The 57,266-nt window shown below is 69.4% G+C and carries 48 protein-coding genes and 1 pseudogene (2 of these 49 cut by a window edge); 28 read left to right on the forward strand and 21 right to left on the reverse strand.

Translation table 11 applies throughout. The features are described 5' to 3' along the window. On the forward strand, positions 1-412 hold the 3' end of the coding sequence (gene queG, locus VPH43_RS12530; protein WP_328578039.1) for a tRNA epoxyqueuosine(34) reductase QueG. It extends 683 nt beyond the left edge of the window; only the last 412 of its 1,095 coding nucleotides appear in the window; its start codon lies beyond the left edge, outside the window; the stop codon is at positions 410-412. Positions 413-434: 22 nt separating this feature from the next. Here queG and VPH43_RS12535 read toward each other — a convergent pair whose 3' ends face one another. Next, positions 435-1,340: an AEC family transporter gene (locus VPH43_RS12535; protein WP_328578040.1), complete on the reverse strand. Its 906-nt coding sequence runs from the start codon at positions 1,338-1,340 to the stop codon at positions 435-437. A gap of 153 nt (positions 1,341-1,493) precedes the next feature. Between VPH43_RS12535 and VPH43_RS12540 the strand changes: the two genes are divergently transcribed. Together VPH43_RS12540 and xerD are read left to right on the forward strand one after the other, a co-directional pair. Continuing rightward, positions 1,494-2,468 carry a tripartite tricarboxylate transporter substrate binding protein BugE gene (locus tag VPH43_RS12540; RefSeq protein ID WP_328578041.1) on the forward strand — a complete coding sequence of 325 codons (975 nt, stop codon included), beginning with the start codon at positions 1,494-1,496 and terminating at the stop codon, positions 2,466-2,468. A 47-nt stretch (positions 2,469-2,515) separates the two neighbouring features. Continuing rightward, positions 2,516-3,427 (forward strand): site-specific tyrosine recombinase XerD, encoded by a 912-nt coding sequence (xerD, locus tag VPH43_RS12545; protein WP_328578042.1) that lies wholly within the window; start codon positions 2,516-2,518, stop codon positions 3,425-3,427. A gap of 14 nt (positions 3,428-3,441) precedes the next feature. Here xerD and VPH43_RS12550 read toward each other — a convergent pair whose 3' ends face one another. Together VPH43_RS12550 and VPH43_RS12555 are read right to left on the reverse strand one after the other, a co-directional pair. After that, the gene (locus tag VPH43_RS12550; RefSeq protein ID WP_328578043.1) at positions 3,442-5,358 is read right to left on the reverse strand and encodes a bifunctional diguanylate cyclase/phosphodiesterase; all 1,917 of its coding nucleotides are present in this window, start codon (positions 5,356-5,358) and stop codon (positions 3,442-3,444) included. A gap of 25 nt (positions 5,359-5,383) precedes the next feature. Continuing rightward, a complete protein-coding gene (locus VPH43_RS12555; protein WP_328578044.1) occupies positions 5,384-6,058 on the reverse strand; it encodes a transglutaminase-like cysteine peptidase in 675 nt (224 codons plus the stop codon). A gap of 141 nt (positions 6,059-6,199) precedes the next feature. Between VPH43_RS12555 and VPH43_RS12560 the strand changes: the two genes are divergently transcribed. Beyond that, entirely contained in the window at positions 6,200-7,678 is a 1,479-nt protein-coding gene (locus VPH43_RS12560; protein ID WP_328578045.1) for a TolC family outer membrane protein, read from the forward strand. 46 nt (positions 7,679-7,724) lie between these two features. Here the strand turns inward: VPH43_RS12560 and VPH43_RS12565 are convergent, their stop codons facing one another. Continuing rightward, entirely contained in the window at positions 7,725-8,099 is a 375-nt protein-coding gene (locus VPH43_RS12565; RefSeq protein ID WP_328578046.1) for a VOC family protein, read from the reverse strand. A gap of 181 nt (positions 8,100-8,280) precedes the next feature. On the opposite strand from VPH43_RS12565, the gene VPH43_RS12570 reads away from it, so the two are divergent. Further along, positions 8,281-8,760, forward strand: a complete 480-nt coding sequence (locus tag VPH43_RS12570; RefSeq protein WP_328578047.1) for a carboxymuconolactone decarboxylase family protein — start codon at positions 8,281-8,283, stop codon at positions 8,758-8,760. Between the two features lie 21 nt (positions 8,761-8,781). Here the strand turns inward: VPH43_RS12570 and VPH43_RS12575 are convergent, their stop codons facing one another. Beyond that, complete coding sequence (locus VPH43_RS12575) at positions 8,782-9,237, reverse strand: SRPBCC family protein (protein ID WP_328578048.1); 456 nt, start codon at positions 9,235-9,237, stop codon at positions 8,782-8,784. 122 nt (positions 9,238-9,359) lie between these two features. After that, entirely contained in the window at positions 9,360-10,343 is a 984-nt protein-coding gene (locus VPH43_RS12580) for an AraC family transcriptional regulator (RefSeq protein ID WP_328578049.1), read from the reverse strand. Between the two features lie 81 nt (positions 10,344-10,424). Between VPH43_RS12580 and VPH43_RS12585 the strand changes: the two genes are divergently transcribed. Both VPH43_RS12585 and VPH43_RS12590 read left to right on the forward strand, forming a co-directional pair. Further along, positions 10,425-11,660, forward strand: coding sequence for an MFS transporter (locus tag VPH43_RS12585; RefSeq protein WP_328578050.1), 1,236 nt, complete (start codon positions 10,425-10,427; stop codon positions 11,658-11,660). Between the two features lie 29 nt (positions 11,661-11,689). Continuing rightward, entirely contained in the window at positions 11,690-12,730 is a 1,041-nt protein-coding gene (locus tag VPH43_RS12590) for an NADP-dependent oxidoreductase (protein ID WP_328578051.1), read from the forward strand. 75 nt (positions 12,731-12,805) lie between these two features. Here the strand turns inward: VPH43_RS12590 and VPH43_RS12595 are convergent, their stop codons facing one another. From VPH43_RS12595 to VPH43_RS12605, 3 genes are all read right to left on the reverse strand, one after another. Then, on the reverse strand, positions 12,806-16,093 hold the full coding sequence (locus VPH43_RS12595) for an ATP-binding protein (protein ID WP_328578052.1): 3,288 nt from the start codon (positions 16,091-16,093) through the stop codon (positions 12,806-12,808). Between the two features lie 151 nt (positions 16,094-16,244). Further along, positions 16,245-16,919, reverse strand: coding sequence for a hypothetical protein (locus VPH43_RS12600; protein WP_328578053.1), 675 nt, complete (start codon positions 16,917-16,919; stop codon positions 16,245-16,247). A 120-nt stretch (positions 16,920-17,039) separates the two neighbouring features. Next, the gene (locus tag VPH43_RS12605; protein ID WP_328578054.1) at positions 17,040-17,795 is read right to left on the reverse strand and encodes a glucose 1-dehydrogenase; all 756 of its coding nucleotides are present in this window, start codon (positions 17,793-17,795) and stop codon (positions 17,040-17,042) included. A 122-nt stretch (positions 17,796-17,917) separates the two neighbouring features. On the opposite strand from VPH43_RS12605, the gene VPH43_RS12610 reads away from it, so the two are divergent. The 5 genes and pseudogenes from VPH43_RS12610 (at position 17,918) to VPH43_RS12630 (ending at position 22,148) form a co-directional block, all read left to right on the forward strand. After that, positions 17,918-18,817, forward strand: a complete 900-nt coding sequence (locus VPH43_RS12610; protein ID WP_328578055.1) for a LysR family transcriptional regulator — start codon at positions 17,918-17,920, stop codon at positions 18,815-18,817. A 329-nt stretch (positions 18,818-19,146) separates the two neighbouring features. After that, positions 19,147-19,263, forward strand: a pseudogene (locus VPH43_RS24645) (NAD-dependent epimerase); the annotation flags it as partial. A gap of 93 nt (positions 19,264-19,356) precedes the next feature. Beyond that, a complete protein-coding gene (locus tag VPH43_RS12620) occupies positions 19,357-20,334 on the forward strand; it encodes a TRAP transporter substrate-binding protein (RefSeq protein WP_328578056.1) in 978 nt (325 codons plus the stop codon). 5 nt (positions 20,335-20,339) lie between these two features. Continuing rightward, a complete protein-coding gene (locus tag VPH43_RS12625; protein ID WP_328578057.1) occupies positions 20,340-20,831 on the forward strand; it encodes a TRAP transporter small permease in 492 nt (163 codons plus the stop codon). A gap of 3 nt (positions 20,832-20,834) precedes the next feature. Then, on the forward strand, positions 20,835-22,148 hold the full coding sequence (locus VPH43_RS12630) for a TRAP transporter large permease (protein WP_328578058.1): 1,314 nt from the start codon (positions 20,835-20,837) through the stop codon (positions 22,146-22,148). Here the strand turns inward: VPH43_RS12630 and lpdA are convergent, their stop codons facing one another. The 4 genes from lpdA to aceE all read right to left on the reverse strand — a co-directional run bounded on the left by lpdA (position 22,149) and on the right by aceE (position 29,014). After that, on the reverse strand, positions 22,149-23,927 hold the full coding sequence (lpdA, locus tag VPH43_RS12635; protein ID WP_328578059.1) for a dihydrolipoyl dehydrogenase: 1,779 nt from the start codon (positions 23,925-23,927) through the stop codon (positions 22,149-22,151). Between the two features lie 10 nt (positions 23,928-23,937). Next, on the reverse strand, positions 23,938-24,510 hold the full coding sequence (locus tag VPH43_RS12640; RefSeq protein WP_328578060.1) for an MFS transporter: 573 nt from the start codon (positions 24,508-24,510) through the stop codon (positions 23,938-23,940). Positions 24,511-24,553: 43 nt separating this feature from the next. Beyond that, positions 24,554-26,227 (reverse strand): dihydrolipoyllysine-residue acetyltransferase, encoded by a 1,674-nt coding sequence (aceF, locus tag VPH43_RS12645; RefSeq protein WP_328578061.1) that lies wholly within the window; start codon positions 26,225-26,227, stop codon positions 24,554-24,556. 69 nt (positions 26,228-26,296) lie between these two features. Beyond that, positions 26,297-29,014, reverse strand: coding sequence for a pyruvate dehydrogenase (acetyl-transferring), homodimeric type (gene aceE, locus VPH43_RS12650; protein WP_328578062.1), 2,718 nt, complete (start codon positions 29,012-29,014; stop codon positions 26,297-26,299). A 222-nt stretch (positions 29,015-29,236) separates the two neighbouring features. Here aceE and VPH43_RS12655 point away from each other — a divergent pair, with 222 nt between their 5' ends. The 5 genes from VPH43_RS12655 (at position 29,237) to VPH43_RS12675 (ending at position 36,149) form a co-directional block, all read left to right on the forward strand. Beyond that, positions 29,237-31,792, forward strand: coding sequence for a PAS domain S-box protein (locus tag VPH43_RS12655; protein ID WP_328578063.1), 2,556 nt, complete (start codon positions 29,237-29,239; stop codon positions 31,790-31,792). 9 nt (positions 31,793-31,801) lie between these two features. After that, entirely contained in the window at positions 31,802-32,425 is a 624-nt protein-coding gene (locus tag VPH43_RS12660) for a response regulator transcription factor (protein WP_328578064.1), read from the forward strand. Positions 32,426-32,488: 63 nt separating this feature from the next. Further along, positions 32,489-33,334 carry a bifunctional methylenetetrahydrofolate dehydrogenase/methenyltetrahydrofolate cyclohydrolase FolD gene (gene folD / locus VPH43_RS12665; protein ID WP_328578065.1) on the forward strand — a complete coding sequence of 282 codons (846 nt, stop codon included), beginning with the start codon at positions 32,489-32,491 and terminating at the stop codon, positions 33,332-33,334. A gap of 132 nt (positions 33,335-33,466) precedes the next feature. Beyond that, the gene (locus VPH43_RS12670) at positions 33,467-35,485 is read left to right on the forward strand and encodes a M3 family metallopeptidase (protein ID WP_328578066.1); all 2,019 of its coding nucleotides are present in this window, start codon (positions 33,467-33,469) and stop codon (positions 35,483-35,485) included. A 55-nt stretch (positions 35,486-35,540) separates the two neighbouring features. Beyond that, positions 35,541-36,149: a glutaredoxin family protein gene (locus tag VPH43_RS12675; RefSeq protein ID WP_328578067.1), complete on the forward strand. Its 609-nt coding sequence runs from the start codon at positions 35,541-35,543 to the stop codon at positions 36,147-36,149. Here VPH43_RS12675 and VPH43_RS12680 read toward each other — a convergent pair. The 6 genes from VPH43_RS12680 to VPH43_RS12705 form a co-directional block, all read right to left on the reverse strand. Then, on the reverse strand, positions 36,129-37,352 hold the full coding sequence (locus VPH43_RS12680) for an MFS transporter (RefSeq protein WP_328578068.1): 1,224 nt from the start codon (positions 37,350-37,352) through the stop codon (positions 36,129-36,131). The two genes, VPH43_RS12675 and VPH43_RS12680, sit on opposite strands and share 21 nt — an antisense overlap. Beyond that, complete coding sequence (rmuC, locus tag VPH43_RS12685) at positions 37,345-38,727, reverse strand: DNA recombination protein RmuC (RefSeq protein ID WP_328578069.1); 1,383 nt, start codon at positions 38,725-38,727, stop codon at positions 37,345-37,347. Before rmuC ends, VPH43_RS12680 begins: the two co-directional genes overlap by 8 nt. Positions 38,728-38,798: 71 nt before the next feature. After that, positions 38,799-39,296, reverse strand: a complete 498-nt coding sequence (locus VPH43_RS12690; RefSeq protein WP_328578070.1) for an FxDxF family PEP-CTERM protein — start codon at positions 39,294-39,296, stop codon at positions 38,799-38,801. A 500-nt stretch (positions 39,297-39,796) separates the two neighbouring features. Continuing rightward, complete coding sequence (waaA, locus tag VPH43_RS12695) at positions 39,797-41,077, reverse strand: lipid IV(A) 3-deoxy-D-manno-octulosonic acid transferase (RefSeq protein ID WP_328578071.1); 1,281 nt, start codon at positions 41,075-41,077, stop codon at positions 39,797-39,799. Positions 41,078-41,108: 31 nt separating this feature from the next. Beyond that, positions 41,109-42,500 (reverse strand): phosphomannomutase/phosphoglucomutase, encoded by a 1,392-nt coding sequence (locus tag VPH43_RS12700; RefSeq protein WP_328578072.1) that lies wholly within the window; start codon positions 42,498-42,500, stop codon positions 41,109-41,111. A gap of 69 nt (positions 42,501-42,569) precedes the next feature. Next, positions 42,570-43,223: a VTT domain-containing protein gene (locus VPH43_RS12705; protein ID WP_328578073.1), complete on the reverse strand. Its 654-nt coding sequence runs from the start codon at positions 43,221-43,223 to the stop codon at positions 42,570-42,572. A gap of 154 nt (positions 43,224-43,377) precedes the next feature. Here VPH43_RS12705 and mutL point away from each other — a divergent pair, with 154 nt between their 5' ends. The 5 genes from mutL to modC all read left to right on the forward strand — a co-directional run bounded on the left by mutL (position 43,378) and on the right by modC (position 48,206). After that, the gene (mutL, locus tag VPH43_RS12710) at positions 43,378-45,258 is read left to right on the forward strand and encodes a DNA mismatch repair endonuclease MutL (RefSeq protein WP_328578074.1); all 1,881 of its coding nucleotides are present in this window, start codon (positions 43,378-43,380) and stop codon (positions 45,256-45,258) included. Further along, positions 45,258-45,626, forward strand: coding sequence for a winged helix-turn-helix domain-containing protein (locus VPH43_RS12715; protein ID WP_328578075.1), 369 nt, complete (start codon positions 45,258-45,260; stop codon positions 45,624-45,626). The genes mutL and VPH43_RS12715 overlap by 1 nt, the downstream gene beginning before the upstream one ends. Positions 45,627-45,709: 83 nt before the next feature. Further along, the gene (gene modA, locus VPH43_RS12720) at positions 45,710-46,474 is read left to right on the forward strand and encodes a molybdate ABC transporter substrate-binding protein (protein WP_328578076.1); all 765 of its coding nucleotides are present in this window, start codon (positions 45,710-45,712) and stop codon (positions 46,472-46,474) included. Further along, positions 46,474-47,142 (forward strand): molybdate ABC transporter permease subunit, encoded by a 669-nt coding sequence (modB, locus tag VPH43_RS12725; RefSeq protein ID WP_328578077.1) that lies wholly within the window; start codon positions 46,474-46,476, stop codon positions 47,140-47,142. Before modA ends, modB begins: the two co-directional genes overlap by 1 nt. After that, positions 47,139-48,206 (forward strand): molybdenum ABC transporter ATP-binding protein, encoded by a 1,068-nt coding sequence (gene modC, locus VPH43_RS12730; RefSeq protein ID WP_328578078.1) that lies wholly within the window; start codon positions 47,139-47,141, stop codon positions 48,204-48,206. Before modB ends, modC begins: the two co-directional genes overlap by 4 nt. A 16-nt stretch (positions 48,207-48,222) precedes the next feature. On the opposite strand, the gene VPH43_RS12735 is transcribed toward modC, so the two are convergent. Beyond that, a complete protein-coding gene (locus VPH43_RS12735; protein ID WP_328578256.1) occupies positions 48,223-49,185 on the reverse strand; it encodes an IS110 family transposase in 963 nt (320 codons plus the stop codon). Between the two features lie 671 nt (positions 49,186-49,856). On the opposite strand from VPH43_RS12735, the gene VPH43_RS12740 reads away from it, so the two are divergent. Beyond that, positions 49,857-50,612 (forward strand): pseudouridine synthase, encoded by a 756-nt coding sequence (locus VPH43_RS12740; RefSeq protein WP_442909280.1) that lies wholly within the window; start codon positions 49,857-49,859, stop codon positions 50,610-50,612. A 30-nt stretch (positions 50,613-50,642) separates the two neighbouring features. On the opposite strand, the gene VPH43_RS12745 is transcribed toward VPH43_RS12740, so the two are convergent. After that, positions 50,643-51,950 carry a response regulator gene (locus VPH43_RS12745; RefSeq protein WP_328578079.1) on the reverse strand — a complete coding sequence of 436 codons (1,308 nt, stop codon included), beginning with the start codon at positions 51,948-51,950 and terminating at the stop codon, positions 50,643-50,645. 161 nt (positions 51,951-52,111) lie between these two features. Between VPH43_RS12745 and VPH43_RS12750 the strand changes: the two genes are divergently transcribed. The 5 genes from VPH43_RS12750 to VPH43_RS12770 form a co-directional block, all read left to right on the forward strand. Beyond that, positions 52,112-53,344 (forward strand): multidrug effflux MFS transporter, encoded by a 1,233-nt coding sequence (locus VPH43_RS12750; RefSeq protein ID WP_328578080.1) that lies wholly within the window; start codon positions 52,112-52,114, stop codon positions 53,342-53,344. Beyond that, on the forward strand, positions 53,341-54,300 hold the full coding sequence (miaA, locus tag VPH43_RS12755; RefSeq protein WP_328578081.1) for a tRNA (adenosine(37)-N6)-dimethylallyltransferase MiaA: 960 nt from the start codon (positions 53,341-53,343) through the stop codon (positions 54,298-54,300). The genes VPH43_RS12750 and miaA overlap by 4 nt, the downstream gene beginning before the upstream one ends. Positions 54,301-54,369: 69 nt before the next feature. After that, positions 54,370-54,954, forward strand: a complete 585-nt coding sequence (locus tag VPH43_RS12760; RefSeq protein ID WP_328578082.1) for a PEP-CTERM sorting domain-containing protein — start codon at positions 54,370-54,372, stop codon at positions 54,952-54,954. 33 nt (positions 54,955-54,987) lie between these two features. After that, positions 54,988-55,647 (forward strand): ABC transporter ATP-binding protein, encoded by a 660-nt coding sequence (locus VPH43_RS12765; protein ID WP_328578083.1) that lies wholly within the window; start codon positions 54,988-54,990, stop codon positions 55,645-55,647. Next, a protein-coding gene (locus VPH43_RS12770; protein WP_328578084.1) for an ABC transporter permease crosses the window boundary here: on the forward strand, positions 55,644-57,266 show its 5' portion. Its footprint extends 888 nt past the window's final position; 1,623 of the gene's 2,511 nt are visible here — the first part of the coding sequence; the start codon lies at positions 55,644-55,646; its stop codon lies off the right edge, out of view. Before VPH43_RS12765 ends, VPH43_RS12770 begins: the two co-directional genes overlap by 4 nt.

Below are 57,266 nucleotides of genomic sequence, written 5' to 3' on the forward strand. Positions count from 1 at the left end.
CCTCACGATCGAGAACGACGGCCCCATCCCGACCGAACTGCGCCCGCTGATTGGCAACCGCATCTACGGTTGCGACGACTGCCAGCTGGTGTGCCCCTGGAACAAGTTCGCCCAGACGGCCACCCTGCCCGATTTCGATGCCCGCCCCGCGTTGCAGGATCCGATGCTGCTGCAGCTGTGGGCCTGGGATGAGGCGCAATTCCTCAAGGCGACCGAAGGCAGCCCCATCCGCCGCATCGGCTACCAGCGCTGGCAGCGCAACCTGGCCGTCGCGCTGGGCAACGCGCTGCGCGCCGGTGCGCCCGCGGTTGTGCGGCAGGCGCTGATGGCACGCCGGGACGAGGCCACCCCGCTGGTGCGCGAGCACATCGACTGGGCCCTGGCGCAGCCTGAAGGCGCGCACGACTTCTGACCGGCCGGTCCGCAGGGTAGTCTCAGCGCTGAAGCGCCTGCAACGCCGCCAGAGCCAAGGGCACGCTCGCCATGCCGAGCAAGGTGGAAACGGTCACCAGCCCGGCCACGTAGCCGCCATGCCCGCCCAGGCGCGCCGCCAGCACATAGCAGCTGGACGCCGTCGGCAAGGCACCAAACGCCACGACCACGACCTGCTGCGCTGGCGGCAGCCCTACCCACAGCACCAGCGCAAGCGCCAGCAAGGGCAAGGCGGCATGCCGGATGGCGAGGAAGGCGGCCGCCAGGCCGGGCGCCTCGCGCAGCGCGCCGAAGCGCAGGCCAGCACCCACCGCCATCAGTCCGATCGGCAGCGCGGCCAGGCCGATGCGTTGCAAGCTGGTGGCCACCGGGTCGGGCAGCTGCAGGCCGGCCAGGTTGCCGATTAGCCCCGCCAGCGTGCTCACGATGAGCGGGTTGCGCACCAGCTCACGCAAGTAGCCGTGGCCGCCATGGCGCGCCAGCGGCCACACCGCGGCCACGTTGCACAGGGGCACCGCCAGGGACACCAGCACGGCGATGTAGGCCACGCCCTGGGCACCGGCCACACGCTCGGCCAGCGCCAGGCCCACGTAGGAGTTGAAGCGGAACGCCGTCTGCGCGCCCGAGGCATGCAGGCGCCGGTCCACGCCCGGCACGCCAGCCAGCGCATACGACAGCATGATGCCCACGCCCACCACCGCCAAGCCGCAACCGGCCAGGCTGAGCATGGAGGTCGGCTGCAGCGGGTTGCGGACGATGGAATTGAACAGCAGCACCGGAAACAGCAGGTAATACACCAGCCGCTCGGCCGCGTCCCAGACGCTGCGGTTCAGCGCCGTGTAGCGGCAGAGCAGGAAGCCACAGGCGATCAGCAGGAAGTCCGGCAGCAGCAGCAAGGCGTGGTTCATGGTGCGCCGCAGTGTGGCACTGCGGACACTGCGTAATTCCCACAATGTGGCGGTGTACCGCCAGGCGGCAGCATCCGCGTTGTACAAGGATCGCGCCTTGCTGCGGCATGCGAAGACGATCCCCTGACCTTCCACCTCCGGAGACACCCACCCATGACACGACGAATCGCGCTTCAAGCCCTGGCCCTGCTGGCCGCGGCCGGCACCGCCCCGCTGGCCTTCGCACAGGCCTACCCGAGCAAGCCGGTGCGCCTGGTGGTGCCCTTTGCGCCCGGCGGCACCACTGACATCGTCGCCCGCGTGGTGGCCGACAAGATCAGCCCGGCACTGGGCCAGCCGATGATCGTGGAAAACAAGGCTGGCGGCGGCGGCTCGCTGGGCGCCAACGAGACCGCCAAGTCCGCACCGGATGGCTACTCGCTCGGCATGGCCACCGTGTCCACCACCGCGGCCAACCCGGCGATCAACCCCAAGATCCCGTACAACCCGCTGACCGACTTCACGCCCATCATCAACGTGGCCGCCACGCCCAACGTGATTGCGGTGCACCCCTCCTTCCCGGCCAAGGACTACAAGGCCTTCCTCGCAGCGCTGAAGGCCAACCCCGGCAAGTACAGCTATGCCAGCTCGGGCACCGGCGGCATCGGCCACCTGCAGATGGAGCTGTTCAAGAACCTCTCCAACACCTTTGTCACCCACATCCCGTACCGCGGCGCAGGCCCCGCGCTCAATGACACCGTGGCCGGCCAGGTGCCGATGATCTTCGACAACCTGCCCTCGGCCCTGCCCTTCATCAAGGACGGCCGCCTCATCCCGATCGTGGTGGCCGCACCGCAGCGCCTGGCCGTGCTGCCCAACGTGCCCACCTTCAAGGAGGTGGGCCTGGAGCCGGTGAACCGCATGGCCTACTACGGCGTCTATGGCCCCAAGGGCCTGCCCAAGGAAGTGGTGGACAAGGTGAGCGCCGCGGTCAAGAAGACGCTGGAGCTGCCCGACGTGAAGAAGCGCATCGAGGACACCGGCTCGCTGATCGTGGCCAACACGCCGGAGCAGTTTGCCGCGCAGATCCGCGCCGAATACGACGTGTACAAGGGCGTCGTCGCCAAGCAGAAGCTCACGCTGGAATAAGCTTCTCCCACCCAGCACCATCAGGCCGCCTGCGGGCGGCCTTTTCCATGGCACAGCCCAGCGCGCGCGACCACAGCCAAGCCAGCATCGACCGTTTCCTCGACGCCCTGTGGATCGAGGACGGCCTGTCGGCCAACACCCTGGCCGCCTACCGGCGCGACCTGCAGGCCTACGCCGACTGGCTGGCGGCCGACAGCGCCCGCGCGCTCGACGCCAGCACCGAGACCGACCTGCGCGGCTACATCGCCGCCCGCCACGCGGGCAGCAAGGCCAGCAGCGCAAACCGCCGGCTCACGGTGTTCAAACGCTACTTCCGCTGGGCGCTGCGCGAGCGCCTGGTCACCGCCGACCCCACGCTGAAGCTGCTGACCGCGCGCCAGCCGATGCGCTCACCCAAGGTGCTGAGCGAGGCGCAGGTCGAAGCCCTGCTGCAGGCGCCCGCCGTCGACACGCCGCTGGGCCTGCGCGACCGCACGATGATCGAGCTGATGTACGCCAGCGGCCTGCGGGTGAGCGAGCTGGTCACCTTGAACAGCGTTCACCTGAGCCTCAACGAGGGCGTGCTGCGCGTGACCGGCAAGGGCACCAAGGAGCGCCTGGTGCCCTTTGGCGGCGAGGCGCACGAGTGGCTTCAGCGCTACCTGGCCGAGGCGCGCGCCGCCATCCTGCAAGGGCAGCAGAGCGACGCGCTGTTCGTCACCGCCCGGGGCGGGCCGATGACGCGGCAGATGTTCTGGATCCTGCTGAAGAAGCATGCGCGGGCCGCGGGCGTCACCGCACCGCTGTCGCCCCACACGCTGCGGCATGCGTTCGCGACCCACCTGCTCAACCACGGCGCCGACCTGCGCGCGGTGCAGTTGCTGCTGGGGCACGCGGACATTTCCACCACCACCATCTACACCCATGTGGCACGCGAGCGGCTGCGCGCGCTGCATGCCGCCCACCATCCGCGCGGCTGAAGTGCCCAGAGGCGCTACAGCGGCAGGCGCTCGCTGGCCCAGGGGCCGGTGATCGCGTCCACGCCGCAGGCCCACAGGGCCTCGGCGTCGGCGTTGTCGATCACGCCTTCAGCCTGCACCAGCAGCGATACCGCGCGCAGCAGGCTCACCGTGCTCTTGACGAACTCCCGTGCGGGATCGTTGCGCGCGATGCCGCGGCACACCGAGGCATCCAGCTTCACGTAGTCCAGCCCCAGCTCGTACAGCCGCTCGATGCGGTGCAGGCGCTGGCCGGCATGTTCCAGGCCGAAGCGCACGCCCAGCGGCCGCAGCGCACGGCCGAACTCCTGCACCGCCTCGAAGTGCGACAGCGCCGCGCCTTCGTCCACCTCCAGCCAGAGCTTGCCCGCCGCCTGCGGCGCAGCGCTCACCAGGGTGCGCGCATGCGCGGCAAAGGTGGCCTCGGCCATGGAGGAGGCGGCGATGTTCACCCCTCGCGGCCGGCCGTCCTCGGCGATCGCCTTCAGCGCCAGGGCGAGCGCATGGGCGTCCACCGTGGCGGTGAGCCGGCTGCGCGCGGCCAGCGGCAGCCAGCGCGCGGCCGGCTCGAACTCGCCCGCGCCGTCCAGGCGCATGCGCAGCGGGCATTCGATGTGCACCAGCTGGGCCTGGCGGTCCAGCACCGGGAAGGCCATCAGCCGCGTCTGGCCCGCCGCCAGCGCCTCCACGATCTGCGAGCGCCAGGCCCGCTCGCCGCGGGCGCGCGCCACCGTTTCGTCGCTGACGAGCTCCACCGCAAAGGGCCCCTGGCTTTCCGCCCGCGCCAGTGCCATGTCGGCGGTGGACAGCGCCGTGCCGAGGTTGTGGTCGTGATGGATCTCCACCGCACCGATGTGCACGCACACGCCCGAGCCCAGGGTGTGCAGGCCGGCCTGCAGCGCGCTCGCGATCGAGTGCGCGGTTTCCGCCGCCATGCCGGGCGCCGGCAGGCACAGCGCAAAGTCGGACCCGTTGAGCCGGCCGACAAAACAGTCCGGCACCTGCTCGGGGTAGGTCTGCAGCGCGCGGGCAATCAGCACCAGCGCCCGGTCGGTGCTGTCGCGGCCCAGCAGCAGGTTCAGCCCGGTCAGGTCGGCCAGGCGCACCAGCACCAGGCCGCCGCCACCGAAGCCGTCCTCCCGTTGCAGCGCCGCGCCCAACCGCTCCATGAAATGCGCCCGGTGGGGCAACCCGGTGAGCGGATCGCAATGGGCCTGGCGTCGCAGGGATTCCACCTGCGCCGATTGCGCCTCGAACAAGGCGCGCATGCGCTGCACCATCCCGTTCATGGCCCGCGTGAGGCGGCGCAGCTCGGGCACCTTGGGCTCGGGCACGGTGACGTAGCGGCCCTCCACCAGCGCCTGCGCCTGCTCCACCGTGGCATCCAGCGGGCGGCGGATGCCGCGCACCGCCAGCGAGCCCAGCAGGCCTGCGGCCAGCCCGACGACCAACATCCACACCGTGTTGCGCACGGCGCTGATCCACAAGGCGTCGTGGGCATAGGACACGTGGCTCACGACCTCCAGCGCACCCAGCGCGCGCCAGCCATCGGACACCAGCCCAACGCCGGGCGTGGATTCGATCGGCAGCAGTTGCACGAACCAGCCCGGCGCCCGCTCCGCGTGGCTGGTGCCCTTGCGCTCGAACCTCACCTTGCCGTCACCGCCCAGCAGCTTGATGCTGCGGTAGAAGCCGGTGTCGAACTGGGCCGCCATCAGCAGCTCCATCAGCGCCGGGTCGCCATGCTGCTGGGACAGCGCCAGCGCCAGCGCCTGGGCGTTGTCGTTGTTCTTCAGGCGCAGCTGCGTCTGCAGCATGTCGCGCTCGGACACCACCGTGACGCTCAGGCTGCCGGCCAGCGCCAGCAGCACCACGGCGAGCAGCAGCAGCCAGATCTGACGGATCAACGACATGGTGTTTCCTTGTTCTTGAAGTGGATCACAGAAAGCCCTCCGCCTTGGCCTTTTCCAGCACCTCGCGCCAGCGCGACAGGCGCGCCACCGGGTCACCCGCGCTGGAGCCGCCCACGCCCTGCCACAGCCCCTCGCTGTTGAAGCTGAACACCGGCGCCAGGTCGGGCCGGCGCGAGGCCGGGCGCACCTCGCCCACCAGGTTGTCCAGGATCAGCGGCTCCGCGTCCGGCGCGGGGTAGTAGGCCAGCACCATGTGCGCCTGCACACCGCCGCCCACCTGCGCCCGCACGTACACCATGCGCAGCTTGGCCACCGGCACGCCGGCGGCCAGCAGGCTGAAGTACTTGGCGATCGCATAGTCCTCGCAATCGCCCTCGCCCTTGTTCAAGGTCTCCAGCGGGCTGGCCCAGTAGTCCACCTGGCCCCAGACCGTGGTGTCGTCGCGGAACAGCACCCGCCGGTTGAAGAACTCGTTGACCAGCGGCAACCGGGCCGCCTCGTCCAGCGCGGCAGCCTGGGCGATCAGCGGCTGCAGTGCCTGGGCGCCGGCCAGCGCCCGCGGCCCCAGGCGCTTGGCGGCGGCGTCCATGCGGCCCGCGTCCCAGGCCAGGGGCGCCAGGGCCACCGCCAGCAACGCAACGCCCAGCGCTCCGCGCAGCCAGCGCGCCGGTGCTCGGAAGACAGCGTTGTAAAAAGGCAAGCGACACCCCATGGCGTCATGCCACGTAAGCGTGTGTTTCGTCAGGGATTGCGCGGAGTTAAGCACTCCGTAGCACCCTGGGCCATTGAAACGCAAACCTGCGTGGAATACTGCGCCGGCCTCGACTGGAAGCTCCTGCCCATGCGCCCTGTTCTCCTGAAGCCGCTTGCCGCCGCCGCGCTGCTGCTCGCGCTCGGCGCCCTGCCCGCCGCCGCGCAGACCGCGGCCGATGACGCCATGAAGGCTGCGGCGCAAAAGGCGATCGCCAGCAACCCGGAAGTCAGCGCCCGGCTGAACCAGCTGCGCGCCGCGGTGGACGCGATGGACATCGCGCGCGCCGGCCTGCGCCCCCAGGTGAACCTGGAAGCCTCCGTGGGCCGCGACCGCGACCGCATCACCAGCCGCAACCCCGCCGTGCAGGGCATGGAGCGCAACGGCGCTGCGCTGAGCCTGAACCAATTGCTGTGGGACGGCGGCGCGCTGCAGCACGAACTGCGGCGCCTGGGCCACGACAAGCTGGCGCGCTACTTCGAGCTGCTGGACGTGACCGAACAAACCGCGCTGGAGGCCGCCCGCGCCTACCAGGACGTGCAGCGCTTCCGCCGCCTGGTGGAGCTGGCCGAAGACAACTACGTGCAGCACCGCTACACGCTGGGGCAGATCCAGTCGCGCTACAAGGCCGGCGTGGGCCGTGGCGTGGACAACGAACAGGTGGTCGCCCGCCTGGCGCTGGCCGAATCCAACCTCACCACCGAGGTGGCCAACCTGCACGACGTGACCGCCCGGTATGCCCGCATCGTGGGCGAAGCGCCGCCGCCCAAGCTGCCCGCGGTGCCGTCCATGGCCGGCGCCCTGCCCGCCAGCCCCGGCGAAGCCATGGCCACGGCCCTGCGTGGCAACGCCGCCATCAACGCCGCCATCGAGAACCTGCGTGCCGCCCGCGAGCTGGCCAGCGAGCGCCGCAGCGCCCTGCAGCCGCGGGTGGAAGCCCGCCTGCGCGGCGGCGGTGGCCACAACTTCGACGGCGTGGCCGACCAGCGCTACGACACCACCGCCCAGGTGGTGCTCAACTGGAGCCTCTACGACGGCGGCGCCAACCAGGCCCGCATCCGCCAGCAGGCCCGCCTGGTGGACCAGGCCGCCGACCAGCGCGACAAGGCCTGCCGCGACGTGCGCCAGAACGCGGCCATCGCCTACAACGACACCCGCAAGCTCGCCGAGCAGGTGGAAGCGCTGGACCGCAACGCGCTGGCCATCCAGAAGGCACGCGACGCCTACCGCCAGCAGTTCGACATCGGCCAGCGCAGCCTGCTGGACCTGCTGAACGCCGAGAACGAGCTCTACACCGCGCGCCGCGCGCACGCCAACGCGCTGGCCGACCTGGAAGTAGCGCGCCTGCGCACCCTGGCCACCATGCAGCGCCTGACGGCCCAGCTGGGCCTGGCGCGCCTGGACGTGGGCCCCGAGCTGGACGACGCCGCCGGCTGGGACGCTGGCGCCGACGTGCCGGCGCGCTGCCCGGTGCTGCTGACCGAAGTGCAGACCACGCCGCGCAGCGAACTCGACGCGCGTGCGCAGAGCCTGGTGAAGAGCGCGCCTGCGCCCACGCCGGCAAAGTAGCCCGCGTCCCGTGCGGGATGCTTGCCGCGCCTATCGGCCGGCGGGCTCAGCCGCCCGGTGCGTGGCAGACCGCCTCGATGTTGTGCCCGTCCGGCCCGATCACGAAAGCCGCGTAGTAGTTGGCGTGGTAATGCGGGCGCACGCCGGGCGCGCCATGGTCCTTGGCACCGGCCTCCAGCGCCGCGCGATGGAAGGCATCCACCTGCTCGCGCCGCTCGGCCACGAACGCGATGTGCAGATGCGCCGGTTTCTCGTCGGTCTGGAACAGGCACAGGGACACCTTGCCCTCGGGGTGGCTCAACTCGCACCCGTTCGGCGGCCACTCCGTCACCGCAGTGATGCCCAGAGGTTCGAGGGCCTTGAGGTAAAACGCCTTGCTCGCGGGGTAGTCGCTGACGCCGAACTTGACGTGATCGAACATGAGCTCTCCTGATGGTGCGGGCCCGCGTGTGGCCCGGGTGTCGTGGCCGGCAGTGTAGGTTTGCCGCAGTAGGCCCAAGGTTCGTGCGCCTTCGATGTCACAACCGGCGGGCCCGCTTCGTCTTGAACAGGAAGGCCAGCGAATCCGCCGGCCGTCATCAATCCAACGAAGGACACGACCCATGAGCACGCTCCATCCCCGCCTGGACTACTCCCGCCTGTCGGCCGACCTCTTCAAGAAGTACCTCGACTTCGCCATGGCGTTCCGCATGGACGAGACGCTGGCCCTGCTGGTGGACATCCGCGCCTCTCAACTCAACGGCTGTGCGTTCTGCCTGGACATGCACGTCAAGCAGGCGCGCTTGCACGGCGAGCGCGAACTGCGGCTGCACCACGTGGCCATCTGGCGCGAGTCGCCGCTGTTCACGCCGAAGGAACGCGCCGCACTGGCGTGGACCGAGGCGCTCACGCGCATCGAGCCCACGGGCATATCGGACGCAGCCTATGCCGAAGCCCGCGAGCACTTCTCCGAGGAAGAGCTGTCGGAGCTGACCTTCCGCGTGGTGGCCATCAACGGCTGGAACCGATTGAACGTGGCCTTCCGCAACCCGCCCGGCTCCAAGGACAAGATGCTCGGGCTGGACAAGGCGGGCTTGAGCTGACGCGCCGCGCGCGGCCAGAGGCTAGTGCCAGTTGCCGATGCGCAGGTCGTGCGGCGCCGGCCGGCCCTGGCCGGTTTCCAGCAGGTCGCGCAGGCTAAGCAGGAAGGTGGCCCACTTGGTGCTGCAGTGCGCGGTGAACTCCACCTCCTCGCGCCATTGGCGATGGGCGAACATCACCACGGTGTGTTCGTCCTGCCGCGAGAGCAAGAACTCGATGTCGGTGCCCACCCATTCGGCCGGCCCGCCCTTGACGCGCCAGCGCACCTTCTCGTTGCGCACCTGCTCCAGCACCTCCATGTCGAAGCCGCCGATCTCGGCGCCGGTCTCGAGGAAGAAGCGGAAGCTGATGGTGCCACCCACCTCCGGGCGGCCGGTGGTGGTGGTGGTCCACCAGCCGGCCAGGCCGGTGATGGTTGACAGCGCTTCATAAACGGCTGAAACGGGCGCCTTGATGCCTACCCTGTGCACGATGTCCACGATGCTGATCTCCGATTGATTGCGTTGAAGGCGGCGCGCCTGGCGGCAGCACCGTGCAGGCAATCTATGCGGGAGGGCTCAGCGAGCGTGAGTAACAAGATCGTCGCGAATCGCCGGCGGCCTCACGCGCCCAGGCCACGCGCCGCGCTCGGCGGGTGGCCGATCACGCGCTTGAAGGCCCGGCTGAACGAGGCTTCGGAGTCATAACCCAGGCGGTCGGCCGCCACCGAAATGCGCATGCCCTCCTGGCCGATCCAGCGCCTGGCCTGGAACATCTTCACCTTGGCCACGTACTTCGCCGGGCTCTCGCCGACCGTGCGGGTGAAGGCCTCGGTGAAGCTGGAGCGTGATGCACCCATCAGCTCGGCCAGCATGGGCACCGTCCAGTCGCGTTCCGGCTCGGCATGCACCGCGGCGATCACCTTGCCGATGCGTGGGCAGCGCACAGCGGCGATCCAGCCGGTCGCGTCGCTGCAGGCGCACTCCACCCAGGCGCGGATGATGCTGGCGGCCAGCACGTCGGCCAGGCGCGCGAGGATGCCGCAGGCGCCGATGCGGTCCAGCGACACCTCGCGCTCCATCGCCTCCAGCAGCACCGGCACGCTGGGGTCGCGCTGGGCCAGGTCACCCGCACGCATCACCTCCGGCATCATCGCCAGCAGCGGGTGCAACGGGTCCACGTTGAAGCGCAATGCACCGCAGAACATCACGTGGCTGGCGGCCGCCTCGCTGCCCGTGGCGCCGTCCACCAGGTAGATGTTGTCCGACACCGCCACCCGCGCAAGCGAGTCGATGTCCACCGTCGGCACGTCGGGCGAGCTGGCCACCACATGGAAGCTGCCGCGCGGCAGCAGCACCGCGTCGCCAGGGTTCAGCTGCATCCACTCGGTGGAGGGTGTGCGCAGCCAGCTCTGCCCGCGGCCCACGAAGTGGAAACGCGCCGCACGCTGCGATGGAAACGCCACGCCCCAGGGGCTGCGCAGCAGGCAGCGGCCGTACTCCACGCCATCCAGGCGCAGGCCCAGCAGGATCTCGGTCAAGGTGTCGCGGGCGTCGGGGTCGCTGCGCACGGCATAGGGGGAAGGCTCGGACAAACGGTCAAGCATTTCGGCTGTATCGGCATGGAAGCGCCGGGATCGTATGCCTAAGCTGACATCCCTGTTCACCACGTTGGATCGCCACGCCCGATGTCTTCTCCTTCCTGCTCCACCTGCCTCGATGCCGCGGCCAACACGTCGCCGCTACCGCCCCGTGACGCGGCGCACCCGCACGCCGGCGCGCGCTGGCCGGCGGTCGCTTCACTCGCGTTGGGTGTCTTCGGGCTGGTGACGGCGGAGTTCCTGCCGGCCAGCCTGCTCACGCCCATGGCGCGCGACCTCGGCATCAGCGACGGCGCAGCCGGGCAGGCGGTGACCGCCACCGCGCTGGTCGGCGCGATCGCCGCACCGTCCATCCCCCTGCTCACGCGCAACCTCGACCGCAAGGCGGTGGTGCTGGCGCTCACCCTGCTGCTGGTGGTGAGCAATGCGATGGCCGCCACCGCACACAGATTGCCCGTGCTACTGGCGGCGCGCGTGTTGCTGGGCGTGGCGCTGGGCGGCTTCTGGTCGATGGCCGCGGCGCTGACCATGCGCCTGGTGCCCGGGCCGCTGTTCGCGCGCGCGATGTCGGTCATCCTCACCGGCGTGTCCTTTGCGACGGTATGCGCGGCACCGCTGGGCGCCACGATGGGTGACCTGTGGGGCTGGCGCAGCGCCTTCGTCGCCGCGGGTGTGCTCAGCGTGCTTACGCTCGTGGCGCAGTGGCTGGCCATGCCACCGCTGCCGCCGCGCGACCTGCCCAACCTGCGTGCGCTGGGCGTGCTGCTGGCACGGGCCGACGTGCGCGTGGCGTTGCTCGCCGTGCTGCTGGTCATCTCCGGCCACTTCGCCGGCTTCACCTACATCCGGCCGCTGATGGAAGACGTGACCCACCTGTCGGTGGCCGCCATCTCCGCCATCCTGCTCGGTTATGGCATCGGCGGCTTCTTCGGCAACGTCGCGGGCGGCTTCGTGGCCGAGCGCAGCGAGCGCCTGGCGGTGGTGCTGGGCGGTGCCATGATCGCCGCGCTTGCGGTTGCGTTGTTGGTGGCCGGCCGCTCGCCCTGGGTGACTGCCGCCGCGGTGCCGCTGTGGGGCTTTGCCTTCGGCGCTTTCCCGGTCGGATTCCAGACCTGGATCACCCGGGCCGCGCCCGACCAGGCGGAAGGCGCCGGCGGCCTGCTGGTGGCGGCCTTCCAGATCGCCATCGCCAGCGGCGCCATCGGGGGCGGCCTGCTGGTGGACCACGTCGGCGCGCTCGGCGGCCCGGCGTTCGCCGCCACTGCGCTCACGCTGGGCACGCTGCTGACCTTGCGCTACGGGCCGCGCCGTGCGCGCGCCTGAATCGCTTCATTCCATCAAGAGAGACTCCAATGACTGCCAACCCCCCACTCAACCGCCGCATGGTGCTCGCCGCCCGGCCGCGCGGGCTGCCGACGCCGCACGACTTCAAGCTCCTGACCGAGCCCGTAGCCGAACCGCAGGACGGCCAGGTGCTGCTGCGCACGCTGTACCTCTCGCTCGACCCGTACATGCGCAACCTGATGGACGAAGTGGGGCCCGGCTACGCGCCCCCGGTTGCCCTGGGCGCCACCATGGTTGGCGGCACGGTGAGCCGCGTGGTGGCCTCACGGCACCCGAAGTTCGCCGCTGGCGAGCTGGTGCTGGCGCAGGCCGGCTGGCAGGACTACGCGCTGTCGAACGGCAGCGACCTGCAGATGCTGGGCGACATGCCGCAGCCCTCGCTCGCGCTCGGTGGGCTCGGCATGCCAGGGTTCACCGCGTATGTGGGCCTGCTCGACATCGGCCAGCCCAAGCCGGGAGAGACGGTGGTCGTGGCCGCCGCCACCGGCGCGGTGGGCGCCGTGGTCGGCCAGATCGCCAGGCTCAAGGGCGCGCGCGTGGTCGGCATCGCAGGCGGCGCGGACAAATGCCGCCATGCGGTGGAGGTGCTGGGCTTCGACGCCTGCATCGACCGCCGCGAGGGCCACCTCGCCGAGCACCTGGCCGCCGCCTGCCCCGACGGCATCGACGTGTACTTCGAGAACGTCGGCGGCGAGGTGCTCGACGCGGTGCTGCCGCTGCTCACCCTGGGCGCGCGCGTGCCGGTGTGCGGCTTCATCGCGCACTACAACGACGCCACGCCACCGGCCGGCCCTGACCGCCTGCCGCCGCTGCTGGCCACCGTGCTGCAGAAGCGCATCCGCATGCAAGGTTTCATCATCCTGGACCACTATGGCGAGCGCTTCGAATCGTTCCAACGCGAGATGCGCGCGTGGGTGGCAGCCGGGCAGGTGAAGCTGCGTGAAGAAGTCGTCGATGGCCTGGAGCAGGCGCCGCAGGCCTTGGCCGGCTTGCTGCAGGGGCGCAATTTCGGGAAGGTGGTGGTGAAGGTGCACGACGAACGGGGGTGAGCTGCGACGCAGGGGCGGAGCTTCTTGCCCGACGCAGTCCCCCCGGTAGGGGAGCATCGCAAAGCTCGCGCCACGCTACCGCGCGCGCACCTTTCCGAGCAGGAACGCGTTGAACGGATTGCGGTGCAAGAAGCTTTCGCGATACGCCGGCGGTACATGGTCCGTGGCGGTGCGGAAGATCCAGTCTGCAGCGTGGTGCGCAATCGTGCGGGCGAGCGCGGCGTCGCGCTGTTCGAGCACCTCGATCAGCGCGCGCCAGACCACGCCGCGGTAGACCAGGCCAGGGCAAAAGTCGGCCATCAGCCGCCAACTGTCCCTGGCCAGCCACACGGCCTGCGACGTGTCCCCGAGCTTGGCCAGGCGCTGCGCCAGCAGGGCCTGAAAGACAAGCTGCTGGCCTTGCATGCCGCTGGCGGACGCGAACTCCACGCCCTGCCGCGCCGCCGCCACGGCGGTCTCGTCCTGCCCGTGGCGGGCCAGGATCCGCCAGGCGGTGAGCCGGGTTCTACCCGCCCAATGGCTCAGGGCCTCGGCCGCCGCGTCAAGCGCCTGGCGGCAGGCTTCGTCGAGCTGTGCACCCGGCTGCGGGACCTGAGCACCGACCTCCTTCCAGAAGAGGGCCATGTAGGAACCGGCCGGTGCTTGTGCCTGTGACAGCAGTTGACGCGCCCGGGTGGGTTGTCCCAGGTCGCAGAAGGCAAAGGCCAGCGGGAGGCGCACCTCCTCCATCTCCGCCGGGCCAGCCGCCGGATCGGAAAGAACCCGCTCGCCGAGCATCAACGACGAGGCGTAGTGGCCCAGCGTCCTGTCGATGACTTGAAGGCGGATGGTGAAGGACCTCAGGACCATCGAGTCTTCAGGGATGTCGTGCAGCAGTTGCCTTCCCTCGACGATCGCATCCCGTCCCTCCCGGGCCCTCCCCGTGAAGATGAGCGCGGTTGCGCGTGTCATGAGCAGGTTGGGCAGCGCGTGGCTGGCGCCGGTGGTGCGCGCGATGTCGATGGCTCGCTGCCATTGATCGAGCGCCTGTGCCAGGCTTCCTCCGTCCTGCAGCACTTTGGCCATCGCATCCGCATAGACGATCTGCTGCTTCGTGGAGCCGTGCTCGTTCACCCAGCGCTCGATGGGCCGCAGCATCTCCAGGGCCTCCCCCGCCTGGCATCGCTCGCACAGCAGCTGGGCCAGCAGGGCGCGTGCACCCAGTTCGCAGGCGCGATCGCGGGCGGCGAGTGCAGCAGCAAGCGCTTCTCGACAGGTCTCGGTCGCACGGTCGTACTCGCAGCGCTGCTCCAGCAACGAGGCCAGGCAGCGCAGGGTCATCGCGCGCTGGCGATCGCTGGATGCGCTACGCGTCGCCTGCTCGACCAGGCGCTGAACGTTGTCGAACGCGCTGGCCATCATGGCCGGGGAGACCAGCTCGTCGATCAAGCAACACTGGGCGTCTGCGTCACCGGCCCGTCCATAGATCGCTTGCGCCTGGTCCAGGTAGTCGATGCCCTCCCGCAGGCGCAGTGCACGCAGTGCCTGCCGGCCCGCTTCGGCCAGGTGCGGCGCCGCGCGAAGCTCTTCGCCAGCGCCCAGCCAGTGCGCGGCCAGTCGAGCAGGCGCGACACCGCACTCGCGCGCCATCAGCTCGGCGATGCGCCGGTGCAGCGCCCGGGCGATGGGCTGCGGCACCGATGCGCGCGCGGCCTCGAAGATCAGGTCGTGTGCGAAGGCACCGTCGCGCAGGACCTGGGCCGATTCGAGTTCGGTCCACGCGTCGGCGAGGTCCAGCGGATTGACGTCGAGCACCTGTGCCGCCAGCGTGACCGAAAAGTCTTGACCTGCCACGGCCGCACAGCGCGCCAGGCGCACTGCGTCCCGCGAGAGCAGGCCAATGCGCCGCTCGATCAACCGCAGAGCGCTCCCGCTTGGCGGAAGCCGCGCCAGCATGCCCACCGCCCTCGCGCCACCGCGATCTGGCTCGCGCTGCAACAGCCACGCCTTGAGCGTTTCCAGCAGGAACAACGGGTTGCCGCCGCTGCGCTCGTGCAGTGCATGAGCCAAGTCCGTTGCGTCAACGGCATCCAGTGCGCCGACGCCGGCAAGCCCCAGCGAGTCGAGCAACTCGGCCACCTGTGCCCTGGTCAGAGGCTGAAGCACGAGGGGCTCGGCACGAAGTCGGGTGGTCAGCGTGGCGACCAGCGCCTGCGCCGCCGGCCCGATCTCCGCGCCGCGGAAGGCGGCCAACCAGCGCACACCGGGAACACCGGCCAGATGTTGCGCCATCTCGAGGCTGGCGGTGTCGGCGAAGTGCAGATCGTCGAGCGCCACGGCCTCCAACCCGGCCACCACCGCGTCGCGCAAGGTGGATTCGAGTGCGCCGACGAAGCGCGCCTGCGCGCCGCCATCGTTGGCGCCGGTCAGCGTGCGTTGGGGCAACTCCGGCAACAAGCGCGCGAGTTCCGTTTGCACGCCGTCGGCCAGTGCCTCGGTGCGGGTCGCGAGCAAGCTGCGCAGCAGGCGGCCGAGCAGGGCATAGGGCACCTGTTCGTCACCAGGACGTGCCGACGCTTGCAGCGCACGGCCGGGTGCCGAAGCGTGAGCCCGCAGCAGATCGTCCACGAGGCGTGTCTTGCCCATGCCGGCTTCACCGACGATGACCACCGCATCGCCGCGCTCCCAGGCGGCCTGCAACACGGCCCACTCGGCATCGCGGCCCACAAGCCGCGGCGGGCGCAGCACCGAAACGGGCACGACGCGACGGGGCGTCAGCTCTGCCAGCGCTTGCGAGCGCTCGATCTGCGCCAGCAGGGCTAGCGTTTCGGTCGAAGGCGTGGCGCCGACCTCGTCCTTGAGCACTCGCTCGCAGTGGTCAAAGGCGAGCAGCGCCGCTGCCCGGTCCCCTCGCAGGTAATGCAGCCGCATCAGCCGCCGGTGCGCATGCTCTTGCAGCGGCTCCAGGGCCAACAGACGTTCGGCGCAGGCGATGGCTTCGGCCAGGCGGCCTTGCCGTTCCAGCAAAGAGGCTTCGCCAGCCAAGCGCTCGCGCCGCAGGCTCTGGAGGCGCAGGCGTGTGGCCCTCAGCCAATCAGCGAACTCGGGCAGATCGGCATAGTCGTCGTCGCCGAGCAAGGCCCCGTCCAGCGGCTCGCCGTCCAAGCCTGGCCAGGCCAGCGCTGGCGTGATGGCCAGCGTCGACGACCCCGAGATCACCTCGACGCCGAGTTTTCGTTTCAGCGCGTAGATGCGCTGGCGCAGGCGGCCTCGCACGTCTTCGGCAGACTCGTCGGGCCACAGCAGCGCTTGGAGCCGGGCCCGTGCGGTCGGGCCTTCGATGGCGAGCATGGCCAGCATGGCGGCGTCGCGGCGTTCCAGCACCACGCATTGGCCAGACGTCGCAATCACCCGATGAAGGCCACACAAGTGCAGGCTCCAGCGTGGCGCATCAACTTCGGATGCGAGAGCCGCTGTTGAGTCTGGCATGTGTGAAGACCTCTCTGGTGAGCCTGAAGAGCGCCCCTCAGTGCACTCAGTGCCGGAGCTTCGGAACCACGGTGAGCGTATACACCACGTTCTGGTTGAACGTGGTGCCGTTCGTGGCGGTCATCTGCAGCGTGTGCACGCCGGGCCGCAGTTTGTCGATCTCAGCGTAATAAGTGTCGTCCACCGTTCGATAGATCCCGGCGGGCACCGGACTGGACCCGCATACCGGCGCAAACAGGTTCTCGGTGGGCAGCGCGGTGGCGAACACCTCGCTGCGCACGCGCCTGGCCTTCACGCGTTCGCCATCGAGGGTGACGTTGACGCTCAACTTGTCGGTCACTCCGGCAATGATGGCTCGCAATTCGGCATCCGAGACGCCGGACACATCTCCGCAGAAGCCGGGGGCGTAGACGTAGTTGCTGCCAGCCACGGCGAACTGCAGCTTGACGCCTTGCGGAATGGTGCATGTGCGGCTGACCGTGCCGCCGCCGGCGTGGGGTGCCAGGTACCAGGTCGAGCCGCTCTGGCCGACCATGCAATGCTGGCCGGTGGTGTCGGTGTTAGGGTTCACCGAGGCGGGAATCGAGTAGATCCACTGCACCCACTTCCCATCGCGCAGTTCCCCGACGTCGTCGTCGGCCCAGGCCCCCGTGGCCATGCTCGCTGCCACAGCGAGCGCCGCAGCGCGAAAGGTCATCGGCAGAGTTGAACGGCTCATCATGCTTCTCCTGAAGTGGAAGGGCTGAAACGGCCCGGCCCAACGGCGCGGGTTGCAGGGCAGTACGGTGACCTGCTGCGTCAGCTTAGGCAGCGTGCGTCAGCACAGCGTCAGCACAGGCCCTCAGCGCGCCACGTAGCCGCCGTCGATCAGCAGCCCGGTACCGGTGATGAAGCTGGCGCGGGGCGAAGCGAGGAACAGCACGGCTTCGGTCACTTCGTCGGCCGAGCCGGAGCGACCGGCCGGCGTCTGCTGCGTGAAGCCGGCGCGTGCCTGTTCATCGCCGCCCCATATGCGGCGCTGCATCGGCGTGTCGATCAGGCCTGGGTTCACCGCGTTGACGCGGATGCCGCGCTGTACGTACTCCAACGCCGCGGTGCGCGTCAGGCCCATCACCGCGTGCTTGCTCGCGATATACGGCGCCAGGGCCGGAAAGCCGATCTCGCTGCCCATGGACGCGTTGTTGACGATCGCACCGCCGCCCGTTTGCAACATCGCGCGGATCTCGTGCTTCATCGACCAGAACACGCCGCGCACGTTGGTGTCCATCACCAGGTCGTAGTTGTCGTTGTCCTGCTCGGCGAACTCGGCGCCGCGGCCTTCGATGCCGGCGTTGTTGTAGGCCACGTCCAGCCGGCCATGGTGCGACAGCGCCAGCCGCACCAGCGCTTGCACATCGGCCTCGCGGGTCACGTCGGTGCGGGCGAACACCGCGTTGCCGCCCTGTGCGCGGAGCTGCTCCACCAGGGCTTCGCCCTCGGCCTGGCGCCGCGCGCCCAGCACCAGCTTCGCGCCCTCACGCGCGAAGGCGCGCGCTGCCGAGCGGCCCATGCCCGAGCTGGCGCCGGTGATCAGCACGACCTTGTCCTTGAATTCCATGAACTCTCTCCTGTGAGGCGCCGGCGACGTGCCGGCGATGGAAGGCAGTATGGAAACGGGTGTTGATCCTGTGAATGAATATCCGGGGAGATGAGAATTCCACCACGGGGAATAATCAGGCGATGCTGAATCGCATCGACCTGCTGCGCACCTTTGTCGTCGCCTACGAGACGCTGAACTTTCGCGAGGCAGCGATCCGCCTGTCGATTTCGCCGCAGGTGGTCACGCGGGCCATCAAGGAACTCGAAGGTCACTTGGGCGAGCTGCTGTTCCACCGCAACACCCGCAGCGTGCAACCGAGCGATTTCTGCGAGCGCTTCGCGGCGCAGGCGCGCCTGGCGTTGCAGGGTGTCGATGCCTTGTTTGCGGCGACCATGCCGCTGAAGGATGAGCGCATCGAAGGCCTGGTGCGCATTGCCGCGCCGGCCATGCAGGGGCGGCGCTTCGTGATGCCCGTTCTCGAGCGCCTGGCGCGGCAGCATCCTGGCCTGCGCTTCGACCTGCGGCTGTCCGACCAGGTGATCGACGCGGTCGCGCAGCGCATCGACGTTGGCGTGCGCGCCGGCCGCCTGCGCGACAGCCGCTTTGTCGCCCGGGCGGTGTCCATGGTTTCGCTGCGCATCGTCGCATCGCCGGCGCTGCTCAAGCGCATCGGGCCGGTGAAGTCTGCGGCCGACCTGGATACCCTGCCCACCACCCAACTCATCGACCGCAATACCGGGCGCCCCTGGCCGTGGACATTGGCCCGTGAGCGCGAGATCCTGCCCGGCCTCCCCGTGTTCGTCACCGACGACACCCAGGCCGAATGCGATGCAGTGCTCGCCGGCATGGGCCTGGGGCAACTGGCCGGCGTGCTGGTTGCGGATCACTTGCGCAGCGGTGCGCTGCGGGAGGTGCTGCCCGAGACGGCGCCCAAGCCCTGGCCCCTGTCGGTCTACCGCGTGCAACGCGAGCCGGTCCCGGCTCGCATCCGCCTGGTGTACGAGGCCCTGCTGGAGGGCTTGCGCGAGGTGGAGAGTTGACGGTGTCCCGGATATGCCCGTCCACGTCTTCGACGCTGTGTCCCTGCGGGAGACCGCTCCAACGCGCCTGGGTGCAGGCCGTCCTGCGCGATGCGTTCAGCGCACAGCCGAACCCCGCCGCTTCCCCCGGGAAACCACTCGACCGGCGCCGCGGCGGCCGTTCATATGATGGGTCAAGCTGCTCGGGTGAGCCCGCCGTCGCAGAGCGCGATCGCCACGAGGACGCATCATGAAATTGCTGATCACCGGCGGTGCCGGGTTCCTGGGCGCCCGGCTCGCCCGCACACTGCTTGCGCGCGGCGGCCTGGCCGGCCAACGCATCGCCCAGCGACGACACCCTGCCGACCCCGCAGTCGTCCTACGGCATCCAAAAGTTCATCGGCGAGCAACTGGTGGCCGACTACACGCGCAACGGCTTCATCGACGGCCGCAGCCAGCGGCTGATGCACCCGATTCCGATTTCCGCAGCATCCTGCTGCAGTACCTGGACGACACCGCGCCGTCCAACACCCGAACCTGACGAGCCACAAGGAGACACCATGACGCTACGACCCTCACCCTCCCTGCTTGCCGCCGCCGCGCTGTGCGCACTCGCCAACGCCGCCTCGGCCCAGACCGTGCTGAAGATGGGTTACGCGACCAGCAAGGAGTCGCACTACGGCGTGGGCTCCACCGTGTTCTGCGACGAGATGGAAAAGGGCACGCAGGGCCGCTACAAGTGCCAGCACTTCCCGAACTCCGCACTCGGCGGCGAGCGCGAGCAGATCGAGGCGGTGCAACTGGGCACGCAGGACCTGGTGAACACCTCCACCGGCCCGCTGGGCAACTTCGTGCCCGAGGCGAAGGTCTTCGACATTCCCTTCCTCTTCCGCGGCTACGACCACGCGCGCAAGGTGATGGACGGCCCCATCGGCCAGGACGTGCTGAAGAAGATGCAGGCCAAGGGCCTGATCGGCCTGGCGTGGACGGAGAACGGTTTCCGCCACATGACCAACAACAAGCACCCCATCGTGACCGCCAGCGACGCCAGCGGCCTGAAGATGCGCACCATGGAGAACAAGGTCCACATGGAGGGCTACAAGACCTTCGGCATCCTGCCGACGCCCATGGCCTTCCCGGAGCTGTTCACCGCCATGCAGCAGGGCACGGTGGACGGCCAGGAGAACCCGATTCCCGTGATCCTGTCGGCCAAGTTCTCGCAGGTGCAGAAGTACCTGTCCCTCACCGGGCATGTCTACTCGCCGGCGGTGATCATCCTGTCGCCCAAGGTGTGGGGCCAGCTGTCTGAAGCCGACAAGAAGGCTTTTGTCGATGCGGCCCAGAAAGGCGCTTCCGCCCAGCGCAGGAAGGTGAACGACGACGAGGCCACCGGCATCGCCCAGCTCAAGAAGGACGGCATGCAGGTGGTGGAGAAGGTGGACGGCGAAAGCTTCCGCAAGGCGGTGGCACCGGCTTATGCCAACTTCGCCAAGGAGTTCGGTGCTGACAAGATCGCGGCCATCCAGGCGGTGAAGTGAGGCCCATGCGAAGCGCGCTGCTGGGGCTGGACCGCAGGCTGACCGCATTGGCCTGGGGCACCGCCTGTGCCTTGCTCGCCATCATCAGCGGCCTGGGCCTGTGGCAGGTGGTGGCGCGCTTCGTGCTGTCGCAGCCGTCCACCTGGACCGAGGAGGCGATGCGCCGCCTGCTCATCTGGATGGTGATGCTGGGCACGGTGGTGGCATTCCGCCGCGGCGCGCTGGTGTCGGTGGACCTGATGCTGCGCAGCACGCGTGGCGCGTTGCGCCGCGCGGTGCAGGGCTTCATCACGCTCAGCTCGCTGGCCTTCCTGGGCGTGCTGCTCTGGTTCGGCGTCGACCTGGTGGTGCGGGTGCGCTTCCAGACCTTTGCCAGCATGGAGCTGTCCATGGGCTGGGCGTATGCCGCGCTGCCGGTGGGCGCGGCGCTGTCCATCGTCAGCGTGCTGGCCCACCACCTGGACCCGATCAACGAAGAACTCGAAGTCGCCCAGTAGCCCATGCCACTCACCCTGCTGATCTCGATGCTGCTGGCGTTCGCCTTCAGTGTCTCCATTGCGGTGGCCATCGGCGGGTCGGCCATGCTGGGCATCGCCTTGTTCGACCCCGACAAGCTGGTGCTAGCGCCCAAGGAGATGTTCACCGCGATCGACCGGTTTCCGCTGGCCGCCATACCGTTTTTCATCCTGGCGGGCAACCTGATGGAAACCGGCGGCATCTCGCGCCGGCTGGTGGAGTTTGCAAAGTCCATCGTGGGCGGGGTGCAGGGCGGCCTGCCGATGACCTGCGTGCTCACCTGCATGATCTTCGCCGCGGTGTCCGGCTCATCGGTGGCCACCACCTTCGCCATCGGCTCCATCCTGATCCCGGCGCTGGTGAAGCACGGCTATCCGAAGAACTACGCCGCCGCACTGCAAGCCACCGCGGCGGAGCTGGGCGTGATCATCCCGCCCTCGATCCCGATGATCCTGTTCGGCGTGTCGGCCGAGGTGTCCATCGGCGAGCTGTTCATCGCCGGTTTCGGGCCTGGCCTGCTGATCGGCGGCGTGCTGATGGTGTTTGTGCACCTGTGGTGCCGCCGCAAGGGCTGGGGCCTGCACGATGGCGACGGCCGCCTGTCCGTGCACCGCGCCGCCCTGAGTGCCGGCTGGGCGCTGCTGATGCCGGTGATCATCCTCGGCGGCATCTACGGCGGGGTGTTCACGCCCACCGAGGCCTCGGTGATCGCGGTGTTCTACGCCTTGGTGGTGGGCCTGTTCATCCACCGCGAGCTGCGCTTCGCGGACCTGATGGCGGTGCTGCGCAAGTCGGTGATCTCCAGCGCGGTGATCATGTTCATCATCGCCAACGCCGGGCTCTTCGCCTTCCTGATCACGCGGGCCGGCGTGCCGGACACCATCGGCGCCTGGCTGGCCGAGGTGCTCAAGTCGCCAGGGTGGTTTCTGTTCGGCGTGAACGCGGCGCTGTTCGTGATCGGGATGTTCATCGAGACCAGCGCGGCCATCATCGTGCTGGCACCCATCCTGGTGCCGGTGGCACGTCACTTCGGCGTGGACCCGGTGCACTTCGGCACCGTGATGGTGGTGAACCTGGCGCTGGGCATGATCACGCCGCCCTTCGGCGTGAACCTCTTTGCCGCCTGCACCGTGGCCCGCATCTCGCTCGACCAGATCGTGCGCCAGCTGCTGCCCTTCGTGCTGGTGATCCTGGGCTGCCTGATGCTGATCACCTACGTGCCGGAGATCAGCCTGTGGCTGCGCGACCTGGTGTTCGCCGCGCCGGCTGCGGTGGCGCCGGCGATCGGGCCACAATGATCAGCGCTTCTGCGCCGGCACGTCGGTGCAGGTGCCGTGCGCAATCTCGGCCGCCATGCCGATCGATTCGCCCAGGGTCGGGTGCGGATGGATGGTCTTGCCGATGTCCACCTCATCGGCGCCCATCTCGATGGCCAGCGCGATCTCTCCGATCATGTCGCCGGCATGCGTGCCCACGATGCCGCCGCCCAGGATGCGGTGGCTCTCCGCATCGAACAGCAGCTTGGTGAAGCCCTCGTCGCGGTTGTTGGCGATGGCGCGGCCCGAGGCCGTCCAAGGGAAGTGGCCCTTCTTGACCTTGATGCCCTTGGCCTTGGCTTCGTCTTCGGTGAGGCCCACCCAGGCCACCTCGGGGTCGGTGTAAGCCACGCTGGGGATCACACGGGCATCGAAGGCGGCTTTCTCTCCGGCCGCGACTTCCGCCGCCACATGCGCCTCGTGCACCGCCTTGTGCGCCAGCATTGGCTGGCCCACGATGTCGCCGATCGCGAAGATGTGCGGCACGTTGGTGCGCATCTGGATGTCGACCGGGATGAAGCCGCGCTCATTGACGATCACACCGGCCTTGTCCGCACCGATCTTCTTGCCGTTGGGCGTGCGGCCCACCGCCTGCAGCACCAGGTCGTACAGCTGCGGCTCCTTGGGCGCGCCCTCGCCCTGGAACTTGACGCGGATGCCCTCGGCCGTGGCTTCGGCGCCCACGGTCTTGGTCTTGAGCATGATGTTGTCGAAGCGCGGCGTGTTCATCTTCTGCCACACCCGCACCAGGTCACGGTCGGCGCCTTGCATCAGGCCGTCCAGCATCTCCACCACGTCCAGGCGCGCGCCCAGCGTGGAGTACACCGTGCCCATCTCCAGGCCGATGATGCCGCCGCCCACGATGAGCATGCGCTTGGGCACCTGCTTGAGCAGCAGCGCGCCGGTGGAATCGACGATGCGGTCGTCCTGCGGCAGGAAGGGCAGGCGCACCGCCTGCGAGCCGGCCGCGATGATGCAGTGCTTGAACTTGATGGTCTGCGACTTGCCGGTTTTTTCCTGCGCCGAGCCGCTGGTTTCTTCCACCGTCAGGTGATGCGGGTCGGCAAAGCTGCCATGGCCACGCACGACCGTGACCTTGCGCATCTTGGCCATCGCGTTCAGACCGCCGGTGAGCTTGCCCACCACCTTGTCCTTGTGGGCACGCAGCTTGGCGAGGTCCAGCTGCGGCGCGCCGAAGCTCACGCCGAGGTCCGCGAAGTGCGCCACCTCGTCCATGACCGCGGCCACGTGCAGCAGGGCCTTCGACGGGATGCAGCCCACGTTGAGGCACACGCCGCCCAGGGTGGCGTAGCGCTCGACGAGCACCACCTTCATGCCCAGGTCGGCGGCGCGGAAGGCGGCCGAATAGCCGCCGGGGCCGGCGCCCAGCACCAGCATGTCGCACTCGATGTCAGCACCGCCGGCATAGGACGAGGCCTGTGGTGCGGGCGCCGCCGCGGCAGCGGGGGCCGCGGCTGGGGCACTGGGCGCAGCGGCGGCTGCCGGAGAAGCAGCCGGTGCGCCCTCGCCCTCCAGCGTCAGGATCAACGAGCCTTCGCTGATGCGGTCACCCACCTTGAGCTTCAGCTCCTTCACCACGCCCGCGGCCGAGGACGGGATCTCCATCGAGGCCTTGTCGGATTCCACCGTGATCAGGCTCTGCTCGGGCTTGACCGTGTCACCCGGCTTGACCAGCACCTCGATCACCGCCACGTCCTTGAAGTCGCCGATGTCCGGGACCTTCACATCCACCAATGCCATGGTTGCCCTCTTACTCTTTCATTTTCAAGGTGTGCGACTTCACCGGCCCGGCGGAGTTCTTGTCGAACTCGCAGCCTGAGCGCACGCCCAGCTCGGCGATCTCTTTTGCAGTCTTCAGCTTGTCCCAGCTGGCGAACATGGCGCCCAGCGCAAAGCTGCGGCCCGAGCCCACCGCCCAGAAGCGGTCGAACTCGAACACCTCGCGGTACGAATACACGCCATAGATGCCGCTCGCGTTGGCGATCAGGATCGTGAACTGGCTGCTCTCGTACGGGTCCGCGTCCTCCTCCTTGGTGTTGAGGAAGAACTGGTCCTTCAGGCGCGGGTGCAGCTTGAGAAAGGTTTCGAACACCTCCTCGCGCGAGTTCAGGCGCAGCTCCTCCGTCGGCAACGAGCCCAGCGCCTTGCGCAGCACCGGAAAGTGCGCGGTGGTGCCGGACATGCCGATGAAGGAGTTGCCGGCCTTGAACAGCTTCTCGTTGTTTTCGTAGCCATGCGACAGGCGCGTGTCCCCGAAAGTCACGAGCGTGTCGGCCGCTATGGCGACCTGGTCGCCTTTTTTCACGACGGTGACGGTGGTCATGCGGGCATCGTCTCCTTGTTGTTGTGCACCCGGTGGTGCTGCCTCAGAGCATCACGCGGCGGAGGTCCGCCAGCACCTGGGCCAGGTAGGTGTTGAAGCGCGCCGCGGAGGCGCCGTCGATCACGCGGTGGTCCCAGCTCAAGGACAAGGGCAGGATGAGGCGGGGCTGGAAGGCCTTGCCGTCCCACACCGGCTTGGTGGCGCTCTTGCACACACCCAGGATGGCCACTTCGGGTGCGTTGATGATGGGCGTGAAGTAGGTGCCGCCGATGCCGCCCAGCGAGCTGATGGAGAAACAGCCACCGGTCATGTCAGCCGGGCCCAGCTTGCCATCGCGCGCCTTGGCGGCCAGCTCGTTCATTTCCTTGGCGATCTGGACGATGCCTTTCTTGTCGGCATCGCGGATCACCGGCACCACCAGGCCATTGGGCGTGTCCGCCGCAAAGCCGATGTGGAAGTACTGCTTGAGCACCAGGGTGTCGCCGTCCAGGCTGGCGTTGAACTCTGGGAATTTCTTCAGCGCCGCCACGCAGGCCTTGATCAGGAAGGCGAGCATCGTCACCTTCACGCCGCTCTTTTCGTACTCCTTGTTGAGCGTGACGCGGAAGGCTTCCAGCTCGGTGATGTCCGCGTCCTCATGGTTGGTGACGTGGGGAATCATCACCCAGTTGCGGTGCAGGTTGGCGCCGCTGATCTTCTTGATGCGCGAGAGGTCCTTGCGCTCCACCGGGCCGAACTTGGTGAAGTCCACCTGCGGCCAGGGCAGCAGGCCGGGCATGGCACCGCCTGCGGCCGCAGCCGGTGCCTTGGCACCAGCGGCCTGGGTCTTCACGTCGCCACTCATCACGCCCTTGACGAAGGACTGCACGTCCTCCTGCGTGATGCGGCCCTTGGGGCCGGAGCCCTTCACTTCCTGCAGCGGCACGCCGAGTTCGCGCGCAAAGCGGCGCACCGAGGGCGAGGCATGCGGCAACTGGCCGGTGGGGGCGCCGGGCTGGTGCGGCGGCTGGGCCGTCGCAGGCGCAGTGGCAGCAGGTGCCGGTGCCGCTGGTGCCAGTGCCGCCGGTGCAGGTGCCGACGCAGCAGCGGCCGCGGGAGCAGCGGCTGCCTGGGCCGCGGGCGCAGGCGCGGCGCCCGTTGCGCCTTCCACCACCGCGATGAGCGAGCCCTTCTTGACCTTGTCGCCCACCTTGACCTTGAGCTCCTTCACCGTGCCGGCATGGCTGGACGGGATTTCCATCGAGGCCTTGTCCGATTCCACGGTGATCAGGCTCTGTTCGGCCTTGACCACATCACCCGGCTTGACCAGCACCTCGATCACCGCCACTTCGTCGAAGTCGCCGATGTCGGGCACGGTGATGTCCACGGGGCCGCTGGAAGCGGCGGCCGCCGGCGCAGCGGGTGCAGCGGCCGGGGCGGCCAGCGGTGCCGGCGCCGCAGCGGAGGCCGGAGGTGCAGCAGGCGCAGCAGCGCCCTCACCTTCACCCTCCACCATCAGCAGCAAGGTGCCTTCGCTGACCTTGTCGCCCAGCTTGACCTTCAGCTCCTTCACCACGCCGGCATGCGTGGAGGGGATCTCCATCGAGGCCTTGTCCGACTCCACGGTCACCAGGCTTTGTTCCACCTTGATCGTGTCGCCGGGCTTGACCAGCACCTCGATCACTTCCACGTCCTTGAAATCCCCGATGTCGGGCACCTTCACTTCGATGAGCGCCATGTCTTCCTCTTGTTGTGGCGGCCCGGGGCTGCTTGCCCCGGCCGACGCGTCACTGGATGGTGCCTGGCTTCAGGCGTAGAGCGGATTGATCTTGTCGGCCTTGATGCCGTACTTCTGGATCGCCTCGGCCACCTTCTCGGCCGGCAGCTTGCCTTCGTCGGCCAGTGCCTTGAGCGCGGCCACCACGATGTAGTGGCGGTTCACCTCGAAGTGTTCACGCAGCTTGTAGCGGAAGTCGCTGCGGCCGAAACCGTCGGTGCCGAGCACCTTGTACTGCCGGCCCTTCGGGATGAAGGCGCGGATCTGCTCGGCGTAGTTTTTCATGTAGTCCGTCGAGGCAACCACCGGGCCTGCATGCGGCTCCAGCTGCTGCGTCACGAAGGGCACACGCGGCGCGGCCGTGGGGTGCAGCAGGTTCCAGCGTTCGGCGTCCTGGCCGTCGCGGGTGAGCTCATTGAAGCTCGGGCAGCTCCACACGTTGGCCGACACACCCCATTCGGTTTCCAGCAGCTGCTTGGCGGCCTGCGATTCGCGCAGGATGGTGCCGCTGCCCAGCAGGTTCACCAGCGGCGTGTTCTTGCCCTTGAGCTTGGCGCCTTCTTCAAGGAGATACATGCCCTTGATGATCTGCTGCTCGGTGCCGGCCTTCAGCCCGGGCATCGGGTAGTTCTCGTTCAGCAGCGTGATGTAGTAGTACACGTTCTCCTGCTTCTCGACCATGCGCTTCAGGCCGTGCTGCATGATCACCGCCACCTCGTGCGCAAAGGTCGGGTCATAGCTCACGCAGTTGGGGATGGTGCCGGCGAGGATGTGGCTGTGGCCGTCTTCGTGCTGCAGGCCTTCGCCGTTCAGCGTGGTGCGGCCGGAGGTGCCGCCCAGCAGGAAGCCGCGCGCCTGCATGTCGCCCGCCGCCCAGGCCAGGTCGCCGATGCGCTGGAAGCCGAACATCGAGTAGTACACGTAGAACGGGATCATGATGCGGTTGTTCGTCGAGTACGACGTCGCCGCGGCGATCCAGCTGCTCATGCCGCCCGCTTCGTTGATGCCCTCCTGCAGGATCTGGCCGGCCTTGTCCTCGCGGTAGTACATCACCTGGTCCTTGTCGACCGGTGTGTAGATCTGGCCCGCGGGGTTGTAGATGCCGATCTGGCGGAACAGGCCCTCCATGCCGAAGGTGCGCGCCTCGTCCACCAGGATGGGCACCGCACGCGGGCCTAGCTCCTTGTCACGCAGCAGCTGCGTGAGGAAGCGCACGTAAGCCTGGGTGGTGCTGATCTCGCGGCCTTCGGCGGTGGGCTCCAGCACGGCCTTGAACACGTCGAGCTCGGGCACCTTCAGCTGCTCATCGGCCTTGACGCGCCGATGTGGCAGGTAGCCACCGAGTGCCTTGCGGCGCTCATGCAGGTACTTCATCTCCGGCGTGTCTTCGCTCGGCTTGAAGAACGGGATGTCGCCCAGCTTGTCGTCGGGGATCGGGATGCCGAAACGATCGCGCATGCCACGGATGTCGTCGTCGGTGAGCTTCTTGGCCTGGTGCGCGGTGTTCTTGCCTTCGGCGGCCTTGCCCATGCCGAAGCCCTTCACCGTCTTGATCAGCAGCACGGTGGGCTGGCCCTTGTGCGCGTTGGCGCGGTGGAAGGCGGCGTACACCTTCTGCGGATCATGGCCGCCGCGCTGCAGGCGCCAGATGTCGTCGTCGCTCATCTTGGCCACCATCTCCAGCGCCTTGGGGTGGCGGCCGAAGAAGTTCTTGCGCACGAAGGCGCCGTCATTGGCCTTGCAGGCCTGGTAGTCGCCGTCGACCATCTCCATCATGATCTTGCGCAGGATGCCTTCCTTGTCGCGCGCCAGCAGCGGATCCCAGTAGCTGCCCCACAGCAGCTTGATCACGTTCCAGCCGGCACCGCGGAACTCGCCCTCGAGCTCCTGCACGATCTTGCCGTTGCCGCGCACCGGGCCGTCCAGGCGCTGCAGGTTGCAGTTGACGACGAAGATCAGGTTGTCCAGCTTCTCGCGCGCAGCCAGGCCGATGGCGCCCAGCGATTCCGGTTCATCCATCTCGCCGTCGCCGCAGAAGACCCAGACCTTGCGGTTCTCGGTGTTGGCGATGCCGCGGGCATGCAGGTACTTCAGGAACCGCGCCTGGTAGATCGCCATCAAGGGCCCCAAGCCCATGGACACGGTGGGGAACTGCCAGAACTCCGGCATCAGCTTCGGGTGCGGGTAGCTCGACAGGCCCTTGCCATCGACCTCCTGGCGGAAGTTGAGCAGCTGCTCCTCGCTGATGCGGCCTTCCATGTAGGCGCGGGCATAGACGCCCGGCGCCGAGTGGCCCTGGATGTACAGCAGGTCACCGCCGTGGTCCGGCGTTTCGGCATGCCAGAAATGGTTGAAGCCGGTGCCGAACATCGTGGCCAGGGACGCAAAGCTGGAGATGTGGCCGCCCAGGTCGCCGCCATCGGGCGGGTTCAGCCGGTTGGCCTTCACCACCATCGCCATCGCGTTCCAGCGCATGTAGGCGCGCAGGCGCTCTTCCAGTTCGATGTTGCCGGGGGAGCGCTCCTCCTGGTCCGGCGGGATGGTGTTCACGTAGCCGGTGTTGGCCGAGAACGGCATGTCGATGCCGGCCTGGCGCGCCTCGTCGATCAGCTGTTCCAGCAGGAAGTGCGCACGTTCGGGCCCTTCGGTCTGGATGACGGCGACCAGCGCCTCCAGCCATTCCCGGGTTTCCTGCGAATCGGGGTCGTTGGCGGCGGCGCCCAGAAAGGACTGCGGCAGTGCTGACATGCGCTTTGTCTCCTGTAAGTGATGGCTCTAGGGCCGGCGGCGCGACCCGCTTCAAACGGTTCTAGAGAGGTCTGTCCACGAAATGCGCGGCAGTGTCTCACAAGGTTCTGCAATTTTCAAATGGCGCGAACGTTTTCCGCAATGTGAAATTGATAGCGACCAACGACCGTTTTGTGGCATCCGCGCCAAGGCGCCGTGGGACGGCCCTGGATAATCCGGCCCATGCAGTCTGCCCCGCCCGCGATCCCCCCTGCGCCGACCTCTTTTTCGCGCAACCAGCGCCTGTTCGGCCTGTGGTGGCGGCGCCAGTCGCCCGCGCGGCAGGACCGCTTCATGACCATCGCGCCGCTGATCTCGGTGCTGTTGTTCCTCGCGGCGATCATCACGGCCTTCTGGTACCTGCGGAATGAAGAGATCGAGCGCGAAACCGAGTCGGTCAAGCGCGACACCGAGATCGCCCAGCAACAAATTCGCCTGCGGCTGATCGAGAACCAGGAACAGCTGCTGCGCATGGCCCGCGAGGTCGTGGCGCGCGAGACCGACGCGAAGGGGTTTGCCACCCAGGCGGCCAGCTTCGCGCGCGAGCGCCCGGAGGTGACGCACCTCACCTGGATCAGCGCGCAACGCACGGTGAAGGCCAGCTATTCGGCGCTGATGTTCCACCCGGAGACGGAAATCAAGGGCGCCGATCCGTCGCTGCCGGTGGAAGGCCGGCGCGGCGAGCCGGAGCGTGCCTTCGGTGCGGCGCGAGAACTGCGCCAGCCGGTGTATTCACGCACCTTCAACGACGGCCCAGGCACCCCGGTGTTCCAGGTCTACGTGCCGCTGCTGGACCGCAACGGTTTCGCCGGCGCCTTGGTGGCGGAATATTCGGTGGAGGCGCTGCTGCGCCACTTCGTGCCGGGCGAGGTGTCGCGCCGGCACTCGATCACCGTGCTCAACGAGCAGAGCCAGATCCTCGCCAGCACGGTGATGTTCGTGCCGGGCCAAGACCCGCGCCGCGCGGCCATCGTGCACGAGGTGCCGTTGGCGCCGGCCAACAATGGCCTGCTGCTGCGTGGCCAGGGCTGGCGCACCTCCGTCGGCCTGATCAGCAACACCTTGTTCTGGATGGTGGTGGCGCTGTCCGGCCTGACCGTGTGGATGCTGCTGGGCACCTGGCGCCACATGCGCCGGCGCGCGCAGATCCAGAGCGCGCTGGTGTCGGAAACCAACTTCCGGCGCGCGATGGAGAACTCCATGCTCACCGCGATGCGCGCCACCGACCTGCATGGCCGCATCACCTACGTGAACCCGGCGTTCTGCGCGATGACCGGTTTCTCGGAGGCGGAGCTCATCGGCCGCCTGCCGCCCTTCCCGCACTGGCCGCCCGACCGGGTGGAAGAGAACACGCGTTTGTTCCAGCAGGAATTGCAGGGGCGCAGCCCGGCCGGCGGCATCGAGGTGAAGGTGATGCGCAAGGACGGCACCCTGTTCGACGCGCGCATGTACGTGTCGCCGCTGATCGACGCCCGCGGCCACCAGACCGGCTGGATGACCTCGATGACGAACATCACCGAGGCCAAGCGCATCCGCGACCAGTTGTCGGCCTCGCACGAGCGTTTCACCACCGTGCTGGAAGGCCTGGATGCGGCCGTGTCGGTGCTGTCGGTGCAACAGAGCGAATTGCTGTTCGCCAACCGCTCCTACCGGCTGTGGTTCGGCGTGGACGCACGCGGCCACGCGCTGCTGGCCGGCGGCAACACCGGGCTGCCCCTGCTGCCGGAGACCGAAGCCGACGACGAGGTCGACAACCTCGGCGGCCTGCCCACCCAGGAGCTCACCGAAGCCGGCTCCGACCCGCGCGAGGTGTTCGTCGAATCGCTGCAGAAGTGGTTCGACGTGCGCTCGCGCTACCTGCAGTGGACCGACGGCCGCCTGGCCCAGATGCTGATCGCCACCGACATCACCGCGCGCCGCCGCGGCGAGGAGCTGGCGGCGCAGCAGGCCGAAAAGGCGCAGGTCACCAGCCGCCTCGTCACCATGGGCGAGATGGCCTCCTCGGTGGCGCATGAGCTGAACCAGCCGCTCACCGCCATCAATAACTACTGCAACGGCATGGTGTCGCGCCTGCAGGCCGACGCGATCAGCAAGGACGATCTCATCACCGCGCTGCAGAAGACCGGCCGCCAGGCTGAGCGCGCCGGGCAGATCATCCACCGCATCCGCGCCTTCGTGAAACGCAGCGAGCCTCAGCGCCAGCCGAGCAACGCGCACGAGATCGTGGAGGACGCGGTGGAGCTGGCCGGCATCGAGCTGCGCCGGCGCAACGTGGCCATCCACAGCTACGTGGCGCAACGCCTGCCCACGCTGCTGTGCGACCCGATCCTGATCGAGCAGGTGGTGCTCAACCTGCTGAAAAACGCGGCCGAGGCGATCGACAACGCGCAGCTGCCGCCGGCACGCCGCCACATCGAGCTGCGCGTGGTGCCCAAGCACACGCCGGAAGAAGGCGGTGTCATCGAGTTCAGCGTCACCGACATGGGCCCGGGCATGAAGCAGGAGGTGAGCGAGCGCCTGTACGAAGCCTTCTTCTCCACCAAGGTGGAGGGCCTGGGCATCGGGCTGAGTTTGTGCCGCTCCATCGTGGAGTCGCACCGCGGCCGGATCCGGGCGCAGAACCTCTACAATGGCACCGCCGTGGTGGGGTGCCGTTTTTCGTTCACCCTCCCCGTCGAGATCACACCGCGCACCGACGCCCCCGCGGCTGCCGCTGCAACGACGACGAACCACTCCTGAAGTCACTGCATGAGCTTGATTCCGAAGAAGGGCACCGTGTACGTCGTCGACGACGACGAAGCCGTCCGCGATTCGCTGCAATGGCTGCTCGAGGGCAAGGACTACCGGGTCAAGTGCTTCGACTCCGCCGAGTCCTTCCTGTCCCGCTTCGACCCACGTGAAGTGGCCTGCCTGATCGCCGACATCCGCATGGACGGCATGAGCGGGCTGGAGCTGCAGGACCGGCTGATGGAACGCCGCAGTCCGCTGCCCATCGTCTTCATCACCGGCCACGGCGACGTGCCCATGGCGGTGAGCACCATGAAAAAGGGCGCGATGGATTTCATCGAGAAGCCCTTCAAGGAAGACGAGTTGCTCAGCCTGGTGGAGCGCATGCTGGAATCGGCCCGCGCCGCCTTCAGCCAGCACCAGGAAGCCGCCAGCCGCGACGCGCTGCTGAGCCGCCTGACCACGCGCGAGGCGCAGGTGCTGGAGCGCATCGTCGCCGGCCGCCTGAACAAGCAGATCGCCGACGACCTGGGCATCAGCATCAAGACGGTGGAGGCGCACCGCGCCAACATCATGGAGAAGCTCAATGCCAACACGGTGGCCGATCTCCTGAAGATTGCACTGGGAGCCCAGCACCGCGGCTGAACCCGCGCCCGCCCGTTTTTGAAGGCCGCCGATCGCGCGGCCTTCTGCATTCTGGAGAACGACATGACAGCACAACTCATCGACGGCGTGGCGCTGTCCAGGCAGATTCGCGCCGAAGTGGCGCAACGCGCCGCCGCCCTCACCGCGCGTGGCCGCAAGCCGGGGCTGGCGGTCATCCTGGTGGGCGACGACCCGGCCAGCGCCGTGTACGTGCGCAACAAGGTCAAGGCCTGCGAAGAGCACGGCCTGCATTCGGTGCTGGAAAAGTACGACGCCTCGTTGCCGGAGGCCGAGCTGCTGGCGCGCATCGCCGCGCTCAACAACGACCCCGGCATCCACGGCATCCTGGTGCAGATGCCGCTGCCCAAACACATCAACCCGCAGAAGGTGATCGAGGCGATCTCGACCCACAAGGACGTGGACGGTTATTCGGTGCTCTCGGCCGGCGAAACCATGACCGGCCTGCCGGGCTTCCGCCCCTGCACGCCCTACGGCTGCATGAAGCTGATCGAAAGCACCGGCGTGCCGATCAAGGGCAAGCATGCCGTGGTGATCGGCCGCAGCAACACGGTGGGCAAGCCGATGGCGCTGCTGCTGCTGCAGGCCAACGCCACCGTCACCGTCTGCCACAGCGCCACGGCGGACATCGGCCGATTCACCCGCGAGGCCGACATCGTGGTGGTGGCCGTGGGCCGGCGCAACGTGCTCACCGCTGACATGGTCAAGCCGGGCGCGGTGGTGGTGGACGTGGGCATGAACCGCAACGACGAAGGCAAGCTCTGTGGCGACGTCGACTTCGCGGGCGTGAAGGAAGTCGCAGGCTGGATCACCCCGGTGCCCGGCGGGGTGGGCCCCATGACGATCACAATGCTGCTGGTCAACACCGTCGAAGCCGCGGAACGCATGTGATCTGACCACCCCCGAGCGCCTGCGGCGCTCCCCCTCAAGGGGGCGCCACTGGCGGCCCGGCGAAGCCGGTTCCGCGGTGGCCGCTGGGCTTGAAGAACGCGCGCCGGAACCAATGATCAGGAAGTACCGAGGATGTCCATGACCAACCCCCTGCTTCGCCACGAGGGCCTGCCGGCCTTCGACGCCATCCGCCCCGAACACGTCACGCCCGCCATCGACGAGCTGCTGGCGGCTGCCAACACGGCGCTGGAGCGGGCGGTGAGCGACGCGGTGCCCGCCGACTACGAAGCGCTGTCCGCGGTGCTGGACACCGCCACCGAGCGCCTCGGCCGGGCGTGGGGCGCGGTGGGCCACCTCAAGGCTGTGGCGGACAGCCCCGAGCTGCGCGCCGCCTACAACGAGAACCAGCCCAAGGTGGTGGAGTTCCACACCCGCATGGGCTCCGACGAACGGCTCTATGCCAAGTACAAGGCCATCCGCGCGGCGGGCGCGGCCTTGAGCGCGCCGCGCCGCAAGGCCCTGGACAACGCCATCCGCGATTTCGTGCTGTCGGGCGCAGAACTGCAGGGCGCTGCCAAGGAACGCTTCGCGCAGATCCAGGAACGCACCGCGCTGCTGTCCCAGCAGTATTCGGAACACGTGCTGGACGCCACCGACGGTTTTGCCTACTACGCCACCGAGGCGGAGCTGGCCGGTGTGCCGGCCGACGTGAAGCAGGCGGCCCGCGCGGCCGCCGAGGCGGAGGGCAAGGACGGCCACAAGATCACCCTGCACTTCCCGAGCTACTTCCCGGTGATGCAGTACGGCGAACACCGGCCGCTGCGTGAGACCCTCTACCGCGCGTATGTCACCCGCGCCAGCGAGCTCGGGGCCGCGGCGTTGGACAACACGCCGCTGATGGCCGAGCTGCTGCAGCTGCGCCAGGAAGAGGCTCAGCTGCTGGGCCATGCCAACTTCGCCGAGCTGTCGCTGGTGCCCAAGATGGCCGAGACGCCGCAGCAGGTGATGGGCTTCCTGCGCGACCTGGCGCACAAGGCACGGCCCAGCGCCGAGCGCGACCTGGCCGAAGTGCGGGAGTTCGCCACCAAGGAGCTGGGCCTGCCCGACCTGCAGGCCTGGGACACCGCCTTCGCCAGCGAGCGCCTGAAGGAGAGCCGTTATGCCTTCAGCGACCAGGAGGTGAAGCAGTACTTCACCGAACCCAAGGTGCTGGAAGGCCTGTTCCGCATCGTCGAAACGCTGTTTGAAGTGAGCATCCGGCCTGACACCGCGCCGGTGTGGCATGACAGCGTGCGCTTCTATCGCATCGAGCGGGCCGGCGAGCTGGTGGGCCAGTTCTACCTGGACCCCTATGCCCGCAGCGGCAAGCGCCCCGGCGCCTGGATGGACGACGTGCGCGGCCGCTGGGCCCGGCCCGAGGGCGCGCTGCAGACGCCGGTGGCTCACCTGGTGTGCAACTTCGCGCCGCCGGTGGGGGACAAGCCCGCGCTGCTGACGCATGACGATGTCATCACGCTGTTCCACGAGTTCGGCCACGGCCTGCACCACATGCTGACCCAGGTGAACGAGATCGCCGTCTCGGGCATCTCCGGTGTCGAATGGGACGCGGTGGAGCTGCCCAGCCAGTTCATGGAGAACTTCTGCTGGGAGTGGGACGTGGTCAAGCGCCTCACGGCGCACGTCGACACGGGAGAGGCTTTGCCCCGCGCCCTGTTCGACAAGATGATCGCCGCCAAGAACTTCCAGAGCGGGCTGCAGATGCTGCGCCAGATCGAGTTCTCGCTGTTCGACATGCGCATCCATGCCGAGCCCGATGCGGCCACCCGCGTGCAGCAGGTGCTGGACGACGTGCGCGCCGAGGTGGCGGTGTTGCAGCCGCCCCCGTTCAACCGCTTCCAGCACGCCTTCTCCCACATCTTTGCCGGTGGATATTCGGCCGGGTACTACAGCTACAAGTGGGCCGAGGTGCTGTCGGCCGACGCCTGGAGCGCCTTCGAGGAAGCCGGCGTGCTCAACCCGGAAACCGGCCGCCGCTACCGGCGCGAAATCCTCGAGGCCGGCGGCAGCCGCCCGGCAATGGACAGCTTCAAGGCCTTCCGCGGGCGCGAGCCGAGCATCGACGCCCTGCTGCGGCATCAGGGCATGGCCTGACAGCCGGCCGGCCACCCAAGGCGTTGGAACAAAAACAGACTCGCGGGAGCAAGCGATGACGATTCGACCCTGGGCCCCCCTGGCCTGTGCCGCCCTGCTGATGAGCGTGCCAGCCTGGTCGCAGTACAAGGTGGTGGGGCCGGACGGCAAGGTGACCTACACCGACCGGCCGCCCGCCACCCAGCCAGCCACCCAGCATGGCAAGGCCGCGGCCAAGCCGGGCGAGGGCAGCGGCGAGGCCGGCCTGCCCTACGTGCTGCGCACGGCGGTCAGCCGGTTCCCGGTGGTGCTGTACACCACCCCCGCCTGCGAGCCCTGCGACCGCGGCCGTGACCTGTTGCGCACGCGCGGCGTGCCGTTCCGCGAGAAGGTGGCCTCCAGCTCGGCCGACATCGAAGCCTGGAACCGCCAGATCGGCTCTCAGCAGGCCCCGGTGTTGTCGGTGGGCGGCCAGATGCTGCGCGGCTTTGCGGTCGACTCCTGGAACAGCTACCTGGACGTGGCGGGCTACCCGCGCGAATCACGCCTGCCGGCCAACTACACCGCGCCGCCGCCGCAGCCGCTGGCTGAACGGGCGCCGCCGCCCCCGCCGACGGAACCGGCTCCTGCCCCGCGGGCGCCCGAACCGCCCCCGCCGCCGGCTTCAGGCGGCATCCGCTTCTGAACCGGCATCGAACTGGCGCACCAGCCAGTTGCCGCCGCCCACCGAGGCGCCCATCAGCCAGAACAGCGGCGCCACGCCCAGCGCGGTGCCGGCCGCGCCGAACAGCAGCGGCATCACCGTGCTGGACAGGTTGAGCGTCATCGACCGCAGCGCGATCGCCTCGCCGTGGCGATCGTGGGGTGTCAGCCGGTGCAAGGTGGACATGATCATCGGCTGCACGCACCCCAGCGTCACGCCCAGCACTGTGGCGCAGGCCGCCATCAGCCACGGCGAGGCCACCAGCGGGTAGATGCAGAAGACCAGCCCGGTGCCCACCATGGCGGCGCGCAGCACCTGGGCCTCCTGCATGCGATGGGCCAGCAGCGGGATGAGCAGGCGCACCGCGCTCACCGACAGCGGAAACACACCCAGCACCAGCCCGATGGTGGAGGCGCTGAAGCCGCGCTCATGGCCCAGGATGGGCACGGCAAAGCTGTGCACGTCCCAGCAGGCGGACAGCAGCCAGTTCACGATCATCAGTCGCTGCAGGCCCGGCACGCGCCACAGGTCCCAGGCGGTGCGGCCCGGCGGGCGCGGCAGGCGCACCGGCCTCTCGCGCGGCACCAGGCGCGCCACGCCCACGCTCACCAGCGGCAGCAGCAGCAGGAAGCCATAGGCCGCCCAGAAGCCCGCGCCATCGATCAGCAAACCGGCCATCACCGGGCCCACCACATTGGACAGCGACGGCGCCACGCCCAGCCAGCTGAACACCCGCATGCGCTCGGTGCTGTCGCGCGCGCTGCGCCCGGCGGTGCGCTGGATCGCGATGAGGCCGACGTTGGCGCCGCCGCCGCACAGGCTGGCCGCCGCGAACAGCAGCAGCAGGTGTGGCGTGCCTTGCAGCCAGGTGGACAGCACGGCCAGCAACGCACCGGCGATGGACAGCCCGGCCGCGATGTGCACCGGGCGGTGGTAACCGTGCCGGTCGGCCAGCCGCCCGGCAGGCAGCGCCAGCAGCACGGGTGCGGCGGCAAACAGGGCCATCAGCACACCCACCGTCCAGGCGCTGTAACCCTCGCGCAAGGCCTGCAGCGGCGCGGCCATGCGGGTGCCCGCCATGGTGCTGTGCAAGCCGACCTGGCCAATGATGAGCGCCAGGATGTTCACACCCGGCGCCGGCCCGGGCGCAGCGGTGTCGTGGTTGCCGCCTTGCGGATCAGGCATCCGTGAGCGGCTCCTCGTCGAGCAGCACGCCGGGCAGCAGCGTCTGTGCACGTTCGTCGGGCAAGGCTTCCACGCCCCGCAGGCTGCGCGCCATCGCGCGTGTGCGCACCTCGGCGGCATCGATGGTCTTGCTGGCTTCGTCGAGCTTCTTCTTGGTCTTGGCCAGCACGTCGCCGAACTTGGCGAACTCCGTCTTCACCGCGCCAAGCACCTCCCACACCTCGGCGCTGCGCTTTTCCAGCGCCAGCGTGCGGAAACCCATCTGCAGGCTGGTCAGCGTGGCCATCAAGGTGGTCGGGCCAGCCAGCGTGATCCGGTGGTCACGCTGCAGCGTCTCCACCAGGCCGGGCCGGCGCAGCGCTTCCGCATACAGGCCCTCGGTGGGCACGAAGAGGATGCCGAAGTCGGTGGTGTGCGGCGTGGCGATGTATTTCTCGCGGATGGAGCGTGCCTCCTGGCGCAACCGCATCTCGATCGCCTTGGCCGCCGCTTCCACCCCATCGCGGTCGGCGGACTCGTGGGCCTCCAGCAGGCGCTCATAGTCGTCGCGCGGGAACTTGCAGTCGATCGGCAGCCACACCGGCAGGCCGTCGTCGCGGCGGCCGGGCAGCTTGATCGCAAAGTCCACCCGCGCATTGCTGCCCGGGATGGTTTCCACGTTGCGTTCGTATTGCTCCGGTGTCATCACCTGCTCCAGCAGGCCGGCCAGCTGCACCTCGCCCAACGTGCCGCGGGTCTTGACGTTGTTGAGCACGCGGGAGAGTGATCCCACGTCGCGCGCCAGGGTCTGCATCTCGCCCAAACCGCGGTGCACCTGCTCCAGCCGGTCGGCCACCTGCTTGAAGCTTTCCCCCAGGCGCTGCTCCAAGGTGGCATGCAGCTTCTCGTCCACCGTGGCCCGCATCTGCTCGAGCTTCTGCTCGTTGCCGGCCTGCAGCGCGGTGAGCTTCTGCTCCACCGCAGTGCGTACCTCGGAAAGCCGGCGCTCATTGCCCTCGCTCACGCTGCGCAGCTGCTCATTGAGCGTGTCGGAAAAGCGCTTGAGCGCATTGGCCTGGGCCTCGGCCATCTGGGCCAGCTGCACCCGGAAACTGTCGATCTGTTCGTTCTGGGTGCGTGCCACGTCACCCGACTGGGCGGTGAGCGTCTGCTGGAACAGGCCCAGTGTCTGGTTGAGCTCCTGGCGCGTGCCCTGTGCGCTGGTCTGCACCTCGGCACGCAGGCCACGCTCCAACCGTTCCACGTCAGCGCGACCGGCTTGTTGCAGGGCCTCCAGCCCTTTTTGCAGATCCGGCCCGCGCTCGGGGCGCAGAACCAGCCACAACAACAGAACAAGGTTCAGGGCCAGCAGCGCAACTTGGATCCAGAAGGTCATCCGGGCATTGTCGCGCCCAAAAAAAAGCCGGTCGGATGACCGGCTTCTCCCGCTCGGAACTGACCCGAGAATCAGCTGCTCTTGCGGCGACGATAAAGCGAGCCGACCACACCCAGACCGGCCAACAGCATGGCATAGGTCTCGGGTTCCGGCACCGGCGTCACGGTGGACGTGATGCTGTAGAACCCGCCATGCGTGCCGGTGGCGTTGCCGGTGATCTGGTAGTAGTAGCTGCCAGCCGTCAGGCCCGTGGTGGTGTGCCACGTGCTGCCGGTGGTGCCGTCGAAGCTGTAGCTACCCAGCAGAGCGTCGGTAGCGCCCGCTTCGCGATACAGGCTGACCATGCCGCCGGTGATGTTTGCCAGCGACAGCAGGTTGTTCGCGACCGTGGTGCTCGAGATGTCCGAGGTGCCCGGGATCGAGAACGTGATCGTGTCCGAGAACGCGCCCGGGTCGACGAGCGCTGCCGCCAACTCCAGATCGGCGTGAGCGCCCCAATCCGTGGTTGCTGCGTTGGCACTCAGGGCCAAAGCGCTGATGGCGGCTGCCGCCAACAACTTGAGTTTCATATGCTTGCTCCTTATTGAGATGGTCAGGCCCGACTGGCCCACGGCATCTAGGGCAACGCCTGTTCCTAAAAACGCCTCCGCAGGAGCTTCCCCCCGTGAATGGGGGGTCGGGGCGGCCGGAACTTGTCATGTGGTGACGTGGCCGGGCGCCAAGGCGCAGGCCGAACTCACTTTTGCTTTCAGATGAAAAGAGCGGAAGCCAGAAAGCGCGTCAATAGGCCTTTCCCTGGTGCATGTGGAATGCGCCCGGGTTTCCTGATGCAACAGGCGCCGCGGTCGTCAGCGTAGAAATTGCACAGTCGCGCCGGTAAGAAGTGCTGTGGCTTCTGCCCGGGTAGTGGGGTGGAGCACCTGGAAGGGGCATGCGAGACGGCCGGCGAGAGCCCGCCATCATGCGCCGCGCCGAACCGGCGACGCCCTTGGAGTTCACCAAGGAGTGTCAAGGCGTTACTGCGGGGCGCCGCGTCATCACGCCGTCATGAAGCGGCGCGCAGCGCGGCTCAATGCATGGGCAGGAGCTCCAGCACCCGCGAAGCCATGCGCTCGGTGGCGCCCCGATGCGCCTGCGCAAACGCCAGGGCGCGCTGCGCCCAGGTCGCCTGCGCGGCATCGCCCGCCAGGGCCGCGGCACGCCGCACGCCCTGCGGCAGATCGTTCACGCGCTCGGCGGCGCCGGCGGCCAGCGCCAGCTCGGCCGCCTCGGCAAAGTTGAAGGTGTGCGGGCCCATCACCACCGGGCAGCCACAGGCGGCAGCCTCGATCAGGTTCTGGCCACCCAGCGGCTCGAAGCTGCCCCCCAGCAGCGCCACATCGGCCATCGCGGCATACAGCGGCATCTCGCCCATCGAGTCGCCCAGCCACACATTGGCCTGCAAGGCCTCGGCGGTTGGGCTGGCGGACCAGCTGCTGCGGCGAGCCAGCGTAAAGCCCGCCTGCTGCACCAGTTGGGCCACCTCGTCGAAACGCTGGGGATGACGCGGCACCACCAGCAGCAAGGGACGAGGCGATGGCAGCGCCCGCCAGGCAGCCAGCAGGGCCGCCTCTTCGCCTTCGCGGGTGCTCGCCCCCAGGACCACCGGGCGGGCGGCGACGGCACGCCAGCCCTGCCCCTGCGCCAGCAGCTCCGGCGGCGGTGTCATGTCGAACTTGAGGTTGCCGCACACCTGCACCGACGGCGCGCCCACCGCCCGCAGGCGTTGTGCATCGGACTCGGTCTGCGCCAGCACCGCGGCAAGGCTGTTCACGGCCGGTTGCAGCAGGCGCTTCAGCCGCAAGCCCTTGCGCAGGCTCTTCATGCTCAGCCTGGCATTGGCCAGCACCATCGGCACACCGGCCTGCTGCGCACCGATCAGCAGCACCGGCCAGACTTCGGTTTCCATCAGCACACCCAGCGCCGGCCGGAAGTGGCGCAGGAAGCGCCGCACCGCGCCGGGGGTGTCGTAGGGCAGCCAGGCCTGCACGTCACCCGGCTGCAGCAGCGGCACGCCCGCCTCGCGGCCAGTGGCCGTGCTGTGGGTCAGCAGCAAGCGCAGACCGGGGCGATGCGCACGCAAGGCGTCGATCAAGGGGGCCGCGGCGCGGGTCTCGCCGAGCGACACGGCATGCAGCCACAAGGCACCGGGTTGCGGCTTGGGGTCGGCGTACACGCCCAGCCGCTCCGGGATGGCATGCCGGTAGGCGCGCTCGCGCCGGCCGCGCCACCACAGCCGCGCCAGGTACACAGGGGTCAGGCCGCGCAGCAGGGTGGCATACCCGGCGCGGGCGATCCGGCCCCCGTTCAAGCGCAACCTCGCGGCGGCCAGGCGTCAGTGGTCAATGAGCCGCCGCGGCGAACTGCGCATCAGGCTTCACCGCGCGCAGCGCCGCCATGAACTGGTGCTCGATGCGGTGCAGGGCTTCGGGCGTGTGGCCCTCGAAGCGCATCACCAGCACCGGCGTGGTGTTCGACGCGCGCACCAGGCCGAAGCCGTCGGCAAAGTCGGCTCGCACGCCGTCGATGGTGACGATGTCGATTGCGTCGGGGAACTTGGCCGTGGCGCGCAGCCGCTCCATCACCTGGGCCGGTTCACCCTCGGCGCAGGGCACGTTGAGCTCTGGCGTGCTGAAGCTGGTGGGCAGCGCGTTGAGCACCGCGCTGGGGTCCTGGGAGCGGCTGAGGATCTCCAGCAGCCGGCCCGCGGTGTACATCGCATCGTCGAAGCCGTACCAGCGTTCGCTGAAGAAGATGTGGCCGCTCATCTCGCCGGCGATGGGCGCGCCGGTTTCGCGCAGCTTGGCCTTCACCAGCGAGTGCCCGGTCTTCCACATCAGCGGCTGGCCACCGGCCTGGCGGATGGCCTGGCCCAGGCGCTGCGAGCACTTCACGTCGAAGATGATGGTGGCGCCGGGCTGGCGTTGCAGGATGTCCTGCGCAAACAGCATCAGCTGCCGGTCGGGGTAGATGATGTTGCCGTCCTTCGTGACCACGCCCAGCCGGTCGCCGTCACCGTCGAAGGCCAGGCCCAGCTCCGCGCCCGTTTCCTTCACCGTGCGGATCAGGTCGGCCAGGTTCTCCGGCTTCGACGGGTCCGGATGGTGGTTGGGGAAGTCGCCGTCGACCTCGCTGTACAGCTCCGTCACCTCGCAGCCCAGCTGGCGCAGGATGCCGGGCGCGGTGGCGCCGGGGATGCCGTTGCCGGAATCGACCACCACCTTCATCGGCCGGGCGAGCTTGCAGTCGCCCACGATGCGCTGCGAGTACTCAGGCACCAGGTCGGCATGCGTGACGGTGCCCTGGCCCTTGGCATAGTCCTCTGCCTCGATGCGGCGCTTCAGCCCCTGGATCTGCTCGCCGTAGATCGCGCGGCTGGCCAGCACCATCTTGAAGCCGTTGTAGTCCTTCGGGTTGTGGCTGCCGGTGACCTGGATGCAGGAATGGCAGCCGATGTCCTCGCGCGTGGCAGCCGCGTAATAGGCCATCGGTGTGGTGACCGCGCCCAGCTCCAGCACATTGATGCCGGTGGATTGCAGGCCGCGCACCAGCGCGTCCACCAGCGTCGGGCCGGAGACGCGGCCGTCGCGCCCGACCGCCACCGTGCGCTCGCCGGCCTGCAGTGCTTCGCTGCCGAAGGCGCGGCCCAAATGCTCGGCAAACTGTTCGTCGATGGTCTGGCCCACGATGCCGCGGATGTCATAGGCCTTGAAAACGGATGCTGGTACTTGCATGGACAACCCCTGCTCTGGAATGGCGGGGATTGTAGGAGTGCGGTTGGCGCTGCTTGTGTGCGGCGGCTTTCAGGTTGGCGTGGTACCGCCGCGCAGCCGGGACCGCACCGCGCCGGCCAGGATCACCAGGCCGGGGATGATGATCATGGCCCAGATGATCTCGCTCAGGTGCTCCTTCACGAAGGGGATGTTGCCGAAGAGGTAGCCCGCCAGCGTGAGGCCGCACACCCAGCCCGCACCGCCCGTCACGTCATAGAAGGTGAAGCGCGAACGCGTCATCTGCGCCACGCCAGCCACGAAGGGCGCGAAGGTGCGCACGAACGGCATGAAGCGCGCCAGCACGATGGTGATGCCGCCGTGCTCCTCGTAGAACGCATGCGCCTGGTCGAAGGCCCGCTTGTTGAACCAGCGCGTCTGCTCCCAGCCAAACACCCGCGGCCCGACCAGGCGCCCGATGGTGTAGTTGCTCTGGTTGCCCGCCACCGCCGCCACGGTGAGCAGCGCCATCGACAGCGGCAGGTTCATCAGCCCAGCGCCGCACAGGGTGCCCACCACGAACAGCAGCGAGTCGCCCGGCAGGAAGGGCATCACCACCACCCCCGTCTCCACGAAGATGATCAGGAAAAGCAGCGCATACACCCAGCCGCCATAGGCCTGCACGAACTCCTGCAGGTGGCGGTCGACGTGCAGCACGAAGTCGAGAAGGAAGGCAATGATGTCCATGCCGGATTGTTGCCCACCCCCGGAGCACCTTCGGCGCTCCCTCTCAAGGGGGCGCCACTGGCGGACCGGCAAAGCCGGATCCGCGGTGGCCGCGTGGCGTGTGGCCGCTGGACGCGGCACACGAGCCGACAGCCGCGTTCCCTAGAATGCCCGCATGAACGCCGTGCTGCAGCCGCCCCCGCGCCGCCCGATCCGCGAGCTGCCCGACGAGCTGGTCAGCCAGATCGCCGCCGGCGAGGTGGTGGAGCGGCCCGCTTCGGTGGTGCGCGAGCTGGTGGACAACGCGCTCGATGCGGGCGCCACCCAGGTCAACGTCAAGCTCATGGCCGGTGGCGTGCGGGCCATCGTGGTGGAGGACGACGGCTGCGGCATCCCGCCGCACGAATTGCCGCTGGCACTCAAGCGCCATGCCACCAGCAAGATCAGCTCGCTGGCCGAGCTCGAGCATGTGGCCACCATGGGTTTTCGCGGCGAGGCGCTCGCGGCCATCGCCTCGGTGGCGGAGCTGAGCATCGTCAGCCGTGCGGCGGGCGCGGCGCACGCGCAGCGGCTGGACGCACGCACCGGCGAATGCAGCCCCGCCGCCCGCGCGCAAGGCACCAGCGTGGAAGTGCGCGAGCTGTTTTTCAGCACCCCCGCGCGCCGCAAGTTCCTGAAGACCGACGCCACCGAGCTGGCCCATTGCCTGGAAGCCGTGCGCCGGCACGCCCTGGCCCGGCCGGACGTGGGCTTCGCGGTCTGGCACGAAGGCCGCCTGGTCGAGCAGTGGCGTGCCGCAGCGGACGCCAGCCAGCGCCATCGCGACGTGCTGGGCAAGGACTTCGAGGCCGACAGCCGCAGCCTGCAACTCCAGCTGGGGCCCTTGCGGCTGCATGGCCGCGCCGGCCTGCCCACCGCCGCCCGTGCGCGCGCCGACCAGCAGTACGTGTACGTCAACGGCCGTTATGTGCGCGACAAGCTGATCGCGCATGCCGCGCGGTCGGCTTATGAAGACGTGTTGCATGGCAACCGCCAGCCGGCCTACCTGCTGTACCTGGACATCGCACCCGACCTGGTGGACGTGAACGTGCACCCGACCAAGATCGAGGTGCGCTTTCGCGACAGCCGGGCGGTGCACCATGCCGTGCGCCAGGCCGTGGAGGCAGCCCTGGCTCCCCCCCGGAGCGCGGGGATGGATCCCCCCCGGAGCGCCTTCGGGGCTGCCCCCTCAGGGGGCGACGCCAGCGGCCCGGCAGAGCCGGATCCGCGGCGTCCGCTGGAGGGCACTGGCGCTGGACGCGCCGTGCCGGGGTGGGAGCGGCCGTCGCCGGCGCAGGTGTCGCTGGCGTTGCAGCAGACGGCCGAGCTGTATGCGCGCGAGCCGCGAGCGGCCTGGACGGCTGAACGACTCGAACTGCCAAACGCTCCTTCGGTGGCGGCAGCCGCGACGATCGAGCCGGCGCCTCAAGAGGACTGGCCGCTGGGCCGCGCGGTGGCTCAGATCGGCGGCGTCTACATCCTGGCCGAGAACCGGCACGGCCTGGTGATCGTGGACATGCATGCGGCGCACGAGCGCATCGTGTACGAGCGACTGAAAGCCACCATGCATGCGGCGCAGATCGAATCGCAGCCACTGTTGATCCCTGCCACCTTTGCCGCCACGCCGGCCGAAGTGGCGATCGCCGAGGCGCAGCAGGCCACCTTGCAGGAACTCGGGCTGGATGTCTCACCGCTGTCGCCCGGCGTGCTGGCGGTGCGCGCGCGTCCGGCCGCCCTGCGCGATGCCGATCCGGTGGAGCTGGTGCGTTCGGTGCTCGCCGAGCTGGCCGACACCGACGGCAGCCGCGTGGTGCAGCGCGCGCGGGACGAAGTGCTGGCCACCATGGCCTGCCATGGCGCAGTGCGGGCGAACCGTCAGCTCACCCTGGCCGAGATGAACGCCCTGCTGCGCGACATGGAGCGCACCGAGCGCGCCGACCAGTGCAATCACGGCCGGCCCACCTGGCGCCAGCTGTCCATGCGCGAGCTGGACGCCCTCTTCCTGCGCGGGCGCTGATGCCGGCGACGCCCAAGCCGGTCGCACGCTTTCGCCTGCGCATCAGCCTGGGCGAGCTCACCGCCATCGGCCCCGGCAAGGTGGCTCTGCTCGAAGCGATCCGCGACCACGGTTCACTCACCGCCGCGGCGCGTGCGCTGGGCATCTCGTATCGGCGCGCGTGGACGATGCTGGACGAGATCAATGGCGCCCTGCGCTATCCGGCGGTTGCCTCCGCGGCCGGTGGTACGCAAGGCGGTGGCAGCCTGCTCACGCCGGTGGGCGAGGAAGTCGTTGCGCGCTACCGCCGCATCGAAGCGGACGCAGCCGCGGCCTGCCAGGACGATCTGCGTGCGTTGCAGGGGCTGCTGCAAGCGCAGCGGTCTTGAGACCGTGATGCACCGCTGGATATCGCGCAAAGCCGTCATGTCACAATGAACATGACGGCTTTGCGCCGCTTCGCTTCCGCCCCATGCGCCCTCTGCTCTTCCTGCGACTGCTGCGCCTGACGGCGTGCGCCGCGCTCTGCACCGCCACCGCCGTGCGGGCCGATGAGGTGCAGGTGGCGGTGGCGGCCAACTTCACCGCGCCGGCCCGGCAGATCGCGGCCGAATTCGAGAAGGACACCGGCCACCGTGCCGTGCTGACCTTCGGTGCCACGGGCAAGTTCTACGCGCAGATCCGCAACGGCGCGCCCTTCGAGGCGCTGCTCGCCGCCGACGACATCACGCCTGCCAGGTTGGAGCGCGAAGGTGTCGCCGTAGCGGGCAGCCGCTTCACCTACGCCATCGGCCGTCTGGCCCTGTGGTCCCCGCAAACCGGCCTGGTCGACGCCAAGGGCGAGGTGCTGGGCAAGGGCACGTACAAGCACCTGGCGCTGGCCAACCCGAAGCTCGCGCCCTATGGCGCCGCAGCGGTCGAGACGCTGCAGTCGCTGAAGCTGCTGGAGACCCTGCAACCGCGCTTCGTTCAGGGAGAGAACATCGCGCAGACCTTCCAGTTCGTCTCCACGGGCAACGCGGAGCTGGGCTTCGTCGCACTGTCGCAGGTGATGGCCGACGGCAAGCCGGCGGAAGGCTCGACGTGGCTGGTGCCTGGATCGCTCCACCGGCCGATCCGGCAGGAGGCGGCGCTGCTGTCGGCCGCGAGGAACCGGCCCGCCGCACAGGCCTGGCTGCGCTACCTCGCCGGCGACAAGGCCCGCGCCATCATGAAGCGCTTCGGCTACGACCTCTGATGGAGGCCGGCGACCTGTCGGCCGTGTGGCTGACGCTGAAGCTGGCGACCTGCACCACGGTGCTGCTGCTGTTGCTGGGCACGCCGGTCGCATGGTGGCTGGCCCGCACGCGGTCTCGGCTCAAGGCCCCGGTGGCCGCCGTGGTGGCGCTGCCGATCGTGCTGCCGCCCACGGTGCTGGGCTTCTACCTGCTCACCCTGCTGGGCCCGCAGGGGGCCATCGGCCGCCTGACCGAGAGCCTCGGGCTGGGCACCCTGCCCTTCACCTTTGCCGGCCTGGTGGTGGCCTCGGTGCTGTACTCCACGCCCTTCGTGGTGCAGCCGCTGCAGAACGCGTTCGAGGCCATCGGCGAGCGGCCGCTGGAAGTAGCGGCCACGCTGCGCGCCTCGCCCTGGGACAGCTTCTTCTCGGTGGTGCTGCCACTCGCCCGCCCGGGTTTTTTCACCGCGGCGGTGCTCGGCTTTGCGCACACCGTGGGCGAGTTCGGCGTGGTGCTGATGATCGGCGGCAACATCCCCGGCAAGACGCGGGTGGTGTCGGTGCAGATCTACGACCACGTGGAGGCCTTCGAATACGCCCAGGCGCATTGGCTCTCCGCCGCCATGCTGGCCTTTTCCTTCCTCGTGCTGCTGGCGCTGTACGCCTGGCGGCCGGGCGCGCGGCGATGAGCTTGCACGCCGACCTGCAGCTCACGCAAGGCCAGTTCACGCTGCGCGTGGACTTCGGCCTGCCGCTCACAGGCGTCACCGCGATATTCGGCCCCTCTGGCTCGGGCAAGACCAGCCTGCTGCGTTGCATCGCCGGGCTGGAGCGCTCGGCGCGCGGGCGCCTGCTGGTGGGCGACGACGTCTGGCAGGACGATGGCAGCTGGCTGCCGCCGCACCGTCGCCCGGTCGGTTATGTGTTCCAGGAGGCCAGCCTGTTCCCGCACCTCAGCGTGCGCCGCAACCTGCTCTTCGGCCATAGGCGCGCGGCCAGCGCGGCGGCGCCGCACCTGGACCACCTGGTCGAGCAGCTGGGCATCGCCACGCTGCTGGACCGCATGCCGGAGCGCCTGTCCGGCGGCGAGCGGCAACGGGTGGCGATCGCGCGCGCGCTCGCGGTCGGCCCCCGGCTGCTGCTGATGGACGAGCCGCTGTCCGGCCTGGACAACGACGGCAAGCAGGAACTGATGCCATGCCTGGAGCGGCTGCGCGACGAGCTCCGCATCCCGATCCTGTACGTGAGCCATGCGCCCGCGGAAGTGGCCCGCCTGGCCGACCAGGTGGTGTTGATGGAAGGCGGCCGCGTCACCGGGCAGGGACCGCTGGGCGACACGCTGTCGCAGCTGCACCCTGCCCTGCGCCTGGGCGACGAACGCGGCGTGGTGATCCCCACCACCGTGGCGCAGATCGATGCGCAGTGGCACCTCGCCCGGCTGGCTTTCGATGGCGGCGAGCTGTGGACGCCCGACCACGGGCTGGCGCCCGGCCAGCGCGCGCGGGTGCATGTGCTCGCGCGCGACGTGAGCCTGGCGCGCGAGCACGCGGTGGACAGCAGCATCCAGAACGTGCTGCGCGGCCGCATCGACGGGATCGCCGACGAAGCGCACCCCGGCCTGGCGCTGGTGCGGGTGCAGGTGGGCAGCGTGCACCTGCTGGCCCGCCTGACGCGCCGCGCGCTGGCCAGCCTGGACGCCCGGGTCGGGCAGGCGGTGTGGGTGCAGGTGAAGACGGTCGCGCTGGCGGACTGAGTAACCGTCTTTCGAGTCAAGCGCCGAGAAGCGATTTGTCCCAGGGTTTGTTGGTTTTGACCATGGCGTTGAGCGTGGTCAGGAGCTTGCGCATGCAGGCCACCAGCGCGACCTTGGTCAGCTTGCCGGCGGCCTTGAGGCGGTTGTAGAAGGCCTTGATGGCCGGGTTGTGGCGTGCGGCGGTCAGTGTGGCCATGTAGAGCACGCGTCGGATCTCGAAGCGTCCGCCCTGCACCCGTCGTCGGCCTCTGGAGTTGCCGGAATCGTTCGCCATAGGCGCCACACCCACCAGCGCCGCGATCTCGCGGCGATTGAGCTTGCCCAATTCGGGCAGTTCGGCGATCAGGGTGGCGCTGGCCACCGGCCCGATGCCGCTGGCCGAACGCAGCAGCTTGTCCAGGTCCTGGAAGTGTGTCTGCACGTGGCTGACCATCTGTGCCTCCACCTCATCAAGCTGCTTGCGGATCGCCTCGATCATGGCCTCGATGCTCGGACGCACGACCGCGATGGCCAGTTGCATGCGCTGGCGCTCGGACAGCAGCATGCTCAACAGCTGGCGTCTGCGCGTGACCAGCGCAGCCAGGGCCTGCTGATCGGAGTCGGCCATGGGCCGCAGCAGGCTGGCCAGGTCATCGCGTCGCAGCAGCGTCGCGGCGAACTCCGCGAGCATGCGCGCGTCGATGGTGTCGGTCTTGGCCAGACGCCCCATCGCCTTGGCAAAGTCGCGCGCCTGGCGCGGATTGACCACCGCCACGGGCAAGCCCGCAGCCTGCAGCGCGCAGGCCAGCACCGCCTCGTAGCCGCCGGTGGCCTCCATCACCACCAGCGCCACGCCCAACGGCTTCAAGGCTGCCGCCAGTGCCGAGTGCGCCTCGGCCTCGTTGTCAAAACGTTGGGCATCGAACTTCGCGCCCAACACCGAGACATCCACGTGTGCCTTGGCCACGTCGATGCCTACCACCACTGAGGAAGCAGACATGGTCAACAGATCCCTTGCTTGTGCATGCGCTCTCGGACAGGCCGGTGCGCGTAACCGTTCGGGCTTCAGGTTGACCAGCACGGTAGCCGTGCGCTATTGACTCAGTCACGGGCTTCGAAGCCCAAGCGCGTACCAGGCTGCACGGTCCGGTCTGGCCGCCTCAACGGCGCTCAGACTCTACCGTGCTGGTCTGGTCTAGAACATACAAGCGCTCTCCGGCGGCATGCCACCGCACCCTGGCGTGGTCCAATTGCGCCATGAACGCACCGCGCCCCAAGCTTTCCGTGAAGACCGGTGCACCGGCCCGCGACCCGCGCCGCCGTTCGGTGCGCCCGGGTGCGCCGCGTGCGCCGGCTGTCGCCGCACCGCCCGAACCGCCTCGCACCGACGCCCGCCCGCCCGCGCGCCCGCGCAAGCCGGCCGACAAGCCGCCACTGGGTGACCGCACCGCACGCGCAGACACCGCACAGCGCGGTGAGCCGCGCCCGCAACGCGGCGCGCCTGCCACACCGTCCCGGCCCCCCCGGCCGGAGGCCCCGCGGCCACAGGCACCTCGGCGTGATGCGCCCCGCCCTCCTGCATCACGCCCTGACAACCCCCGCACCGAGGCAGAGCGCCCGCGCCGTGTAGAACGTGCACAGGCCCCCATCGCGCCGTCCGCACCGCGCGTGGTGCGCGACCCTGGCACCGAAGGGATCCGCCTGTCCAAGCATCTGTCCGACCAGGGCATGGCCTCGCGCCGCGAGGCCGACGACTGGATCGCCGCCGGCTGGGTGCGGGTGGACGGCAAGGTCGCCGTGCTGGGCCAGCGCGTATTGCCGCAGCAGCGCATCGACATCGACCCCGCCGCGCGCAGCCACCAGTCGCAGCAGGTGACCATCCTGCTGCACAAGCCGATCGGTTATGTCAGCGGCCAGGCCGAGGACGGGCATGAGCCCGCGGTCGTGCTGGTCACGGCGGAGAACCACTGGAGCGCCGACCCCTCGCGCTTCCGTTTCAACCCGGGCCACCTGCGCGGCCTGGCGCCCGCCGGCCGGCTGGACATCGATTCCACCGGCCTGCTGGTGCTCACCCAGGACGGCCGCATCGCGCGCCACCTGATCGGCGAGGACTCGCGGGTGGAAAAGGAATACCTGGTGCGTGTGGAGCCGCTCGCCGAAGGCTCGGTGCGCGAGGACGCGATCGCCCTGCTCAACCACGGCCTGGAGCTCGACGGCCAGCCGCTGAAGCCCGCCAAGGTGAGCTGGCAGAACGAAGAGCAGCTGCGCTTCGTTCTGCGTGAGGGCAAGAAGCGGCAGATCCGCCGCATGTGCGAGCTGGTGGGCTACAAGGTGCTGGCCCTCAAGCGCGTGCGCATCGGCAGCGTGGTGCTGGGCCAGCTGCCGGTGGGGCAGTGGCGCTACCTGGGCGTGCACGAGCGGTTCTGAATACCCCTGCGCGGCAGGGGTGCGCGGCCCTCAATGGGTGTGGGCGCTGGCCGCCTGGCGCAGGCGCGCCAGCCAGGCCTGCGGGTCCGCGGTCTTGTCCAGGCAGTCGTCGAAGCCCGCCGCCTTGGCATGGCGGATCCAGGCGTCGTTGAGTGTCATGCCACTCATCATCAACAGCGTCATGGCCTGGGGCGCATGCACCGCGCGCAGGCGGCGCGCCGTTTCCAGGCCTGACAGCCGGGGCATGTGGATGTCCAGCAGCACCACCTGCGGGCGCCAGTGCTCGGCGATCTCCACCGCCTGCTCGCCATCGGCTGCGGTGCGCACCTCGTAGCCCTCGCTCTCCAGCAGCTCCACGAAGGACTCGCGCACCAGGTGGTTGTCGTCGGCCACCAGCACGCGGCGAGCGGGGCCGGCTGCACTGTCGACGCCAGTGTCGCCGTCCAGGGCCGGCAAGGGCAGCTGCGGGTCCAGCGCCGGCGCCACCCCTTCCAGAGCCGCGGGCGGCGGCGCGCCACGCGTCAGGTCGGCCAGTTCATCGATCAGCCGGGCCAGTTGCGTCACCTGGCGCGACATGATGGAGCGGGCGCGCTCCATCAGCCCGGGGTCCGCCGCGGCGCGGCCGAGCAGCTCGATCGCATTGCGCAGCGGCGCCAGCGGATTGCGCAGCTCATGCGCCAGGCTGGAGAGAAAGTCGTCGTTGTGGCGGTCCTGGTGGCGGCGCTGGCGCTCGCGCCGTGCATGGTCCAGCACCACGGCCACCGTGTGCACGATCTCGCGCGCCACCGCCTGGTCCGCGGCCGCGGGCAGCCCGCTTTCACGCCGGTACAAGGTGAGCACGCCCAGCGGCCGCCGTTCCGACGACAACACCGGCACCGACCAGCAGGCACGCAGCCCATGAGCCAGCGCCAGGGTGCGGAAGGCCGGCCAGTCGCTACCGGCGCGCTCCAGGTCCTCGGCACCTGCTGCAGTGAGCTTGCTGATCGCCTCGAAGCACGGGCCCGCGGGCGGGCCGGCCTGCACGCCGTCCAGCGCGCGCTGGAAGCCTTCGGGCAGGGAGCCTCCAGCGCCTTCATGCAGTTGCTCGCCGTCGTCGTCCACCCAGAGGATGGAGGCCAGGGTGCCGGCCGCGCACTGCACCTCCGCCGTGCGCGCCAGCACGCCCAGCACCGCGCCCAGCGGCGCACCCGTGAGCGCGAGCTCCAGCGCCTCTTTCTGGCCGGCCCAGACCCCATCGGCGCGGCGCCGCAGCGGCCGACCGTCCGGCACGAGAGGGTCCGCCCGGCTGGCGAGCGCTTGCGCGCTCCCCGGCTCGACCGGTTTCGGTGGGTGCTCCATGCCGTGCTCGTTCACTCCCTGGTGCCTGCCTTGTCGGTCGGCAGTGCGGTCTCGTCAGGCCACGCCCTCATGGCGGCCGGGCCCTACACCGGCGCCCGACGCCAGCAGACGGCAATCAGTATGCCCGGCGTTGCCGGCAGCGCCCCTGGTACCCTCCTTCGATGGACCGGGCTTCAATTTCCACCACCCGCGCGGCGCTGGCGCTGGCCCTGCTGCTGGGCCTGCAGCCGCTGACCACCGACCTCTACCTGCCGGCGCTCCCGACCATCGCGCGCGAGTTGCAGGCGCCCATGGCGGCCACCCAGCTCACGATGTCGGCGCTCATCCTCGGCTTCGGGCTGGCGCAGCTGGCCTGGGGGCCGGTTGCCGACCGCTTCGGGCGCCGGCCGGTGTTGCTGATCGGCCTGGCGCTGTACACCACGGCCAGCGTGCTGTGCGCCCTGGCCGCCGACATCGGCGTGCTGATCCTGGGCCGCACGCTGCAGGGCGCCTGCCTGGCCGCCATGGTGGTGTGCGGCCGCGCCATGGTGCGCGACCTCTACGAACCGCGCGACGGCGCGCATGTCATGTCGCGCGGCATGACCGGGCTGGGGCTCATCGCCATCGGCGCGCCGGCGCTGGGCGGGCTGCTCACCGGGCTGTGGGGCTGGCGTGCGCCGCTGGCGGCCGTGGCCGCCGTGGGCATCGGCATCGGCCTTTTTGTCTGGCGCTTTCTGCCGGAGACCCTGCCGCGCCGCAACCCGCAGGCGCTGCGGATCGGCCCCCTGGCGGCGCAGGCGCGCAGGGTGCTGGGCCATCCGACCTTCGTGGCCTGGGCAGCGCTGAGCGCGGCGACCTACGGCGGCCTGTTCACCATCCTGGCCGCTTCGTCCTTCGTGTACATCGGCGTGCTGGGGTTGTCGCCGGCGGCCTATGGGCTGGCGATGGCCACCGGTTCGCTGTCCTACCTGGTGGGCACGGTGCTGTGCCGGCGCTGGCTGCCGCGGCTGGGCCTGGCCGGCACGGTGCGGCGCGGCGCCAGCTTCACCCTCGCGGGCGGGCTGGGCATGGCGGCGCTGGCACTGGCCGGCGTGCAGTCGGTCTGGGCCCTGGTGCTGCCGCAGGCGCTCTACACCTTCGGCCACGGCATCCACCAGCCCTGCGGCCAGACCGGCGCGGTCGGGCCCTTCCCGCAGGCCGCCGGCGTGGCGGCTGCGCTGGCCGGTTGCCTGCTGGCGCTGACCGCCTTCTGCGTCGGCCTGTGGCTGGGCCAGGCGCTGGACGGCACGGTGCGCCCGCTGGCGCTGGGGGTGGCTGGCTGGTCCGTCGTCACGGCCGGCATCGCGTGGACGCTGGTGCGCCGGCATGGCGAGGCCTCCGCCGTACCCGCCCAGGCCGCGGGCGACGTGGCGTGAGCGCGGGCGGCGTGCAGTGGCTGGGGCTGGCCGGCCCCACCGCCTCCGGCAAGAGCGCGGCCTCGCTCGCCCTGGCGCGCACGCTGGGGCGGCCGGTGGAAATCGTCAGCGTGGATTCCGCGCTGGTGTACCGCGGCATGGACATCGGCACGGCCAAGCCCACGCGCGCGGAGCTCGCCGCCGTGCCGCATCACCTGATCGACATCCTGGACCCGCGCGACAGCTACTCGGCGGCGCAGTTCTGCGCCGATGCCCGGCGCCTGGTGGCCGAGATCCAGGCGCGTGGCGCGCTGCCGCTGCTGGTGGGCGGGACCATGCTGTACTTCAAGGCCCTGCTGGACGGCCTGGACGAAATGCCGCCGGCCGACCCTGCCGTGCGCGCCGAGCTCGATGCGCAGGCCGCCGGGCGCGGCTGGCCGGCGCTGCATGCCGAGCTTGCGCTCGTGGACCCCGCCACCGCCGCACGCCTGGCGCCCAACGATGCCCAGCGTATCCAGCGCGCGCTGGAGGTGTGGCGCAGCACCGGGCGCCCGATCTCCAGCTTCCACGGCCAGCGCACCACCCCCGACAGCCGCGACAGCACGCCGCTGGTCAGCCTGGAGCCGGCCTCGCGCGCCTGGCTGCACGAGCGCATCGCCCAGCGCTTCGACGCCATGCTGGCCGCCGGCCTGGTGGACGAGGTGAAGGCCCTGCGCGCGCGCGGCGACCTGCATGCCGGGTTGCCGTCCATGCGCTGCGTGGGCTACCGCCAGGCCTGGGAGGCGCTGGACAGCGGCGACCTGCAGCCGCTGCGCGAGCGCGGCATCGCCGCCACCCGGCAGCTTGCCAAGCGCCAGCTCACCTGGCTGCGCAGCATGCCGCAGCGCCATGTGGTGGCTTGCGATGCGCCGGACGCTGTGCAGCAGGTGCTCGCGGTGGCCGCCCGCTGCCTCGCCACCCCCGGGAACGCGGGATGACGGCTTGAGCCCGCGTGACTAAATTGGCCCGTGACGCCGCTCTGGCGCCGCGCCGTCTGGGGAGATGCCATGAACGCATTCATCCGCACCGCAGCACTGCTGGCTTGCGCCGGCGTCGTCCAGGTGGCGCAAGCCGCCGCCCCGTCGGCCACCTCGCTGACACCCGGCTTCAGCTTCCAGGCCTACACCGGCGCGGCGCCCGTCGGCGAGGGCAGCGTGGACACTCGCGACACCCTGTTCTTCATCGACGAGCAGGCAGCGGCCGGCCTCAAGTCCTGGTACATCTTCTTCGACCCCAAGGGGCCGCAGATCGTGGACGCGGTGCTCACCTTCGACCGCCCCATCGTCGACGTGTTCACTACCCGCGCCCAGCTGGACGGCAGCAATGCCACCTATGGCATCGACGTGGACGGCGACTCGGTGATGAACGACTACGGCACCCACCGCTTCATCGGCCTGGAGCCGTCCCAGGTGCCGTTCGGCGACAGCATCACCTGGACGGCGGGCAGCAACACTGTGCACCTGCGCTTCGACGCCCTCGATCCGGGCGACCACGTCCGCGTGCTGGTGGCCGTGCCCGAACCTTCCAGCCATGCGCTCCTCGCCGCCGGCCTGGGGCTGCTCGCTTACCTGGCGGCGCGCCGCCGCCGCTGAACCGCGCGATGTCAGCCAGCGCCGCATGATCCAATGCGGCGCATGTTGCGGCTGACCGATCTCCACAAGCACTACGACGGCCGCCCGGTCTTTTCCCATGTGAGCCTGGACGCCGCACCCGGCGAGGTGGTGGCGCTGCTGGGTGATTCGGGCGTGGGCAAGTCCACCCTGCTCAACGGCATCGCCGGCCTGGACCGGCTGGACCGTGGCGAGGTGATGCTCGGCGGCACCGCGGTGCACAGGCTCGACGAACCTGCACTCGCGCTGTGGCGGCGCCACCAGGTGGGCTTTGTCTTCCAGGCCTTCCACGTGCTGCCGCACCTGGACGTGGCGCACAACGTGGCGCTGCCCCTGCTGCTGCAGCGCCGCCCCGACGCCGCGCGGGTGCAGCAGGTGCTGGACGCGGTGGGCCTGGGTGACCTGGGCAAGCGCGCACCGCGCACCCTGTCGGGCGGGCAGCTGCAGCGCGTGGCCATTGCGCGCGCGCTGGTGCACCGGCCGGCGCTGGTACTGGCCGACGAGCCCACCGGCAACCTGGACCCCGACACCGCGGCCCGCGTGCTGGATGTGCTGCTGCAGCAGGTGCGCAGCGAGGGCACGATCTGCCTGCTGGTGACGCATTCGCCGGTGGCCGCCGCCCGCGCCGACCGCGTGCTGCGGCTCAACCGCGACGGGCTGGCCCCGGCACGATGAGGGCGCTGCTCGCCACACTGAGCTGGCCCGAGTGGCGGGCGCATCCGTGGCGCCAGGGTGTGGCGCTGCTCGCGCTGGCGCTGGGCGTGGCGCTGGGGTTGTCCGTGCACTTGATCAATGCCTCGGCGCTGGCCGAGTTCGGCACCGCGACGCGCGCGCTCAACGGCACACCGGACTTCGAGCTGCGCGCGGTGGACGCCGGGGCCTTTGGCGGTGGCGGCTTCGACGAGGCGCTGTATGCGCGGGTCGCAGCCCATCCGCACGTCGCCGTCGCCAGCCCGGTGATCGAGGCCCGTGCGAGTGCCACCGGGGCCGACGGCAAGCCGGTGGAACTGCGCGTACTGGGCGTGGACGCTTTTGTGGTGGGCGCCGTGGCGCCCGGCCTCATGCCGCAGCCGGACCCGGCAGCCGAACGCCTGAGCCTGGTTTCACCCGATGCGGTGTTCCTCAACCCGGCCGCGCGGCGTCTGCTGGCGCGGGACGGCCAGCTCAGCCTGCAGGCGCGCGCAGGCCGGGTCGCCTTGACGCCGGCGGGCAGCGTCGCAGCCGCCGGCCCACCGCTGGTGGTGTTGGACATCGCGGGAGCGCAGGCGCTGTTCGGCCAACCGGGGCGCATCCACCGCATCGATGTGCAGCTGCGCGCAGGCGCCGACCGCGCACGGGTGCTCGCCGACCTGCAGCTGCCGGTGCAGGTGCGGGTGGCCCAGCCGGACGAAGCCCAGGACCGCATGGCGAACTTCTCGCGGGCGTACCGGGTGAACCTGACGGTGCTGTCGCTGGTGGCCCTGTTCACCGGCGCCTTCCTGGTGTTTTCGGTGCAGGCGCTGGCGGTGGCGCGCCGGGTGCCGCAGTTTGCGCTGCTGGGCGTGTTGGGGCTGTCGGCCGCGGAGCGGCGCCGGCTGGTGCTGGCCGAGGGTGCCCTGCTGGGCCTGGCTGGCAGTGCGCTCGGGCTGTTGCTGGGAGCGGGCCTGGCGGCGGCGGCCCTGCGCGTGCTGGGGGCTGACCTGGGTGGAGGCTACTTCCAGGGGCTGGCGCCCACGCTGCACTGGGACTGGAGCGCCGCGCTGGTCTATGGTGCGCTCGGCGTGGCCGCCGCCTTGCTGGGCGCCTGGGTGCCGGCACGCCAGGCCGAGCAGCTGGCGCCGGCGCAGGCGCTCAAGGGCCTGGGGCTGGAGGCCGGCCGCCACCTGCCGGGCTGGGCCGGGCCACTGCTGCTGGTGCTGGCGGTCGGCCTGTCGCTGCTGCCGCCGATGGCGGAGCTGCCGGTGGCGGCCTACCTCGGCGTGGCGCTGGGCCTGCTGGGCGGCATCCTCTGCGTGCCGGCGGGCGTGGCCTTGCTCGCCCACCTGCTGCCCACGCCCCGCAGTGCGCTCGCCCTGCTGGCGGTGGAGCGCGCGCGCGAGCAGCGGGCCCAGGCCAGCGTGGCCGTGGCCGGCGTGGTGGCGTCGCTGAGCCTCGGCGTGGCGCTGACCGTGATGGTGGGCAGCTTCCGCACCGCGCTGGACGAATGGTTGCAGCAGTTGCTCCCGGCGGACCTGTATGTGCGCAGTGCCAGTGGCGCGGACCTCGCGGTGCTGCCCCCTGCCCTGGCCGCCGAGGCCGCCACGCTGCCCGGTGTG

Source organism: Ideonella sp. BN130291, from assembly GCF_036231905.1.
GTDB lineage: Bacteria > Pseudomonadota > Gammaproteobacteria > Burkholderiales > Burkholderiaceae_C > CAMLIZ01.

Coding starts and splice junctions, on each gene's coding strand:
- VPH43_RS12535 (WP_328578040.1), bottom strand. CDS start 1,340: ATGAACCACGCCTTGCTGCTGCTGCCGGACTTCCTGCTGATCGCCTGT.
- VPH43_RS12540 (WP_328578041.1), top strand. CDS start 1,494: ATGACACGACGAATCGCGCTTCAAGCCCTGGCCCTGCTGGCCGCGGCC.
- xerD (WP_328578042.1), top strand. CDS start 2,516: ATGGCACAGCCCAGCGCGCGCGACCACAGCCAAGCCAGCATCGACCGT.
- VPH43_RS12550 (WP_328578043.1), bottom strand. CDS start 5,358: ATGTCGTTGATCCGTCAGATCTGGCTGCTGCTGCTCGCCGTGGTGCTG.
- VPH43_RS12560 (WP_328578045.1), top strand. CDS start 6,200: ATGCGCCCTGTTCTCCTGAAGCCGCTTGCCGCCGCCGCGCTGCTGCTC.
- VPH43_RS12565 (WP_328578046.1), bottom strand. CDS start 8,099: ATGTTCGATCACGTCAAGTTCGGCGTCAGCGACTACCCCGCGAGCAAG.
- VPH43_RS12570 (WP_328578047.1), top strand. CDS start 8,281: ATGAGCACGCTCCATCCCCGCCTGGACTACTCCCGCCTGTCGGCCGAC.
- VPH43_RS12580 (WP_328578049.1), bottom strand. CDS start 10,343: ATGCTTGACCGTTTGTCCGAGCCTTCCCCCTATGCCGTGCGCAGCGAC.
- VPH43_RS12585 (WP_328578050.1), top strand. CDS start 10,425: ATGTCTTCTCCTTCCTGCTCCACCTGCCTCGATGCCGCGGCCAACACG.
- VPH43_RS12590 (WP_328578051.1), top strand. CDS start 11,690: ATGACTGCCAACCCCCCACTCAACCGCCGCATGGTGCTCGCCGCCCGG.
- VPH43_RS12600 (WP_328578053.1), bottom strand. CDS start 16,919: ATGATGAGCCGTTCAACTCTGCCGATGACCTTTCGCGCTGCGGCGCTC.
- VPH43_RS12605 (WP_328578054.1), bottom strand. CDS start 17,795: ATGGAATTCAAGGACAAGGTCGTGCTGATCACCGGCGCCAGCTCGGGC.
- VPH43_RS12610 (WP_328578055.1), top strand. CDS start 17,918: ATGCTGAATCGCATCGACCTGCTGCGCACCTTTGTCGTCGCCTACGAG.
- VPH43_RS12620 (WP_328578056.1), top strand. CDS start 19,357: ATGACGCTACGACCCTCACCCTCCCTGCTTGCCGCCGCCGCGCTGTGC.
- VPH43_RS12625 (WP_328578057.1), top strand. CDS start 20,340: ATGCGAAGCGCGCTGCTGGGGCTGGACCGCAGGCTGACCGCATTGGCC.
- VPH43_RS12630 (WP_328578058.1), top strand. CDS start 20,835: ATGCCACTCACCCTGCTGATCTCGATGCTGCTGGCGTTCGCCTTCAGT.
- lpdA (WP_328578059.1), bottom strand. CDS start 23,927: ATGGCATTGGTGGATGTGAAGGTCCCGGACATCGGCGACTTCAAGGAC.
- VPH43_RS12640 (WP_328578060.1), bottom strand. CDS start 24,510: ATGACCACCGTCACCGTCGTGAAAAAAGGCGACCAGGTCGCCATAGCG.
- aceF (WP_328578061.1), bottom strand. CDS start 26,227: ATGGCGCTCATCGAAGTGAAGGTGCCCGACATCGGGGATTTCAAGGAC.
- aceE (WP_328578062.1), bottom strand. CDS start 29,014: ATGTCAGCACTGCCGCAGTCCTTTCTGGGCGCCGCCGCCAACGACCCC.
- VPH43_RS12655 (WP_328578063.1), top strand. CDS start 29,237: ATGCAGTCTGCCCCGCCCGCGATCCCCCCTGCGCCGACCTCTTTTTCG.
- VPH43_RS12660 (WP_328578064.1), top strand. CDS start 31,802: ATGAGCTTGATTCCGAAGAAGGGCACCGTGTACGTCGTCGACGACGAC.
- folD (WP_328578065.1), top strand. CDS start 32,489: ATGACAGCACAACTCATCGACGGCGTGGCGCTGTCCAGGCAGATTCGC.
- VPH43_RS12670 (WP_328578066.1), top strand. CDS start 33,467: ATGTCCATGACCAACCCCCTGCTTCGCCACGAGGGCCTGCCGGCCTTC.
- VPH43_RS12675 (WP_328578067.1), top strand. CDS start 35,541: ATGACGATTCGACCCTGGGCCCCCCTGGCCTGTGCCGCCCTGCTGATG.
- VPH43_RS12680 (WP_328578068.1), bottom strand. CDS start 37,352: ATGCCTGATCCGCAAGGCGGCAACCACGACACCGCTGCGCCCGGGCCG.
- rmuC (WP_328578069.1), bottom strand. CDS start 38,727: ATGACCTTCTGGATCCAAGTTGCGCTGCTGGCCCTGAACCTTGTTCTG.
- VPH43_RS12690 (WP_328578070.1), bottom strand. CDS start 39,296: ATGAAACTCAAGTTGTTGGCGGCAGCCGCCATCAGCGCTTTGGCCCTG.
- VPH43_RS12700 (WP_328578072.1), bottom strand. CDS start 42,500: ATGCAAGTACCAGCATCCGTTTTCAAGGCCTATGACATCCGCGGCATC.
- VPH43_RS12705 (WP_328578073.1), bottom strand. CDS start 43,223: ATGGACATCATTGCCTTCCTTCTCGACTTCGTGCTGCACGTCGACCGC.
- mutL (WP_328578074.1), top strand. CDS start 43,378: ATGAACGCCGTGCTGCAGCCGCCCCCGCGCCGCCCGATCCGCGAGCTG.
- VPH43_RS12715 (WP_328578075.1), top strand. CDS start 45,258: ATGCCGGCGACGCCCAAGCCGGTCGCACGCTTTCGCCTGCGCATCAGC.
- modA (WP_328578076.1), top strand. CDS start 45,710: ATGCGCCCTCTGCTCTTCCTGCGACTGCTGCGCCTGACGGCGTGCGCC.
- modB (WP_328578077.1), top strand. CDS start 46,474: ATGGAGGCCGGCGACCTGTCGGCCGTGTGGCTGACGCTGAAGCTGGCG.
- modC (WP_328578078.1), top strand. CDS start 47,139: ATGAGCTTGCACGCCGACCTGCAGCTCACGCAAGGCCAGTTCACGCTG.
- VPH43_RS12735 (WP_328578256.1), bottom strand. CDS start 49,185: ATGTCTGCTTCCTCAGTGGTGGTAGGCATCGACGTGGCCAAGGCACAC.
- VPH43_RS12745 (WP_328578079.1), bottom strand. CDS start 51,950: ATGGAGCACCCACCGAAACCGGTCGAGCCGGGGAGCGCGCAAGCGCTC.
- VPH43_RS12750 (WP_328578080.1), top strand. CDS start 52,112: ATGGACCGGGCTTCAATTTCCACCACCCGCGCGGCGCTGGCGCTGGCC.
- VPH43_RS12760 (WP_328578082.1), top strand. CDS start 54,370: ATGAACGCATTCATCCGCACCGCAGCACTGCTGGCTTGCGCCGGCGTC.
- VPH43_RS12765 (WP_328578083.1), top strand. CDS start 54,988: ATGCGGCGCATGTTGCGGCTGACCGATCTCCACAAGCACTACGACGGC.